The 57,017-nt window shown below is 54.0% G+C and carries 59 protein-coding genes and 2 tRNA genes (1 of these 61 only partly in view); 39 read left to right on the top strand and 22 right to left on the bottom strand.

The genetic code is table 11. The annotated features are described in order from the left end of the window. Nucleotides 1-119: 119 nt before the first annotated feature. From araH to JHD74_RS07945, 3 genes are read right to left on the bottom strand one after another with little or no spacing between them, the layout of a single operon-like run. Complete coding sequence (gene araH, locus JHD74_RS07955; RefSeq protein WP_024529939.1) at nt 120-1,103, bottom strand: L-arabinose ABC transporter permease AraH; 984 nt, start codon at nt 1,101-1,103, stop codon at nt 120-122. A gap of 17 nt (nt 1,104-1,120) precedes the next feature. Further along, the gene (araG, locus tag JHD74_RS07950; protein WP_199062334.1) at nt 1,121-2,644 is read right to left on the bottom strand and encodes an L-arabinose ABC transporter ATP-binding protein AraG; all 1,524 of its coding nucleotides are present in this window, start codon (nt 2,642-2,644) and stop codon (nt 1,121-1,123) included. Nucleotides 2,645-2,704: 60 nt separating this feature from the next. Continuing rightward, entirely contained in the window at nt 2,705-3,688 is a 984-nt protein-coding gene (locus JHD74_RS07945) for an arabinose ABC transporter substrate-binding protein (RefSeq protein ID WP_024486690.1), read from the bottom strand. 359 nt (nt 3,689-4,047) lie between these two features. On the opposite strand from JHD74_RS07945, the gene JHD74_RS07940 reads away from it, so the two are divergent. The 7 genes from JHD74_RS07940 to rsxC all read left to right on the top strand — a co-directional run bounded on the left by JHD74_RS07940 (nt 4,048) and on the right by rsxC (nt 12,822). Continuing rightward, entirely contained in the window at nt 4,048-5,727 is a 1,680-nt protein-coding gene (locus JHD74_RS07940; protein WP_199062332.1) for a ribulokinase, read from the top strand. A 55-nt stretch (nt 5,728-5,782) separates the two neighbouring features. Next, nucleotides 5,783-7,288: an L-arabinose isomerase gene (gene araA / locus JHD74_RS07935; RefSeq protein WP_199062330.1), complete on the top strand. Its 1,506-nt coding sequence runs from the start codon at nt 5,783-5,785 to the stop codon at nt 7,286-7,288. Nucleotides 7,289-7,389: 101 nt separating this feature from the next. Beyond that, nucleotides 7,390-8,802 carry a glycoside hydrolase family 1 protein gene (locus tag JHD74_RS07930; RefSeq protein WP_199062328.1) on the top strand — a complete coding sequence of 471 codons (1,413 nt, stop codon included), beginning with the start codon at nt 7,390-7,392 and terminating at the stop codon, nt 8,800-8,802. A gap of 189 nt (nt 8,803-8,991) precedes the next feature. Continuing rightward, complete coding sequence (locus JHD74_RS07925) at nt 8,992-9,432, top strand: DUF2569 domain-containing protein (protein WP_024529933.1); 441 nt, start codon at nt 8,992-8,994, stop codon at nt 9,430-9,432. Between the two features lie 144 nt (nt 9,433-9,576). Then, nucleotides 9,577-10,158 (top strand): electron transport complex subunit RsxA, encoded by a 582-nt coding sequence (gene rsxA, locus JHD74_RS07920; protein WP_021178056.1) that lies wholly within the window; start codon nt 9,577-9,579, stop codon nt 10,156-10,158. Continuing rightward, entirely contained in the window at nt 10,158-10,733 is a 576-nt protein-coding gene (gene rsxB / locus JHD74_RS07915) for an electron transport complex subunit RsxB (protein ID WP_024529931.1), read from the top strand. The genes rsxA and rsxB overlap by 1 nt, the downstream gene beginning before the upstream one ends. After that, entirely contained in the window at nt 10,726-12,822 is a 2,097-nt protein-coding gene (gene rsxC / locus JHD74_RS07910; protein ID WP_199062326.1) for an electron transport complex subunit RsxC, read from the top strand. The genes rsxB and rsxC overlap by 8 nt, the downstream gene beginning before the upstream one ends. A gap of 34 nt (nt 12,823-12,856) precedes the next feature. On the opposite strand, the gene JHD74_RS07905 is transcribed toward rsxC, so the two are convergent. Then, nucleotides 12,857-13,750, bottom strand: coding sequence for a helix-turn-helix domain-containing protein (locus JHD74_RS07905; protein WP_024529929.1), 894 nt, complete (start codon nt 13,748-13,750; stop codon nt 12,857-12,859). Nucleotides 13,751-14,045: 295 nt separating this feature from the next. On the opposite strand from JHD74_RS07905, the gene rsxD reads away from it, so the two are divergent. The 5 genes from rsxD to dtpA all read left to right on the top strand — a co-directional run bounded on the left by rsxD (nt 14,046) and on the right by dtpA (nt 19,209). After that, a complete protein-coding gene (gene rsxD, locus JHD74_RS07900; protein WP_024529928.1) occupies nt 14,046-15,131 on the top strand; it encodes an electron transport complex subunit RsxD in 1,086 nt (361 codons plus the stop codon). A gap of 9 nt (nt 15,132-15,140) precedes the next feature. Next, nucleotides 15,141-15,770 carry an electron transport complex subunit RsxG gene (gene rsxG, locus JHD74_RS07895; RefSeq protein WP_065686131.1) on the top strand — a complete coding sequence of 210 codons (630 nt, stop codon included), beginning with the start codon at nt 15,141-15,143 and terminating at the stop codon, nt 15,768-15,770. Continuing rightward, entirely contained in the window at nt 15,767-16,468 is a 702-nt protein-coding gene (locus tag JHD74_RS07890) for an electron transport complex subunit E (RefSeq protein ID WP_024529926.1), read from the top strand. Before rsxG ends, JHD74_RS07890 begins: the two co-directional genes overlap by 4 nt. Continuing rightward, nucleotides 16,465-17,106 (top strand): endonuclease III, encoded by a 642-nt coding sequence (nth, locus tag JHD74_RS07885; RefSeq protein WP_024529925.1) that lies wholly within the window; start codon nt 16,465-16,467, stop codon nt 17,104-17,106. Before JHD74_RS07890 ends, nth begins: the two co-directional genes overlap by 4 nt. A gap of 594 nt (nt 17,107-17,700) precedes the next feature. Beyond that, nucleotides 17,701-19,209, top strand: a complete 1,509-nt coding sequence (dtpA, locus tag JHD74_RS07880) for a dipeptide/tripeptide permease DtpA (RefSeq protein ID WP_024486618.1) — start codon at nt 17,701-17,703, stop codon at nt 19,207-19,209. Nucleotides 19,210-19,342: 133 nt separating this feature from the next. On the opposite strand, the gene JHD74_RS07875 is transcribed toward dtpA, so the two are convergent. Then, the gene (locus JHD74_RS07875) at nt 19,343-19,906 is read right to left on the bottom strand and encodes a helix-turn-helix domain-containing protein (protein ID WP_024529924.1); all 564 of its coding nucleotides are present in this window, start codon (nt 19,904-19,906) and stop codon (nt 19,343-19,345) included. A 110-nt stretch (nt 19,907-20,016) separates the two neighbouring features. Between JHD74_RS07875 and JHD74_RS07870 the strand changes: the two genes are divergently transcribed. Further along, a complete protein-coding gene (locus JHD74_RS07870; RefSeq protein ID WP_199062324.1) occupies nt 20,017-21,201 on the top strand; it encodes a benzoate/H(+) symporter BenE family transporter in 1,185 nt (394 codons plus the stop codon). Nucleotides 21,202-21,207: 6 nt separating this feature from the next. On the opposite strand, the gene JHD74_RS07865 is transcribed toward JHD74_RS07870, so the two are convergent. Further along, the gene (locus JHD74_RS07865) at nt 21,208-22,062 is read right to left on the bottom strand and encodes an aminoglycoside phosphotransferase family protein (RefSeq protein WP_199062342.1); all 855 of its coding nucleotides are present in this window, start codon (nt 22,060-22,062) and stop codon (nt 21,208-21,210) included. Between the two features lie 126 nt (nt 22,063-22,188). On the opposite strand from JHD74_RS07865, the gene JHD74_RS07860 reads away from it, so the two are divergent. Further along, nucleotides 22,189-22,566, top strand: coding sequence for a RidA family protein (locus JHD74_RS07860; protein ID WP_024529921.1), 378 nt, complete (start codon nt 22,189-22,191; stop codon nt 22,564-22,566). A gap of 10 nt (nt 22,567-22,576) precedes the next feature. Here the strand turns inward: JHD74_RS07860 and JHD74_RS07855 are convergent, their stop codons facing one another. After that, nucleotides 22,577-22,957 carry a nuclear transport factor 2 family protein gene (locus tag JHD74_RS07855; protein WP_024529920.1) on the bottom strand — a complete coding sequence of 127 codons (381 nt, stop codon included), beginning with the start codon at nt 22,955-22,957 and terminating at the stop codon, nt 22,577-22,579. A gap of 30 nt (nt 22,958-22,987) precedes the next feature. Beyond that, nucleotides 22,988-23,299: a hypothetical protein gene (locus JHD74_RS07850; protein WP_071683635.1), complete on the bottom strand. Its 312-nt coding sequence runs from the start codon at nt 23,297-23,299 to the stop codon at nt 22,988-22,990. 187 nt (nt 23,300-23,486) lie between these two features. Here JHD74_RS07850 and JHD74_RS07845 point away from each other — a divergent pair, with 187 nt between their 5' ends. The 5 genes from JHD74_RS07845 (at nt 23,487) to gstA (ending at nt 26,746) form a co-directional block, all read left to right on the top strand. Then, nucleotides 23,487-23,756 (top strand): hypothetical protein, encoded by a 270-nt coding sequence (locus tag JHD74_RS07845; protein ID WP_199062322.1) that lies wholly within the window; start codon nt 23,487-23,489, stop codon nt 23,754-23,756. A gap of 38 nt (nt 23,757-23,794) precedes the next feature. Beyond that, the gene (locus JHD74_RS07840) at nt 23,795-24,460 is read left to right on the top strand and encodes an HD domain-containing protein (protein ID WP_074031404.1); all 666 of its coding nucleotides are present in this window, start codon (nt 23,795-23,797) and stop codon (nt 24,458-24,460) included. A gap of 83 nt (nt 24,461-24,543) precedes the next feature. After that, nucleotides 24,544-24,807 carry a DUF3811 domain-containing protein gene (locus JHD74_RS07835; RefSeq protein ID WP_024486509.1) on the top strand — a complete coding sequence of 88 codons (264 nt, stop codon included), beginning with the start codon at nt 24,544-24,546 and terminating at the stop codon, nt 24,805-24,807. 357 nt (nt 24,808-25,164) lie between these two features. Continuing rightward, nucleotides 25,165-26,046, top strand: a complete 882-nt coding sequence (dapA, locus tag JHD74_RS07830; protein WP_074031403.1) for a 4-hydroxy-tetrahydrodipicolinate synthase — start codon at nt 25,165-25,167, stop codon at nt 26,044-26,046. Between the two features lie 97 nt (nt 26,047-26,143). Beyond that, nucleotides 26,144-26,746, top strand: a complete 603-nt coding sequence (gstA, locus tag JHD74_RS07825) for a glutathione transferase GstA (protein ID WP_021178076.1) — start codon at nt 26,144-26,146, stop codon at nt 26,744-26,746. Nucleotides 26,747-26,800: 54 nt separating this feature from the next. Here gstA and tyrS read toward each other — a convergent pair whose 3' ends face one another. The 4 genes from tyrS to anmK all read right to left on the bottom strand — a co-directional run bounded on the left by tyrS (nt 26,801) and on the right by anmK (nt 30,586). Further along, the gene (gene tyrS, locus JHD74_RS07820; RefSeq protein WP_024529915.1) at nt 26,801-28,075 is read right to left on the bottom strand and encodes a tyrosine--tRNA ligase; all 1,275 of its coding nucleotides are present in this window, start codon (nt 28,073-28,075) and stop codon (nt 26,801-26,803) included. Between the two features lie 141 nt (nt 28,076-28,216). Then, on the bottom strand, nt 28,217-28,870 hold the full coding sequence (gene pdxH / locus JHD74_RS07815; protein WP_199062320.1) for a pyridoxamine 5'-phosphate oxidase: 654 nt from the start codon (nt 28,868-28,870) through the stop codon (nt 28,217-28,219). Nucleotides 28,871-29,102: 232 nt separating this feature from the next. After that, nucleotides 29,103-29,420 carry an MliC family protein gene (locus tag JHD74_RS07810; protein WP_065686122.1) on the bottom strand — a complete coding sequence of 106 codons (318 nt, stop codon included), beginning with the start codon at nt 29,418-29,420 and terminating at the stop codon, nt 29,103-29,105. Nucleotides 29,421-29,464: 44 nt separating this feature from the next. Next, nucleotides 29,465-30,586: an anhydro-N-acetylmuramic acid kinase gene (gene anmK, locus JHD74_RS07805; protein ID WP_024529912.1), complete on the bottom strand. Its 1,122-nt coding sequence runs from the start codon at nt 30,584-30,586 to the stop codon at nt 29,465-29,467. Between the two features lie 366 nt (nt 30,587-30,952). Here anmK and JHD74_RS07800 point away from each other — a divergent pair, with 366 nt between their 5' ends. After that, nucleotides 30,953-31,417, top strand: coding sequence for a glycine zipper 2TM domain-containing protein (locus JHD74_RS07800; protein WP_021178081.1), 465 nt, complete (start codon nt 30,953-30,955; stop codon nt 31,415-31,417). Between the two features lie 90 nt (nt 31,418-31,507). Here JHD74_RS07800 and slyA read toward each other — a convergent pair whose 3' ends face one another. Beyond that, the gene (slyA, locus tag JHD74_RS07795; RefSeq protein ID WP_021178082.1) at nt 31,508-31,942 is read right to left on the bottom strand and encodes a transcriptional regulator SlyA; all 435 of its coding nucleotides are present in this window, start codon (nt 31,940-31,942) and stop codon (nt 31,508-31,510) included. Between the two features lie 179 nt (nt 31,943-32,121). Here slyA and JHD74_RS26585 point away from each other — a divergent pair, with 179 nt between their 5' ends. Genes JHD74_RS26585 through JHD74_RS07780 form a run of 3 tightly spaced genes read left to right on the top strand, consistent with a single transcriptional unit; the run spans nt 32,122 to nt 35,256 of the window. Beyond that, a complete protein-coding gene (locus tag JHD74_RS26585) occupies nt 32,122-32,358 on the top strand; it encodes a DUF1656 domain-containing protein (protein WP_024486868.1) in 237 nt (78 codons plus the stop codon). Nucleotides 32,359-32,361: 3 nt separating this feature from the next. Continuing rightward, a complete protein-coding gene (locus JHD74_RS07785) occupies nt 32,362-33,225 on the top strand; it encodes an HlyD family secretion protein (protein WP_024529911.1) in 864 nt (287 codons plus the stop codon). Nucleotides 33,226-33,228: 3 nt separating this feature from the next. Further along, complete coding sequence (locus JHD74_RS07780; RefSeq protein WP_199062318.1) at nt 33,229-35,256, top strand: FUSC family protein; 2,028 nt, start codon at nt 33,229-33,231, stop codon at nt 35,254-35,256. A 14-nt stretch (nt 35,257-35,270) separates the two neighbouring features. Here JHD74_RS07780 and sodC read toward each other — a convergent pair whose 3' ends face one another. The 4 genes from sodC to JHD74_RS07760 form a co-directional block, all read right to left on the bottom strand. Next, nucleotides 35,271-35,795: a superoxide dismutase family protein gene (gene sodC / locus JHD74_RS07775; RefSeq protein ID WP_024529909.1), complete on the bottom strand. Its 525-nt coding sequence runs from the start codon at nt 35,793-35,795 to the stop codon at nt 35,271-35,273. 515 nt (nt 35,796-36,310) lie between these two features. Continuing rightward, entirely contained in the window at nt 36,311-37,207 is an 897-nt protein-coding gene (locus JHD74_RS07770; RefSeq protein ID WP_024529907.1) for an aldo/keto reductase family oxidoreductase, read from the bottom strand. A 108-nt stretch (nt 37,208-37,315) separates the two neighbouring features. Then, complete coding sequence (locus tag JHD74_RS07765; protein WP_021804547.1) at nt 37,316-37,555, bottom strand: DUF1289 domain-containing protein; 240 nt, start codon at nt 37,553-37,555, stop codon at nt 37,316-37,318. A gap of 21 nt (nt 37,556-37,576) precedes the next feature. Continuing rightward, entirely contained in the window at nt 37,577-38,506 is a 930-nt protein-coding gene (locus JHD74_RS07760; RefSeq protein WP_199062316.1) for a LysR substrate-binding domain-containing protein, read from the bottom strand. Between the two features lie 138 nt (nt 38,507-38,644). On the opposite strand from JHD74_RS07760, the gene JHD74_RS07755 reads away from it, so the two are divergent. The 6 genes from JHD74_RS07755 (at nt 38,645) to rnt (ending at nt 44,530) form a co-directional block, all read left to right on the top strand. Then, entirely contained in the window at nt 38,645-39,286 is a 642-nt protein-coding gene (locus JHD74_RS07755; RefSeq protein WP_024529905.1) for an NAD(P)-dependent oxidoreductase, read from the top strand. A 111-nt stretch (nt 39,287-39,397) separates the two neighbouring features. Further along, entirely contained in the window at nt 39,398-41,032 is a 1,635-nt protein-coding gene (gene eptA, locus JHD74_RS07750) for a phosphoethanolamine transferase EptA (protein WP_199062314.1), read from the top strand. Nucleotides 41,033-41,258: 226 nt separating this feature from the next. Continuing rightward, entirely contained in the window at nt 41,259-41,864 is a 606-nt protein-coding gene (locus JHD74_RS07745; protein ID WP_029711408.1) for a TetR/AcrR family transcriptional regulator, read from the top strand. An 81-nt stretch (nt 41,865-41,945) separates the two neighbouring features. Next, on the top strand, nt 41,946-43,043 hold the full coding sequence (locus JHD74_RS07740) for an alkene reductase (protein WP_024529902.1): 1,098 nt from the start codon (nt 41,946-41,948) through the stop codon (nt 43,041-43,043). 329 nt (nt 43,044-43,372) lie between these two features. Further along, a complete protein-coding gene (gene gloA / locus JHD74_RS07735) occupies nt 43,373-43,780 on the top strand; it encodes a lactoylglutathione lyase (RefSeq protein WP_024529901.1) in 408 nt (135 codons plus the stop codon). A gap of 69 nt (nt 43,781-43,849) precedes the next feature. Continuing rightward, a complete protein-coding gene (rnt, locus tag JHD74_RS07730) occupies nt 43,850-44,530 on the top strand; it encodes a ribonuclease T (protein ID WP_021178094.1) in 681 nt (226 codons plus the stop codon). A gap of 85 nt (nt 44,531-44,615) precedes the next feature. Here the strand turns inward: rnt and JHD74_RS07725 are convergent, their stop codons facing one another. After that, entirely contained in the window at nt 44,616-44,963 is a 348-nt protein-coding gene (locus tag JHD74_RS07725; RefSeq protein WP_172413932.1) for a Grx4 family monothiol glutaredoxin, read from the bottom strand. A 409-nt stretch (nt 44,964-45,372) separates the two neighbouring features. On the opposite strand from JHD74_RS07725, the gene JHD74_RS07720 reads away from it, so the two are divergent. Further along, the gene (locus tag JHD74_RS07720) at nt 45,373-46,188 is read left to right on the top strand and encodes a C40 family peptidase (protein WP_024529900.1); all 816 of its coding nucleotides are present in this window, start codon (nt 45,373-45,375) and stop codon (nt 46,186-46,188) included. A gap of 228 nt (nt 46,189-46,416) precedes the next feature. Further along, nucleotides 46,417-46,995, top strand: a complete 579-nt coding sequence (gene sodB / locus JHD74_RS07715) for a superoxide dismutase [Fe] (RefSeq protein WP_074031396.1) — start codon at nt 46,417-46,419, stop codon at nt 46,993-46,995. A 64-nt stretch (nt 46,996-47,059) separates the two neighbouring features. Here sodB and JHD74_RS07710 read toward each other — a convergent pair whose 3' ends face one another. Then, complete coding sequence (locus JHD74_RS07710; RefSeq protein ID WP_158006235.1) at nt 47,060-47,149, bottom strand: YnhF family membrane protein; 90 nt, start codon at nt 47,147-47,149, stop codon at nt 47,060-47,062. A gap of 324 nt (nt 47,150-47,473) precedes the next feature. Between JHD74_RS07710 and purR the strand changes: the two genes are divergently transcribed. Next, entirely contained in the window at nt 47,474-48,499 is a 1,026-nt protein-coding gene (purR, locus tag JHD74_RS07705; RefSeq protein ID WP_024529899.1) for an HTH-type transcriptional repressor PurR, read from the top strand. Here the strand turns inward: purR and punR are convergent. Continuing rightward, the gene (punR, locus tag JHD74_RS07700) at nt 48,496-49,440 is read right to left on the bottom strand and encodes a DNA-binding transcriptional activator PunR (RefSeq protein WP_074031395.1); all 945 of its coding nucleotides are present in this window, start codon (nt 49,438-49,440) and stop codon (nt 48,496-48,498) included. The two genes, purR and punR, sit on opposite strands and share 4 nt — an antisense overlap. Before the next feature lie 125 nt (nt 49,441-49,565). On the opposite strand from punR, the gene punC reads away from it, so the two are divergent. After that, entirely contained in the window at nt 49,566-50,771 is a 1,206-nt protein-coding gene (gene punC / locus JHD74_RS07695; protein ID WP_024529897.1) for a purine nucleoside transporter PunC, read from the top strand. Nucleotides 50,772-51,110: 339 nt separating this feature from the next. Continuing rightward, nucleotides 51,111-52,262: a cyclopropane fatty acyl phospholipid synthase gene (cfa, locus tag JHD74_RS07690; RefSeq protein ID WP_024529896.1), complete on the top strand. Its 1,152-nt coding sequence runs from the start codon at nt 51,111-51,113 to the stop codon at nt 52,260-52,262. 40 nt (nt 52,263-52,302) lie between these two features. Here the strand turns inward: cfa and JHD74_RS07685 are convergent, their stop codons facing one another. After that, on the bottom strand, nt 52,303-52,596 hold the full coding sequence (locus JHD74_RS07685; RefSeq protein WP_024529895.1) for an I78 family peptidase inhibitor: 294 nt from the start codon (nt 52,594-52,596) through the stop codon (nt 52,303-52,305). A gap of 36 nt (nt 52,597-52,632) precedes the next feature. After that, nucleotides 52,633-53,283: a riboflavin synthase gene (locus JHD74_RS07680; RefSeq protein WP_024529894.1), complete on the bottom strand. Its 651-nt coding sequence runs from the start codon at nt 53,281-53,283 to the stop codon at nt 52,633-52,635. A 278-nt stretch (nt 53,284-53,561) separates the two neighbouring features. On the opposite strand from JHD74_RS07680, the gene JHD74_RS07675 reads away from it, so the two are divergent. The 5 genes from JHD74_RS07675 to pykF all read left to right on the top strand — a co-directional run. Next, nucleotides 53,562-54,938, top strand: coding sequence for an MATE family efflux transporter (locus tag JHD74_RS07675; protein WP_024486164.1), 1,377 nt, complete (start codon nt 53,562-53,564; stop codon nt 54,936-54,938). Between the two features lie 192 nt (nt 54,939-55,130). Continuing rightward, nucleotides 55,131-55,207 (top strand) — tRNA-Val (locus JHD74_RS07670). Nucleotides 55,208-55,228: 21 nt separating this feature from the next. After that, nucleotides 55,229-55,305, top strand: a tRNA-Val gene (locus JHD74_RS07665). Between the two features lie 122 nt (nt 55,306-55,427). Beyond that, a complete protein-coding gene (locus JHD74_RS07660) occupies nt 55,428-55,733 on the top strand; it encodes a hypothetical protein (RefSeq protein ID WP_024529893.1) in 306 nt (101 codons plus the stop codon). A 427-nt stretch (nt 55,734-56,160) separates the two neighbouring features. Continuing rightward, a protein-coding gene (gene pykF / locus JHD74_RS07655) for a pyruvate kinase PykF (RefSeq protein ID WP_024529892.1) crosses the window boundary here: on the top strand, nt 56,161-57,017 show its 5' portion. 556 nt of this gene lie beyond the right edge of the window; 857 of the gene's 1,413 nt are visible here — the first part of the coding sequence; the start codon lies at nt 56,161-56,163; its stop codon lies off the right edge, out of view.

The raw sequence follows: 57,017 nt of genomic DNA, 5'->3' as shown, positions 1-57,017 counted from the left end.
GGTTGGGGTGAGGGGAAAATAGAGATTGCTCAATAAACGACAACACACTATCCACCTATAGCAAGTTTACCCATTTGGCAAAATGCTGCTCGCGGCAATAGCAAAATTGTGATGGGTCTTCACGCCCTGCTCTTCGCTTGTTGCTTGTAGCGGTCAAAAATCACCGCGGCCAGCAGGATCACGCCGCGCACCACATACTGCGAGAACGGCGAGATATTCAGCAGGTTCATGGCGTTCTCCACCGTGCCCAGGATCAGGATCCCAGCGATAACGTAGGAAATTTTGCCTATGCCCCCTTTGAGTGAAACGCCCCCCAGCACGCAGGCTGAGATCACGATCAGCTCATAGCCGATTGAAGTCATCGGCTGGCCGCTGGTCATACGCGAAGCCAAAATAATGCCCGCAGCGGCGGATACCAGCCCGGAAAGCACAAAGATGATGATCTTGGTGCGCACTACTGGCACCCCGGCCAGCCGAGCTGCCTCCTCGTTGCCACCAATAGCCAGTGTATTGCGGCCAAAGGTGGTTTTATTGAGCAGGAAACCAAACAGGATCAGGCAGCCTATGGTGATCCAAATCGGGGCGGGCAGCCCCAACCAGTTGGCATAACCGAGCGCAAAGAAACGCTCATCTTCGATCCCCACCGCTTTCCCATCGGAAATAATATAGGCCAGACCGCGGAAGATCTGCATGGTAGCCAAGGTGGTGATCAGCGCGTTAATCTTCAGCCGGGCGATCACAAAACCATTGATCAGCCCAGAAAGCACGCCCAACAACAAACCGGCAGCCACGCCGATCCACAGGCTCTCGGTCATGTTGATGACCACCGCCGCGGTGACACCTGCACAGGCGATAACCGACGCCACCGACAGGTCAAAATCACCTGAGGCGAGACAAAACAGCATGCCGCACGCCACCATCCCGGACATGGAGATCGCCAGACCCAGGCCCTTCATATTGATAAAGCTGCCGAAATTCGGCACAAACACGACGCAGGCAACAAACAGCACGGCGAATACCACCAGCATGCCATAGCTGTCCCAGATACGCGCCAACCCAAGGCCACCGCGGTTTTTCACAGAATTGGTTGTCATGCTCGACATCTCTTGCTCCTTCGCAATCAGGCCATCGCCGCTGCAATATCGGGGGTACGTAACATCGCCAGGCTGAGAGCTTTTTCCTCAGTGGCCTCGCTATGGGTCAACTCGCCAGAAATCGCCCCTTCACGCATCACGATGATGCGATCCGCCAGCCCCAGCACTTCGGGCAAATCGCTGGAAGCGAACAGCACCGCAATGCCCTGCTGCGCCAGTTGATAAATCACGTGGTAGATTTCGTGTTTTGCGCCAACGTCAATGCCGCGTGTCGGCTCATCCAGCAGGATCACCTTCATCTCTTCCGACAGCCAGCGGCCCAGGATCGCCTTCTGTTGGTTGCCACCGGAGAGATTCATGATCAATTGTTCTGCCGTTGGGGTTTTGATATTCAGCGCGCGGATATGGTGATCGGCATTGCTGGTTTCCCAGGCGTTATCGATCAGGCAGCCCGCCTTGATGCTTTTGCGGCGAGCGCTGATGTTGATATTGTCACGTACCGAGTGCACCGGAATGATGCCGTCGGCCTTACGATCTTCCGGGCACAACATCACGCCCGCACGAATAGCATCGATCGGTGAACGAACATTGAGCCGCTTGCCATCAAGCATCAATTGGCCCGCAGTTACCCGCGTAGCGCCAAAAATCCCTTTCATCAGTTCGCTGCGCCCTGCGCCCACCAGACCAAACAGGCCAACAATTTCGCCAGCGCGAACGTTAAAGCTGATAGGCGTTTTCACCCCGGCGGCCTGCAAATCGGTAAGCTGCAACCGCACTTCTCCCAGCTCGCGTGGCTGATAGCCATAAACATCGCCAAGATCGCGGCCCACCATCGCCTGCACCAGCACTTCATTGTTTACCTGCTGCATATCGTCGAAGGTCCGTACATAGCGGCCATCCTTAAACACGGTGATGGCATCACTCAGCGCAAAAATTTCCTCCATCCGGTGTGAGACATACAGGATCACTCGCCCTTCGGCCCGCAACTCGCGGATCACCCGGAACAGTTGCTCAATTTCACGTGCCGACAGCGAACTGGTCGGCTCATCAAACGCAATCACTTTGGCGTTACGCGCCAGAGCCTTGGCAATCTCCACCATCTGCCACTGGCCAATCGACAGGTACTTCAACGGAGTATCCGGATCGATGTCCAACCCGAGGTGTTCCAACTGTAAGCGGGACTCATAACGCAGCAGTTTGCGATCCACCAGGCCATGTTTGGTCGGCAACTGCCCCAGGTAGATGTTCTCTGCCACGGTCATTTCCGGCACCAGATGCAGTTCTTGGTAGATAATCGCCACCCCGGCGTTCAACGCGTCGGTGGTATTGGCAAACTGCACCGCTTGCCCCTGGAGGTGGATCTCCCCTTTGCTTGGGGCGTAATTGCCGCTGAGGATTTTCAGCAGCGTCGATTTCCCGGCGCCGTTTTCCCCCATCAGCGCGTGGATCTGCCCGGCCTGACAACTGAAACTGATATCATCCAGCGCTTTGACGCCAGGGAAGCTTTTACCGATGCCTTTGAAAGCCAGATAGGGCGTGACGGCAGTCATAGTGCTTTCCTCAATGCTGTGCGATAAATGGCCGCCCACTTGATGTAGGCGGCACCCCCCTTACATCAAACCTTTTTTCTGCAGTTCGACCTGGAAGTTGTCGCGGGTGATCAGCACCACGTCGGTCACTTCGGTAAATTTCTCTGGTTCTACGCCTTTCTCTACCCAGTCATGCAGCATCTGAATGCTCTTGTAGCCATGAATATCCGGGCTTGGCAGCAGTGAGCCGTAGAAGCCTGTAGCCTGTTTCTTGGAAAGCTCGCTTACCGCATCCACGCCGTTGATACCAATGCCGATCACGTTAGGCGCTTTAAAGCCCTGGCCCTCAGTGGCACGCACGCCGCCCAGCACAGTGTTGTCGTTCATCCCGACGATCAGCCAGTTTTTCACTTCAGGATGCTGCACCAACATCGAGTTGGCGGCATCGAACGCCCCTGGGATATCGTTGGATTTGGTCGGTACCTTGTAGATCTGCTGTTCTGGGAAACCCGCGGTTTTCAATGCGTCCATAGAGCCACCGGTACGGCGGCGTGCAGTGTCCAGTTCATCGGAGGTGATCGCCATTACGCCGGTCTCTGCCACTTTCCAGCCACGCTTGTTCATCTCTTTCCACAGCTCTGCACCTTGGCGTTCACCTATTTTGGTGGCCGCCATCATCACTAGCGGCACGCTCTCCATCGGCTTGCCTTTGGCGTTAACAAACTGGTCGTCAACCGCGATCACTTTCAGGTCATAGCTGCGCGCCTTGGCGACAATCGCCGAGCCTAGCTTCGGGTCTGGGGTGCAGATGACAAACCCCTTGGCCCCGCTGGCCGCCAGGCTGTCGATGGCATTGAGGGTTTTCTCGCCGTCCGGCACGGCAATCTTGATCACTTCAAACCCCAGGTCCTTACCCGCCTTGTCGGCAAATTTCCATTCGGTCTGGAACCAGGGCTCTTCCGGTTGTTTAACCAAAAAACCCAGTTTCATGGTCTCTGCGACAGCTGAATGTGACATAACCGCCGTCAGACCAATCACTGCCAACGCCTTAGTGAATTTATGCATGGTACTCTCCGCTGTTTTGCTTTCATCGGCAGAAAAACCCGGTCACCGTGAAAACGTTATCATTATGAGATCCTGTCACGGCAATGGCCTTATATCTCGCTTCTTGCCGTCGACTCAGGTAAGACGCAAACAGTTTTAGCCGGTATTTGTTAGTTAAATGTAGAGCGCTATCACATCCCGAGATAACAGCAGATATGTGCATACATTTAGCAAATTTAACCAAGTGATAACTTTTGACCCCCATCACAAAATCACTGTAGCAAGCAGAAAAGTGCATACTTCCAGCCAATGCTTCCTCACCTGCCTCCCCGTCCCGCTCCTATCGTTAACCTCAACCTAACAAGTAAGGAGTCCGCATCATGACGGCAGGTGCTATTGCCCTGGGATTAGACTTCGGCAGCGATTCAGTGCGGGTACTGGCTGTCGACTGTCAAAACGGCAACGAACTGGATACCGAGGTGGTCTACTACCCTCGCTGGCAGCGTGGTGACTTCTGTAACGCCGCGCAGAACCAGTTCCGCCACCATCCACTCGACTATATCGAAGCCATGGAGCAGGCCGTCTTCGCCGTGGTGCAGCGCATGAGCCAGGAACAGCGGCAGGCCGTGGTCGGGATTGGGGTTGATTCCACCGGCTCCACTCCCGCACCGATTGATGAACAGGGCGACGTATTGGCGTTGCGGCCAGAGTTTGCCAGCAATCCCAACGCCATGTTTGTACTGTGGAAAGACCACACCGCCATCGAGGAGGCGGAGGAGATTAACCAACTGTGCCGCCGCGGAGATTTCCCCGACTATTCACGCTATATCGGCGGCGTTTACTCCTCTGAGTGGTTCTGGGCCAAGATCTTGCACGTTTCACGCCAGGATGAGGCGGTACGCCATGCCGCCGCCTCTTGGGTAGAACTGTGCGACTGGGTGCCAGCACTGCTTTCTGGCACTACCGCACCGGATCGGTTAAAGCGCGGGCGTTGCAGCGTAGGGCATAAAACGTTATGGCATCCAGACTGGGACGGTCTGCCACCTAAAGCCTTCTTTGCGGCCTTGGATCCGTTGCTGGTGGAAGATCTGCCCTATCCACTGTTCAACGATTCCTACACTGCCGATTTGCCGGTGGGGACGCTGAGCAAAGAGTGGGCCACACGGCTTGGGCTGTCAGAAAGCGTGGTGCTTTCTGGTGGTGCCTTTGACTGTCACATGGGGGCCGTGGGGGCCGGAGCGCAGCCTTATACGCTGGTGAAAGTAATTGGCACGTCGACCTGCGACATTCTGATCGCCGATCGTGAGCGCGTGGGCGATCGTGCCATCAGCGGCATCTGCGGCCAGGTGGACGGCAGCGTAGTGCCGCAAACCATCGGCATGGAGGCCGGGCAATCTGCTTTTGGTGATATGTACGCCTGGTTCAGCCGCCTGCTGAGCTGGCCACTGCGTGAAGCCGCCAGGACGCAACCGCAACTCCAGACACAGCTGCAACAAATCGAGCATGACATGCTGGCCGCCCTGACCGCCGCCTGGGCCAAAAACCCGTCGCTAGACCATCTGCCCGTCGTCTTGGACTGGTTCAATGGCCGCCGCACCCCCTACGCTAACCAGCGTCTTAAAGGAGTGATCACCGATCTCAACCTTGGTACCGATGCGCCCACGCTGTTTGGTGGCTTTATTGCCGCAACCGCTTTTGGCGCTCGTGCCATCATGGAGTGCTTCGAACAGCAAGACATTCCCGTCGATAACGTGCTGGCTTTAGGCGGCATTGCCCGCAAGTCACCGGTAATTATGCAGGTTTGCGCTGATGTGATGGATCGCCCGCTACAGATTGTCGCCTCCGACCAATGCTGCGCGCTGGGTGCGGCCATCTTCGCTGCCGTGGCCGCCGGGCATTTCAGTGACGTTCCGCAAGCTCAGCAGCATATGGCTTGCAGCATTGAACGCACTTTGCAGCCCGATCCTGCTAACGTCGTTCGCTACCAACAACTTTATGAACGCTATCAACAGTGGTGCCAGGCCGCAGAGCCGCGGTTTGCCGTGACAACCAAAAATTAATACGCCGGGGCAGACCCCACCGGCTCAATAAAACCTCTAGATCCAGGAGTTTTTGATGAACATCTTTAAACAACGTGAAGTGTGGTTCGTGATCGGCAGCCAGCATCTCTATGGCCCCAAAACCTTGCAACAGGTGATGAAAAACGCCGAGCAGGTCGTGAACAGCCTGAACCGTGACGCAGGTTTACCGCTGAAAATGGTGCTGAAACCGCTGGTCACCACGCCGGACGAAATCACCACCGTCTGCCGAGATGCCAACTATCACCAGGATTGCGTCGGCATCATCACCTGGCTGCACACCTTCTCACCGGCCAAAATGTGGATTGCCGGCCTGTCTATCCTCGATAAACCGCTGCTCCAGTTCCATACCCAATTTAATGCCGAAGTTCCGTGGGACAGCATGGATATGGACTTTATGAACCTGAACCAGACCGCCCACGGTGGCCGTGAGTTCGGGTTTATCGGTGCTCGTATGCGCCAGCAGCACAGCGTGATCGCGGGCCACTGGCAGGACAAAAATGCCCAGGAGCGTATCGCTCAATGGATGCGTGTTGCCTGCGCCAAACAGGAAAGCCAACAGCTTAAGGTGGCGCGTTTTGGTGACAACATGCGCCAGGTCGCCGTGACCGATGGCGATAAAGTGGCCGCACAGATCCAGTTTGGTTATTCCGTGGATGCTTATGGCATCGGTGATTTGGTCAGCGTGATCGATGAAGTGAGCAAGGGCGATATCGATGCGCTGATCGAAGAGTACGAAGCCAGCTATGAGCTGAGTGACGTGGCTAAAGTTAACGGCGCCAAACGGCAGAACCTGATCGATGCTGCCGCTATCGAACTGGGTATGAAGCGTTTCCTCGAACAGGGCAAGTTCCACGCTTTCACCACCAACTTTGAAACGCTGCACGGCATGAAGCAGTTGCCAGGTTTAGCGGTACAGCGCCTGATGCAGCAAGGCTACGGCTTTGCCGGTGAGGGCGACTGGAAAACCGCGGCGCTGCTGCGCATTATGAAAGTGATGGGCAGCGGCTTAAACGGCGGCACCTCGTTTATGGAGGATTACACCTACAACTTCCAGCCGGGCAACGATCTGGTGGTGGGGTCCCATATGCTGGAAGTCTGCCCTTCCATCGCCAAAGAACACAAGCCACTGCTGGATATTCAATATCTGGGCATCGGTGGCAAGGCCGATCCGGCCCGCCTGATCTTCTCTACCCCGGCAGGCCCAGCGGTAAATGCCAGCCTGATTGATATGGGCGATCGTTTCCGCCTGCTGGTCAATCAGGTGGATACCATTGAGCAGCCTAAACCGTTACCTAAACTGCCGGTGGCACGGGCGATCTGGCGTGCTCAACCTTCCCTGGCTACAGCGGCGGAAGCCTGGATCCTGGCGGGCGGCGCACACCACACGGTGTTCTCGCAGTCACTGAACGCCGACTACCTGCGCCTGTATGCCGAGATGCACAACATCGAATTCCTGCTGATCGATAACGACACCACCCTGCCAGCGTTCAAGAACGAAATCCGCTGGAATGAAACCTACTACCAAATCAACCGCCGCTAAGCGCGCCCGCAAAAACTGCAACCGGTTTCAGAAACCGGTTGCAAACTCATTTCAACTCGACCTAAACTAGACTCAATATTTAACGTATAGAGAGAATAGTTATGTCTGCTTTCCCGAAAGAGTTCCTCTGGGGCGCGGCTAGCGCGGCGTATCAGGTTGAAGGCGCACACGATGCCGACGGCAAAGGCCCATCCATCTGGGATACCTTCTCCCACCTGCCAGGTACCACTTACCAAGGCACTAACGGCGACGTTGCCGTCGATCACTATCACCGCTTCCGTGAGGACGTGGCGCTGATGGCCGAAATGGGGATGCAGAGCTACCGGTTCTCAATCTCCTGGCCGCGCCTGCTGCCACAGGGCCGAGGCACCATCAATGAGGCCGGGGTCAAATTCTACAGCGATCTGATCGATGCCCTGTTGGAACACAATATTGAGCCGATGATCACCCTGTACCACTGGGATTTGCCGCAGGCATTGCAAGATGAAGGTGGTTGGGAAGCTCGCAGCACTGCTGAAGCTTTTGAAGAGTATGCACGCCTGTGTTACCAGCGTTACGGCGATCGCGTCAAACTCTGGTCTACCTTCAATGAAACCGTGTGCTTTATCGGCTTCGGTTACATCACCGGCGGCCACCCACCGGGCGTACAGAACCCGGCGCGCGCTATCCAGGCCTGCCACCACGTCTTTGTGGCCCACGCCAAAGCGGTGGCTGCATTCCGCACCAGCGGCATTGCCGGTCAAATCGGCTTCGTCAACGTGTTGCAAACCCATACCCCGCTCAGCCAGTCTGCGGAAGATCTGGCGGCCTATCAGTTGGCCGAAGGGATCTTTACCCACTGGCTGTACGATCCGGTGCTGAAAGGGGAATATCCGGCTGAACTGCTGGCGCAGACTCAGGCGCTGTGGGGCGTACCGCAATTCGCACCAGGTGATGAGCAACTGCTGCGCGACAATATCTGTGACTTTATTGGCCTGAACTATTACAAACGTGAAACCATCGCGGCCAATAATCAAGAGTCACATCTGACCATCAACACCACCGGTGAGAAAGGCAGCGGCCACCAGCAAGGTAACGAATTCGGCTTTAAGGGGCTGTTCAAGTTCGTCCGCAATCCGAACGGCGTGTATACCGATTGGGACTGGGAGATTTATCCGCAGGGCCTTACCGAAGGCATCATGAATATCAAGGCACGTTACGGTGATATTCCTATCTACATCACCGAGAACGGTCTCGGAGCCAAAGATCCGATTATCGATGGTGAGGTGGTGGATGACGATCGTATCGACTATCTGCGCCAGCACATTGGTGCCATTGAAGACGCCATCAAACAGGGCGCCGACGTGCGCGGCTATTACCCATGGTCGTTTATCGATCTGCTGAGCTGGCTCAACGGCTTCCAGAAGCAGTACGGCTTTATCTACGTTGACCACAACAAGGATCTGGCGCGCCAGCGTAAGAAGAGCTTCTTCTGGTACCAGAAACTGATCGCCAGCAACGGTGCGGAACATTAACTGCCGCTAAGTGGGCGCAGCATGCAGCGCCCCGACAATGAGAACCGGCTGAGGTTTGTAAGCCATGTCATGCCAGTCAGCGCAATCTGACTGGCATTTTGTCGTTGGTGCCGCCTTCTCCTCGCGCATTAGCACATATTTGAGTAAGCTATGTGGCTTACTTCGTTGGAATACCACTCAGGATCTCGTATGACCCAAGCTGAATATTCGCGCATTGGCGGTTGGCTGCTAGCCCCGATGGCCTATCTGATCGTTACCCTGCTCAGCGCCAGCCTGATGTTGGCCCTGTACGGTATGGCCATTTTTATGCCCGAATCACGCGAGTATCTGAGCACCAATGCTCAGGCCTTCTCCACGCAGTGGTATCTATCGGTGATCACCACGCTGGTAATGTGGTGCTTTACGCTGTACCTGCTGTGGCTGTTCTGCCAACGTTCACAACGTTTTCCAAAGCTGTTTCTGGTCTGGCTGCTGATCACCGTGCTATTGGCGATCAAGGCGTTCGCCTTTGCCCCCGTGCCCGATGAACTGGCCGTGCGTAGCCTGTTATGGCCGTTGGTGATGGCCGCCCTGCTGGTGCCCTATTTTAAGCGTTCCCAGCGCGTGAAAGGCACCTTCACCGAGAAGTAACCACGGCAAGGCACGATTTGATCGCCCTGCTGTGTAAATTTTCAACAAAACGAGCAAAAAAGCGCAATACCCTTGCGATTAGTATGTTGTCGTTACGCCGCCGATTACCGATAATAGGCGGCTTTTATTTTTTTAGGCATTGCAATGACCGAATACCTGCTCTTGTTTGTTGGCACCGTACTGGTGAACAACTTTGTCCTGGTGAAATTCCTGGGCCTGTGCCCCTTTATGGGCGTTTCCAAGAAACTGGAAAGTGCCATCGGCATGGGCATGGCCACCACATTCGTGATGACGCTGGCCTCGGTCTGCGCCTGGCTAATCAACAGCTTTATCCTGATCCCGTTGGATCTGGTTTATCTGCGCACGCTGTCCTTTATTCTGGTGATCGCCGTCGTGGTGCAATTCACCGAAATGGTGGTGCGTAAAACCAGCCCGGCGCTCTATCGCCTGCTGGGGATTTTCCTCCCGCTGATCACCACCAACTGCGCAGTGTTAGGCGTGGCGTTGCTCAACGTCAACCTTGGCTACAACTTCCTGCAGTCTGCTGTTTATGGCTTTAGCGCCGCCGCAGGCTTCTCATTGGTGATGGTACTGTTTGCTGCCATCCGTGAACGCCTGGCGGTAGCCGATGTGCCCGCGCCGTTTCGCGGTTCCTCCATCGCCTTGATCACCGCTGGCCTGATGTCTCTGGCCTTTATGGGCTTTACCGGGCTGGTGAGATTCTAATGACTGCGTTGTGGATTGCGGTGGCGGCATTAAGCGCTCTGGGGCTGCTGTTTGGCTTGGTGCTGGGCTTTGCCGCGCGCCGCTTTGAAGTGGAAGAAGATCCAGTTGCCGAACAGATCGACGAAATTTTGCCGCAGAGCCAATGTGGCCAATGCGGTTATCCTGGCTGTCGCCCCTATGCCGAAGCGGTTGCCAATGGCGAGATGATCAACAAATGCGCCCCGGGTGGCGAGCAGGTGATGCTCAAGCTGGCCGAATTACTGAACGTTGAGCCACAACCGCTGGACGGCGGTGCTGCCGTGGCCGAACCGGTACGTAAGGTCGCCTTTATTGACGAAGCCAACTGCATCGGCTGCACCAAGTGCATTCAGGCCTGCCCGGTGGACGCCATCGTGGGCGCTACCCGCGCCATGCACACGGTCATTACCGATCTCTGTACCGGCTGTGATCTGTGCGTTGCACCCTGTCCAACCGACTGTATTGAAATGAAACCGGTCGCCACTACGACCGCCAGCTGGAAATGGGATATGCAAACCATTCCAGTGCAAGTGATCTCCGTGGAGCAACATGTTTAATCTGTTCGCCGCTTTGAAAAAAGATCGGATTTGGGATTTTGACGGTGGCATTCATCCACCTGAAATGAAGACCCAGTCCAGCGGTGTGCCACTGCGCGTGGCTCCCCTGCCAGACATTTTTATCGTCCCCTTGCAACAGCATCTGGGGCCAGAAGGCGAGCTGTGTGTCAAAGCCGGTGACCGCGTACTGAAAGGCCAACCGCTGACCTTTGGCCGTGGCCGCACCTTGCCGGTACATGCGCCAACCTCCGGCACCATCCGCGCCATTGAGCCTCACGTTACCGCCCACCCTTCAGGGCTGGCGGAACTGTGCGTGATTATCGATCCAGACGGTGAAGATCGCTGGTGCGAACTGACGCCGGTCGCCGATTACCGCCAACTGGATGCGGTAGAGCTGATCCAACGTATTCATCAGGCCGGGATTGCCGGTCTGGGGGGCGCCGGTTTCCCAACGGCCAGTAAGCTGCAAGGCGGCCGCGAAGAGGTGGAAACCCTGATCCTCAACGCTGCGGAATGCGAACCCTACATCACCGCCGACGATCGGTTGATGCAGGAACAGGCCGCTCAGATTATCGAAGGCACCCAGATCCTGCGCCACCTGCTACAACCCAAGGTGACGCTGATCGGTATCGAAGATAACAAGCCGGAAGCCATCGCCGCTCTGAAAGCCGCTTTACGCGGGCAGGATGGGATCGCCCTGCGGGTGATCCCCACCAAATACCCTTCCGGCGGTGCCAAGCAGTTAACCAAAATTCTGACGGGCAAAGAAGTGCCTCACGGCAAGCGTTCGTCCACCATCGGCGTGCTGATGCAGAACGTGGGCACCGCCTTTGCCATCAAGCGGGCGATTGTCGATGGCGAACCGTTGATTGAGCGCGTCGTCACCTTAACCGGTGAGGCCATGAGCCGACCTGGCAACGTCTGGGCGCGCCTCGGCACGCCAGTGCAACACCTGCTGGCCTTTGGCGGCTATCGTCCGCAATCCCAGCAGATGGTAGTGATGGGCGGCCCGCTGATGGGCTTTACGCTGCCAACGTTAGACGTGCCGATCGTCAAAATCAGCAACTGCTTGCTGGCCCCGACGGTTGACGAAATGGCCGTACAAGAACCAGAGCAGTCCTGTATCCGCTGTGGGTTGTGCGTTGATGCCTGCCCTGCCGGGCTGTTGCCGCAACAGCTTTACTGGTTCAGCCGTGGCGAAGAGCACGAGAAGGCGCGTAAGCACAATCTGTTCGACTGTATCGAATGTGGTGCCTGTGCCTACGTCTGCCCCAGCAATATTCCGCTGGTGCAATATTATCGCCAAGAGAAGGCTGAGATTAACGCGTTGGATCAGGAAGCGGCACGTACCGCCGAGGCCAAAGCACGCTATGAAGCTAAGCTGGCCCGCTTGGAGCGTGAGAAACTGGCGCGCGAAGAGCGTCATAAAAAGGCTGCGGTGAAACTGACCGACAGCGATCAGGATGCCGTTCAGGCGGCGCTGGCTCGCGTGCGCAGTAAAAACAGTGAGGCTGCTGGCATTGCTATCACCGGCCAGGAGCCGGATAACAGCGCTGCCATTGCTGCCCGCGAAGCGCGTAAGGCCCAGGCCAGAGAACGTAAGCTCGAGCAAGCAAGCGAAATGCCTGCAGCAGCGGTACAAGACGACGATCCACGTAAAGCGGCCGTGGCTGCGGCGTTGGCACGAGTCAAAGCCAAGAAAGCAGCGCAGGCGCAAGACGCCGAGAGCGTGACGGAAACTGTAGCTGCAGAGGATCCGCGTAAGGCTGCGGTAGCGGCAGCATTAGCCCGCGTGAAGGCGAAAAAGGCGGCGCAGCAGGCCGAGCTTTCACAACCGCAAGTGGACGAGGAGCCTATCCCTACGGCTGAACCGGAGGATCCGCGCAAGGCTGCCGTTGCCGCCGCGCTGGCCCGAGTCAAAGCCAAAAAGGCGGCGCAGCAAGCTGAGCTTTCACAACCGCAAGTGGACGAGGAGCCTATCCCTACGGCTGAACCGGAGGATCCGCGCAAGGCCGCCGTTGCCGCCGCGCTGGCCCGAGTCAAAGCCAAAAAAGCCGCACAGCAGCTAGCGATGGTAGATAAAGAGTAAACGCCATGGGGTCTTGCCGAACGCAAGGCCCCACTTAATCAATAGAAATCAGGTAGGTGTAATTGACATCGATCTGCCGCAGTTTGGCATCCTGGTTCCACGCCTTAGCTTCGATCACCTCCATCTCTACGCTTCCGCGTACTTCATTACGTAGCCCCGGCATCACATGCGAGATCAGGTAAGAGATAAATTTCACGCACTCTTTGGCCGTCCCTTGATGGGTAATCGCGATGTACTCACGCGCTGGCAAGCGAATATCTTCAATCTTGTGACCAGAAAGGATGTCCTTCTTGAATTCCGGCTCCACCGCCATGGTATGCGTGACCGAACACTCGCCTTCGCCGCGCTCATTGTCAGAATGGATGCTGTAAACCTTGTGGCACTCCATATTCAGCCCTTTGAAGAAGTCATTAAAGATTTCCCCCTTCATGGCGATACAGGACGAAATTGCCATCTCTTGGGCTGTATCAAATTCCATCTCACGCGTAAAACCGACCAGGTGCGTATCCGGCAACGTCAGCCGTTGTATCTCAGGATAAAAACCTGCCTCATACACGGCTTCGAAGTCGAAGCGCGGCATCAGGCTCTTCACGTCCCATTTCTCCATGGTACGGTAGCGGTTTGGCGTAATGCCAAAACGTTGCTTAAACATCCGGGTAAAGGTCTGCTGTGAATCAAAGCCCAATTCATCGGAGATATCGATAATCGTACGGTTGCTGATACGCAGCGCGACCGCCGCACGGGTAAGAATGCGTGAGCGAATATAGGTGGCGAGCTGGATACCGGTGATACGCTTGAACTTACGCTGCAGGTGCCACTTGGAGTAACCGGAGATACGCGCAACTTCGTCCAGATTTGGCCGAGTCTCCAGATGAATTTCGACCCATTCAATCAGCTCCTCAATAAATAAAATATCTTCATTAGTCATTATTAGTTGTTCGCTACTTCAAAAATGCTCAGGATAGTAACCTACGTTAATTATATGAAAGTTGTTATTCCGTGCGCAAAGCAGTCCAAAAATAGCAGCTCGATCATCAGTATGACAACCCATACTGCACGTTTTACATCCAGCCTGGCTTTTCCTTACCGCAAAAGCTGAATATCCTTATGATTAGCACGTATTACCCAGCATATGATTGAGGTAGAATGCAGCGCTGTAATTTCCCCCGGTGCCCGCACCGTGAATGCACTGATTAACATGGCAAAGAAATGGTAGTTATTCTATGAAGTTCAGGCCGGTACAACAGGCAGCCCCCAAGGGCTTACACATCGCCAGCTCTCCGTTTACCCATAACCAGCAAAGCACCAGCCGCATCATGCTTTGGGTTATGCTGGCCTGCATTCCTGGCATGGCCGCACAGGTGTGGTTCTTTGGCTATGGCAACCTTATTCAGACCGCGCTGGCCATGGTGACCGCCCTCGGGGCCGAGGCCGCCATTCTTGCGCTACGTAAACAGCCAGTCAAGGCACGGCTGGCAGATAATTCCGCCCTGCTCACTGCGCTGTTGCTGGGCATTAGCCTGCCACCGCTGGCTCCCTGGTGGATGATCGTTATCGGCACCTTCTTCGCCATTGTGATCGCCAAACAGCTATACGGCGGACTGGGGCAAAACCCCTTCAACCCGGCCATGGTGGGTTACGTGGTGCTGTTAATCTCCTTCCCGGTACAGATGACCAGTTGGCTCCCCCCGGAAGAACTGCGTGCTACCGCCCTGACCCTGCCCGATACCCTGCTAGCTATTTTCAGCGGCCACACCGCCCAGGGAGCCACTCTGCACGAATTGCAGATGGGCGTTGATGGCATCAGCCAGGCCACGCCATTAGACGGCTTTAAAACCGGCCTACGCAGCGGCCACTCGGTGGAACAGGTACTCCAGCAACCACTGTTCGGCGGCACCCTGGCCGGTATCGGCTGGCAGTGGATTAACCTGGGCTTCCTGCTCGGCGGCCTGTTTATGCTGGGCCGTAAGCTGATCCACTGGCAAATCCCGTTCAGCATGTTGGCCGTCATTGCCCTGTGCTCAGGAGTAGCCTGGACGTTAGATCCCGCCCATCAGGCTTCCCCGCTGATCCACCTGTTTTCCGGGGCCACTATGCTCGGGGCTTTCTTTATTGCCACCGACCCGGTCAGTGCCTCTACCACGCCCAAAGGGCGGCTGATATACGGCGGCCTGGTTGGCTTGCTGGTCTGGCTGATCCGCGTATATGGCGGTTATCCCGACGGGGTAGCCTTTGCCGTACTGCTAGCCAACATTACCGTACCGTTGATCGATCACTACACGCAGCCACGCGTGTATGGCCACCGTTGAGGAGTCAATATGCTTAATTCCATGAGAAAGCATGGCACCACACTGGCCGTGTTTGCCGCGGTCACCACCGGCCTGACCGCCGTGGTGTACCAGTTAACCAAAACTACCATTGCCCACCAGGCCGCGTTGCAACAAAAAGCGCTGCTGGACCAGGTCGTCCCGCCGGAACATTATGACAACGATATGCAGAGCGAATGCCTGCTGGTCAGCGATCCGGCGTTAGGCAACGGCGCGCCGCACCCTCTGTATCTGGCCCGCAAGAATGGTCAACTGGTGGCCGCCGCGTTGGAAACGACCGCGCCAGACGGTTATTCTGGGGCGATCCAACTGCTGGTCGGGGCCGATTTTAACGGCACGGTATTGGGAACCCGCGTGATAGAACATCACGAAACGCCCGGGCTAGGCGACAAAATCGAATTACGTATCACCGACTGGATCACCTTCTTCAGCGGTAAAAAGATCGACGGCCCGGATGACAAACGTTGGGCAGTGAAGAAAGACGGCGGGATGTTTGATCAGTTCACTGGGGCCACCATCACCCCGCGAGCCGTGGTCAACGCCGTGCGTCGTACAGCGTTGTTTATGGAGACGCTGCCGCCTAAACTGGATACCTTGCCTGCCTGCGGAGCCAGCGAATGAGTGAAGCCAAAGAGTTAATCGTACAGGGGTTGTGGAAAAACAACTCTGCGTTAGTCCAATTATTGGGGCTGTGTCCGCTGCTGGCGGTAACGTCAACTGCCACCAACGCCTTGGGGCTTGGGCTAGCCACCACGCTGGTGCTGACCATTACCAACGGTTCCATTTCCGCCCTGCGCCGTTGGATCCCGAGCGAGGTCCGCATTCCCATTTATGTGATGATCATTGCTGCCGCGGTGAGTATCGTGCAAATGCTGATCAACGCCTACGCTTTTGGCCTGTATCAATCGTTGGGGATATTTATCCCGCTGATCGTCACCAACTGCATCGTGGTGGGCCGGGCTGAAGCAGTAGCGGCGCGAAAACCGGTAGGACTGGCCTTGATCGACGGTATGGCCATCGGCCTTGGTGCCACCAGCGCCATGTTTGTGCTGGGCTCACTACGCGAGCTGATTGGTAACGGTACGCTATTTGATGGCGCTGACCTGCTGCTGGGCAGTTGGGCCAAGGTGCTGCGCATTGAGATTGTCCATTTCGACACCCCTTTCCTGCTGGCCATGCTGCCACCGGGTGCCTTTATCGGTCTGGGGTTGATGCTGGCAACCAAATATCTGATTGACGAAAAAATGAAGGCGCGTAAAGCCAAGGCTTTGACAGTTGAACCTAACATGGAACAGGGACACGTAGAGAAAGCGCTATGAATAAAGAGAAACGCCTGGAGATCCTGACCCGCTTGCGGGATAACGACCCGCATCCGACCACCGAGCTGGTGTATACCACCCCTTTTGAGCTGTTGATTTCCGTGCTGCTCTCCGCTCAGGCAACCGACGTTAGCGTTAACAAGGCCACGGCCAAGCTCTATCCGGTTGCCAACACGCCAGCGGCCATGCTGGCGTTAGGGGTAGACGGCGTCAAAGAGTACATCAAAACCATCGGCCTGTTTAACAGCAAAGCCGAGAACGTGATTAAAACCTGCCGTATCCTGCTGGAAAAGCATGACGGTGAAGTACCGGAAGATCGCGCGGCACTCGAAGCCCTGCCCGGCGTGGGGCGCAAAACGGCCAATGTGGTGTTGAACACGGCCTTCGGTTGGCCAACCATTGCTGTTGATACCCATATCTTCCGCGTCTGTAACCGCACCCACTTCGCCCCAGGGAAAAACGTGGAGCAGGTAGAGGAAAAGCTGCTGAAAGTGGTTCCCGCCGAGTTTAAAGTCGACTGCCATCACTGGTTTATCCTGCATGGTCGCTATACCTGTATCGCCCGTAAACCGCGCTGTGGTTCATGCATTATCGAAGACCTGTGCGAGTTTAAAGAGAAGGTCTATCCGCTAAACTGAGCCTGCCGGGCACGGCGCTCCGTGTCCGCGACTCTTCCCTCCGGTTTTTTATCAAAAATGTGACTTCAAGCAGCATTAACCTTGGTGGAACCCGGGATTACCCTACAAACTCGCTGTTTCAGATATTTTCAACCGCAAAATTAGTCAAAAATTGTGGTTAACCTCACGTCTTGACGATCACATCTCATTTACAAACCTCACTACCGATCCGTTCATTTTCAGATATTTTGCATAACCCAATTTATGCACAACAAACCAAGGCCTAATCAATCATGTGCATTGGTATGGACTGGATATGGATTAAATAGCAGAAGATATAACTAAATTAATTCAGGATAGCTTTTAATCAAAACAAAAACTCGGCAAATTTAATAATCGCAAACGTTAATACTGCATAACATTTGCAACATAGTTGCATAGCGTTGCCTATGTTATATGTAACAGAACATGTCAAAAAGCTTGCCACGTTGACAAAGATAGTGAACATTAACCGCCGGCATTCATCCTATAACAATGCAGAAGTGTGCAGCCCTGCATCACATTCTGCTATTTCCCGTCCTGACAATACGGGTAGTGAAAAAACCAGAGGTACCAGTGTCAACTGCAAACAACAATTCTTCGGAAAACATTAGCCTTAACGCGTTTAAGCAACCTAAGGCCTTCTACCTGATCTTCTCGATTGAACTCTGGGAACGTTTCGGCTACTACGGTCTGCAAGGCATCATGGCGGTCTATCTGGTCAAGATGCTTGGCCTGAGTGAAGCCGACTCGATTACGCTGTTCTCCTCATTCAGCGCGCTGGTGTACGGTTTCGTGGCCATTGGCGGCTGGTTGGGTGATAAAGTTCTTGGCTCCAAGCGGGTGATCGTCTTGGGGGCCATCGTGCTGGCCGCCGGTTACGCCATGGTGGCCTATTCTGGTCATGATATCTTCTGGGTTTACCTGGGGATGGCCACCATCGCCGTGGGTAGCGGTCTGTTTAAAGCCAACCCTTCTTCCCTGCTATCTACCTGCTATGAGAAAGACGATCCGCGTTTGGACGGTGCATTTACCATGTACTATATGTCCGTCAACATCGGCTCATTCTTCTCCATGCTGGCAACCCCATGGCTAGCGGCCAAATATGGCTGGAGCGTCGCCTTCTCACTGAGCGTGGTGGGGATGCTGATCACCTTGGTCAACTTTATGATGTGCCACGGCTGGGTTAAGCAATACGGTTCAAAACCTGACTTTAAGCCCCTGCAGGTCAAAAAACTGCTGATGGTGATCGTTGGTGTAGTGGCGTTGATCGCCATTTCCAGCTGGTTGCTGCACAACCAGATTATCGCGCGCTGGGCACTGGCTATCATCTCTGTGGGTATCGTCATCGTGTTCGCCAAGGAAACCTTCGCCTTACACGGCGCCGCACGTCGTAAAATGATCGTGGCCTTCCTGCTGATGCTCGAAGCAGTAGTGTTCTTCGTGTTGTACAGCCAAATGCCAACCTCACTGAACTTCTTTGCTATCCACAACGTTGAGCACAATATTCTAGGGATCGCTTTTGAGCCAGAGCAGTATCAGGCACTGAACCCGTTCTGGATCATGATGGCCAGCCCTATTCTCGCCGCGCTGTATAACAAGATGGGCGATCGTCTGCCAATGCCGCACAAGTTTGCCTTCGGCATGATCCTGTGTTCCGGGGCGTTCCTGGTGCTGCCGTGGGGCGCAAGCTTCGCCAACGACCAGGGCATCGTGTCCGTTAACTGGCTAATCTTGAGCTATGCGCTGCAGAGTATCGGTGAGTTGATGATCTCTGGTCTGGGCTTGGCCATGGTCGCCCAGTTGGTACCACAGCGCCTGATGGGCTTTATCATGGGTTCCTGGTTCCTGACCACCGCCGCCGCCGCGCTGATCGCCGGTAAGGTCGCGGGTCTGACCGCCGTCCCAAGCGACATCAACGATGCGCATGCTTCTTTGGCTATCTATAGCCACGTGTTTATGCAGATTGGTATCGCTACGGCGGTGATCGCCGTACTGATGATGCTGACCGCGCCGAAGCTGTACCGCATGACGCTGGATACCGCAGAAGATACGGCAGCAAAAGCGAAAGCTGCTGCACTGTAATCTCTGCTGTAACCTGATCTCAAAAACGCCGGAGCCTAGCTTCGGCGTTTTTTTATGATGTGACCCGTCCTGAATAGCGTTGACACGTTTTCGACTTAGCACGTCAAAATTCACTGCTGCGATAAAATCCGGTTTAAACCAGTGGGTAATGGATCAAGTCGTGAATACGTACCGGCTCCGCGCTGGCATTATGATACGCATGTGGGCAATCCGCCCGGAAACGCATGGCTTCGCCGCTGGCAAGGCTATGCCACTCGCCGTTAATCGCCAGTTCAAGTTGGCCACTGATGACAATGACATGTTCAATCACGCCCGGCTCATGAGCCGAGGATTCACTGAGCGCGCCAGGAGCCAAGTCGATCACAAACATATCAAAACCCAGTTGGCGGTCGAATGGGAAAAGCGGCACCACACGCAGGTCGGCATTGTCTTGATGGAAGATGGGCAACTCACCATGTCGATGCAGCATAGCCGCCGGCTGCAGCGGCGCCGTTTCCAGAAAGGCAGAGAAAGCCACGTTAAACCCGGTAGCAATTTTCCATAAGGTCGCCACCGTTGGGCTGGATTCACCCCGTTCGATCTGCCCCAGCATCGCCTTGCTGACGCCCGTATTTTCGGCAGCCTGATTAAGGCTCCAACCGCGTTGCGTACGTAATGACTTCAGCGTTTGCGCCAAATGGCTGGCAAGATCCTGCATAACTATTCTCCTGAAAAACCTGCGGTGATTATAGCCTCTTGTGCGCTATAACGCACGATGCTATGCTCCGTCAATTCGACCGTTATAACGCACACTACTCGGGAGCGGTTATGCGTCTAGCACTCTCATTACGTGATATCTCCTTTTCTGCCATCGTTGCCGGTTTTGTCGCCGTGCTGGTAGGCTACACCAGTTCTGCAGCGATTATCTTTCAGGCCGCTGCAGCTGCGGGTGCCAGCCCGATACAAATTGGCGGCTGGCTGAGCATGCTTGGTCTAGGTATGGGTATCACTTCGTTGGGGCTCTCGCTCTATTACCGTACGCCAATCCTCACCGCCTGGTCGACGCCCGGTGCCGCGTTGCTGGTCACCAGTTTGCCTGGAACCCCGCTCAATGAGGCCATCGGGGTATTTATTTTTGCCAACGGGCTGATCCTGCTGTGTGGTGTCACCGGCCTGTTTGCCAGGTTGATGAACCATATCCCGCAGGCCATATCGGCAGCGATGCTGGCCGGAATATTGCTCCGCTTCGGGTTGGATGCCTTTGCTTCCTTGCAGATCAATTTTTCACTCAGCGCCGGTATGTGCCTGGTGTATCTGTTCACCCGCCGCTATCTGCCGCGTTACGGGATCGTTCTAACGTTGCTTGCTGGGCTGATCATCGCAGCGTTACAGGGTAACATCCATTTCACCCAACAAACGCTGTCCTTCGCCAAGCCGGAATTTATCGCTCCGCACTTCACGCTGTCGACATTGCTGGGCATAGGTATTCCTTTCTTTGTCGTGACGATGGCCTCGCAGAACGCGCCTGGCATCGCCACTCTCAAGGCTGGCGGGTATGACGTCCCCACTTCACCATTAATCAGTTGGACCGCCCTGACGGCTCTGGTGCTGGCGCCCTTCGGCGGCTTCACGGTGTGTATTGCGGCCATCACCGCCGCCATCTGTATGGGGCCGGACGTTCATCCCGATCCCAAGCGCCGTTATATGGCTGCCGTGGCCGCCGGTGGCTTTTATCTGTTAGCGGGGGTGTTCGGCGGTACCATCGGCATGCTGTTCAGCGCGCTGCCGGTAACCTTGATCCATACCATCGCAGGGCTGGCGTTATTAGGCACCATTGCCGGTAGTTTGCAACGCGCACTCCAGGATGATAAACAGCGGGATGCTGCGGTGATCACTTTTCTGATCACCGCTTCCGGGCTGACGTTGTTAAACGTGGGGGCTGCGTTCTGGGGGCTGATTGGCGGCGTGCTGGCTTACGCTATTTTCTCATTACCACGGCGCAAAATGCCTTGAATCTCGCTATTGGCTCTCAACGGTTGGCAGGATAAATCCGTTATCGCCCTGCGGCAGCGCGATACCCAGGGCACGCGCTGCCAGTTCTGCCACGCGGAAATCGATATCCGCTTGCTCACCATCCTCCAAAAACCAGGCTGCGGAAAGTCCCGCCCAGGCGAGGATCCACTGCAGCAGGCGGCAACGTTCCAATCCAGCCAGCGAGCAAACCTGTTCAACACGACGATGGAAGATATCGGGGTCGGTGGCGACACCGTAATTGGGATTGCAGAAGATATTGGCGTAATCAAATCCACGCTCGCCATACAGACGCTTGGGATCGATCACTAACCAACCGCGTTCGGCAAAATCCAGCACGTTGTCATGGTGAATATCTCCATGTAACACTCCCTGATCCCGTGGGCTGGTCAGCAGCTCTGCTGCCGCGGTGGCACTCAAGCGCAGCATGCCTCCATGGGCCTGCGCTGCAGGCCATAAGGCATTAAACCACTGATGCAAGGGGATCAATTCGGGGTAAGGTTCATCTCGTGGCGCATGCAATCGGGCAATGACCTGACACAGAATAGCGGTTGCCCGTTGGTCTTCACCGTTGCGTACCAGCTGTGACAATGACAACGGCCCCATGGCCCTTTCCAGCAAAATGCCGTCATCATGCCAGGCCAATACCAGCGCAGCACCTTCCCCACGCCACCAGCACATCAGCAACCCGCCAAATTTTTCTTCCTGTTCGCGGGCAATTTTCAGCATTGCGGGCATCATTTGATAGCGTACCGGCATCAACAGGCTGCTGTGGGTTTCAAACGCTGGACCGTCTGGCTCAAGTTGCCAACGTTGCAGATAAGGAATAAATGCCTGGTTGATCACCCTTATGCACCCTTATTGCGGAAATGACTGCCTGAGATGATAGTATTATCAGGCAGCATCCTGCAAAAATTTCGGCTGCACGCGCTGATGAGTGCGTGCTCTTGGTCATCTCCTGGGGTCATCATGTCATTACTCAAACGTACCAACTATACAAAATTACCTAAGCCGGGTGGGCCCTATGTGCACGCGGTACGCCACGCCGATACGCTGTACGTCTCTGGCCTGACCGCCTTTGCCACCGAAGCCCAAGGGCAAACGGTACAAGACCAGGCTCGCGCCATACTGGAACAGCTTGCGGCCGTTGCTGCCAGCGAGGGCACCAATCTTAAATCACTGATCAAGATCACCGTTTTTCTGACCGATATAACCGACCTGGCGGCCATCCGTGACGTTCTGTTCGACTATCTGGACGGTGCGCTTCCTGCCAGTTCTCTGGTTGCCGTCAGCGCCCTGTTTTCGCCAGATCTCAACGTCGAGATCGAAGCCATTTTGGCACTGTAAATCAGGGGCGCTATAATGCGCCCTCATCCAGTTCACAAGGCCCAATCTTAAACCAGGCCTTGGCGATCTTACCCTGCTCAATCTCATAGATGGCAATGACGTCCATCTTCCCGCGTCCCTGTGGAAAATTGCGCGTGACCACCTCTTGGTCGATCACCAAATTCTCTACCACCATACGTTTGATACGCTCACCGTAAAGGCTAGGCTCTTGGAAGCGGGCAATATGACGCTCACGAATTTCTCCTTTACCACGGGCAAGCAACGTATCAGGATGCTGATAATACAGCGCATCGTCGGCCCAGCAGGCCATAAAAGCGTCGATATCACGGGCATTGTAGGCATCAAGCTGCTGTTGCACGATCTCTTCTGGGCGTACTGTTTTGCTGTTCATCATAATCCCCTGCATAACGTTGAATCGAGGTTAAAGCTCGACGATTTCATCCACCTGATGGTGAAACACGTAAGGATCGGAGATCAGCGCGAAGGCTTCATCATCCGGATAAGTTACCGCTACCTGATAGGCTTCACCGGCGAAACACTTGATGGCCTCTAGTGAGGTCCAATAGGTTGCCAGAAAGAAATGTGCATAGTCTCCCTGCACCTCTTGCCTGACAAAAGCCCCACGGTTGCCCGCAATCTCTTTAGCATGCTTGACGCCTGTGACATGCAAATGATCGGCAAATCCTTGCCGATGTTGTAGCGGCACGCAGCCGTGCCAGGTTCTGACAATCATCGCCACCCACTGAATATAAAACCGGAAATAGTGAATAAATAACCTATCATGTTTTTGGCCGATTTCAATCCGTCAGCGCATGATTTTTAAACCGATGCAGAAAGTGACATAACAGCCCTTATCCGCTATGACGCTGTCGGGAATAATCTGCTAATTTAGCAACTGGACTGATTGATGATGAGTGACTATGCAGCAAAAGCCGGTTTTGCATGAAGCCAGACAGTTGAAACGCCTTAACGCCGAAACGCGGCGGCAGTCGCACATGTATAAGTGGATTGCTTTGGTGGGGGCACTGGATGCAGTGTTGGTGTTTTATTATGACCGGGATATGCGTAATGTTTCATTTTCCACCCTGGTGGCACTGGTTTGCGGCTATCTATGGATCCGCGATCGCAATAAGGCGCGCGGCTATCGGCGCGAGTACGACAACAAATACGGCAACTCTCGCAACGAGTAATCTCTCTTCACTTCCAGCCTATTGATAAGGATCGATTTGTGCATTCTTCAACCGTCTCCCCAGAGCTGTTACACCCCTTCTCCCCATTTCAGGCATTAGCCCAAGCGTTACTGCCGCTGACGCTAGAGGGGGATGATGGTTCGCATGATGTGGCCCACCTGCACCGCGTTTGGAAAAATATTTGCCAAATCAGTCAGGATGAAGGAGGAGACCAGCAAATTCTGTGTGCCGCCGTATTGCTGCATGACTGCGTTGCGGTAGAGAAAAACTCCCCTCAGCGTCATCTGGCCTCCCGCATGGCGGCAGAAAAAGCCAGCATCGCGCTGGCAACCCTTGGTTGGTCTAATGTGGATATCAACAAGGCTGCGCACGCGATCGAGGCACACAGTTTTTCCGCCGCTATTCCCCCACAAACGCTGGAGGCCAAAATCCTGCAGGATGCCGACAGGCTGGATGCGATTGGCATGATCGGCGTTGCCCGCTGCTTCTACATCGGTGGCCGCATGCGTAGCGCCCTCTATGATGCCGCCGACCCGCTGGCGCAACAGCGCCAGTATGATGACAAGCGATTCACTCTGGATCACTTCGAAACCAAGCTGTTCAAACTACAGGAAGGGTTTCAGACTGCGGCAGGCCGAAGGATGGCGGCATTACGCACCGAACGCATGCGCCGCTTTCTCAGCGAGCTGCTGGAAGAAGTTTGATCAGCACATTGATAACTACAGAGCAATATCTTTGCCATAAATGCTGTACACTGAAAGTCAACTTCACAACACAGGTTGCCAAAATGAAGAGACTAACGCTGAAAGAGATGACAGAAAGCGAACAACGTGAAGTAAAGACCGATCTGGACAGAGCAAGCAAAAACCTCGAGCGCCAGTTGACCAACTCCGAACATAATAGAATTAAAGACGAAGCCATCGATCGCATTATGGCCGCACGTGAAAAGATTGCCAAAGCGACCCGCGCAGAACGCAAAGCCAACCGGGCACAGCCAACAGGTGCCACCTTCAGTTGGACTGCCTCCATCAGCACGCGCCCACATCGTTGATCACAGACCCCGCTTTAGCGGGGTCTCTGTTTGATAAGCCAAACTCATCTGCACCCAACTATTATTAATATCCCTATTATCATCTGGTTATCCATTGACAGCTGACCGTGGCCTGTCCACTATCGGGTGACATTCACAGGTTATGAGATCGCCATGTCCCCTTTCATCCAACAGGCCACACCGCAGCAAACCGCGTTGACCGTGGGTGAAGCTTTGGCGCTTACCTCGAAGAAACAGCCGCTCATTTGACCGGGGCGCGCTGTCCCGTCAGATGAGCTGACTGGATGGTGTGCAACGCGATACTCCTTTCTGGTTTTTTCATCTGACTCCTAGTCGGTCACGCAGCAGGAGTTTTACATGGCTTCATTTTCCGGTATTTGGGTAGCACTGGTTACCCCATTCAATCATGACGACGTTGATTTCCCAGCAGTCAAAAAGCTGGCTCAGTATCTGATCGCCAAAGGCGTCGCTGGCGTGGTGGTCTGCGGTTCGACCGGCGAAGCCGCGGCCCTGAGCAAAGAAGAACAGCTGGCGGTGCTGGATGCCGTGCTCGAGGTGGTGCCAGCCCACCAGGTGGTCATGGGCCTTTCCGGGAATAACATGGCTAGCACCTTGCAGATGCAGCAGGCCATCAACCAGCGCGATATCGCCGGTGTGCTGATCCCCGCCCCATATTATATTCGCCCTTCGCAGACGGGCCTGGTGGAGTATTTTACCCGCCTTGCCGATGCCTCTCGCGTGCCAGTGATTTTATATAACGTGCCTTATCGCACCGGAGCAACTTTTGAGTTGGCAACGCTGAGGCAACTCGCCCGCCACCCGCAAATCAAGGCGATCAAAGATTGTGGCGGCTGCCCCGAGGCCACCATGGCGCTGATCCATGACGGCGAGATCGACGTGCTGACCGGCGAAGACAATCTGATCCTGACCACGCTGTGCCTGGGTGGCAGTGGCGCAATTTCCGCTGCGGCACACCTGCACCCGGAACGCTTTGTTGCTCTGGTGGAACAAGTCGCGCAAGGCGATCTGGCTGCCGCACGCAGCAATTTCTATACCCTGCTGCCAATGATCCAACAGATGTTCAGCTACCCGAACCCGGGCCCGGTTAAAGCGGCGCTATCTCAGTTGGGACTGATAAAAAACGAGCTTCGCTCCCCAATGCAAACCGCGCCACAGGCATTGCAGCAGCAGATCGCCGATTTACTGGCGCAGTTGCAACCACTCACTCTGGCGGAGTAATAAAATATTGTTGGCAAAACCGCTGTAATTTTTCCGGCCTAGGACTAGGATGGGAAGTTAAACCTGCCTGTCCTTCATCACCATCAAGGAGTTTTCGATGAAATTGTTCTATAAAGCTGGCGCCTGTTCCCTGTCCCCTCACATCGTATTACGTGAGGCCGGGCTGGATTTCACCGCAGAGAAAGTCGATTTAGCACACAAGAAAACCGAAAGTGGTGCCGACTATCTGGCGATCAACCCAAAGGGGCAAGTCCCGGCGTTGGTACTTGACGATGGCAGCCTGCTGACCGAAGGCGTGGCGATTGTGCAATACCTGGCAGATCGCGTACCGGATCGTAACCTGATCCCGGCCGCTGGCACGCTTTCTCGCTATCATGCGATCGAATGGCTGAACTATGTGGCCACCGAGTTGCACAAAGGCTTCAGCCCGCTGTTTAACCCGAAGACGCCGGACGAATACAAAGCGATTGCCCGCGATAAGCTGGCTAGCCAGTTCAGCTACCTGGACTCGGTGCTGGAAAAACAGCATTACCTGTTGGGACAGCGTTTCAGCGTGGCGGATGCGTATCTGTTCACCGTGTTGCGTTGGGCGAAGGCGTTACAGTTTGATCTCACTAAGCACGCGCACCTGACGGCTTATTTCGATCGCGTAGCGGCTCGCCCAGCGGTGGCAGCGACGTTGAGTGCCGAAGGTCTTTAAAGCCTGAATAAAAGAAAGGGGCCACATTGGGCCCCTTGTCAGTATCAAAACAGATTATTTCCAGTCAACCAGGCAGTAATGCTTTTTGCCGCGACGCAGCAGCGTGTAACGGCCAAACAGGCGATCGCTGTCGGTAAACAGATATTCCGGGTTGGATTGCTTCTCACCGTTGATGGTCACCGCATTGGAACCGATCATGGTGCGAGCCTGCCCGCGAGAAGGGACCAGTTCTGCATTTACCAGCGCCTGTTGCAGATCTGCATCGTTCTCCAGCTTGATGGTTGGCATGCCATCCTGAGCCAACTGCGCAAAGTCCGCCTCGGTCATTTCGTGCAGTGCGCCAGAGAACAGGCTCTGGGTGATACGTTTCGCCGCGGCCAAACCCTCAGCACCATGCACCATACCGGTCACTTCTTCTGCCAGCACATACTGAGCGCGCGGCGCTTTACCGCTGTTCTTGTCTTCTTCTTCCAGCGCATTAATCTCTTCAATGCTCAGGAAGGTGAAGAACTTCAGGAAGCGATAAACGTCCGCATCCGCGGTGTTGATCCAGAACTGGTAGAATTTGTACGGGCTGGTTTTTTCCGGAGCCAGCCATACCGCGCCACCTTCGGTTTTACCAAACTTGGTACCGTCTGACTTGGTGATCAACGGCACCGTCAGGCCGAACACCTGTTTCTGGTGCATGCGGCGAGTCAGGTCGATACCCGAGGTGATGTTGCCCCACTGGTCGGAGCCACCGATCTGCAACTCCACCTGATGGCGGTTATACAGCTCGGAGAAGTCGAACCCTTGCAGCAGGTTGTAGGAAAACTCGGTGAAGGAGATCCCGGAATCATCACGGTTCAGGCGCTGCTTGACCGCTTCCTTATTGATCATCTGGTTAACCGAGAAGTGTTTACCGATGTCACGCAGGAAGGTCAGCACGTTCATGCCGCCAAACCAATCGTAGTTGTTGGCCGCAATGGCGCTATTGCTGCCACAGTCGAAATCGAGGAACGGAGAAACCTGCTTGCGGATTTTCTCGACCCATTCGTTGACCGTTTCCGTGGTGTTGAGTTTGCGTTCGGCGGCTTTAAAGCTTGGGTCGCCGATCATACCGGTCGCGCCACCTACCAACGCTACCGGCGTATGGCCGGCCAGTTGGAAACGCTTCAGGCACAGCAGAGGCACCAGATGGCCCAAATGCAAGCTGTCAGCGGTCGGATCGAAGCCGCAATACAGTGCAATTGGCCCTTGCGCCAGTCGCTCTGCTAACGCTTCCTCGTCCGTCACTTGAGCCACCAGGCCCCGCTCTTGCAGTTGTTGAATCAGGTTGATGCTAGCCATCAATTTCTCCATGTATAAACGAATGCACCTTTGCCGGTACACGGCCTTCGCCCATTGGCGAAAATCACAAAATTCGGGGTAGCGCATAGAATAAAGCGCCAGCGGCATCAGTGCCAGCGCTTAAGGGGGATTTTCCGTCTATCAAGGTGCCAGTCGGTCAATTATCCAGTCATTTCCCTCGCGTTGATACAGGAAACGGTCGTGCAACCGGTGTGCGCCCCCTTGCCAGAACTCAACGGAGTCAAATTTCACGCGGAAACCACCCCAAAAACTGGGCAATGGCACCTCGCCTTGCTGGAATTTTTGCTTCAGTTCGAGGAATTTGCTTTCCAGGATGCCACGAGCGGAGATGCGCGTTGACTGCTGCGACACCCAAGCGCCGATCTGGCTGTCTTTGGGCCGACTGTTGAAATACTTCATCACTTCCAGCGTCGATAGCCGCTCGGCCTGGCCGAGGAAGATCACCTGGCGATCCAGCATATGCCACGGGAACAGCAGGCTGATATGCGGGTTTTGCGCCAGCTGTTGCGCTTTGCGGCTGCCCAGGTTGGTATAAAACACCAGGCCCTGATCATCGAAGTGCTTTAGCAGCACGATGCGTTGGAAAGGCTGCCCCTGCTCGTCCACGGTAGCGACACACATGGCGGTAGGATCGGCCAAACGCGCCTCACAAGCCTGTTTGAGCCAGCGTTCGAACAAATCCAGGGGGTTGGCGGTCAGATCGTTACGGCGTAGCCCGCCACGGGTATATTCACGGCGCAGATCCGCCACATCAAACTCATTATTATCAGTCATCTGGATTAGCAACCAAGCGGTAAATTCGTTGTCATATTCTGCGCCTGTAGCAGCAGGATCTCAATCATTCTGCTAGCAAATTGCTGCGCCCCGATAGTGCAACAAGTGAGGGTCGTGCAGAACGCCGACACGCCGTCAATCCATACATGGGGGCTCGTATCGCGCATCTCTGCGCTCGACGGTCGGTTAACCTGCACAACTCCCACCTGCCTCAGGCTTCAATGGCGCGGTATTAAGCGTGGTTAGCGTCTTGAGCCAGCACGCAGTCGCTCATGATCACTTTATCATTGCGCTCGACAAAGGCGTTTGGCCCTTTCGACCAGAAGGTGTATTTACCGTCGCTGTATTTGGCACCGGACGCCGCCAGCACCTGTTTCAGCTTCAGTTGTTCGCCGTCCATCAGGAAGCTGACCGTGCTCTCTTCACCATTGAGTTCCACGGTAAGCGGCGTCGTTCCACATTGATAGTGCAACGTTTCGCTTTTTTGTGGGACCACATAGCTGCAACCCGCCAACACGAGAACTCCGGCAACCATCACTATTTTTTTCATCAGGTGCTCCTTAAGATATGTACCCTTTCCTTATCCTAACAGAGCTAGCGGCGGCCCAACGGCAAAACCGGATAAATCCCACCTAGCAGCGTTTCACAACTGGCACCGGTAACTGAAGGCAGATTTCCCGGCAGACCGGAAAGGGTCCGGAATGCTAGCCAGGCAAAAGCCAACGCCTCCATGTCATCTCCACTGACGCCAAAGTGATCGGTGGTTGCCACCTCGGTACCCGGCAGCAAAGCGGACATTCTCGCCATCAACAGTGGATTACGGGCACCACCACCGCAGACCAGCAGCCGCTCACAGCCCCCAGCCAGCATCACCTGCTCGCTAATGGTGGTGGCGGTCAGTTCCACCAGCGTGCTCATCACATCCACCGGCGTTAACCCCGGCAACGTCGCCAGCTGTTTTTCCAGCCAACTGATATTGAAATATTCTCGGCCGGTACTTTTCGGTGCCGGTAAGGCGAAATAAGGGTCGGCCAACATCTGCTGCAATAGCGGTAAGCAAACGCGCCCTTCCATCGCCCAAAGGCCATCTTTATCGAAAGGTTTCGAGCGATGGCGCCATACCCACGCATCCAGCAGCATATTCCCCGGCCCGGTATCAAAACCGCGCACCGGTGCGCCGGGCAGTAACAGTGACAGGTTGGCGATGCCACCAATATTCAGCACCATACGGCGCTCGGTCGGGTGAGCCAACAAAGCCTGATGAAACGCGGGAACCAAAGGCGCCCCTTGGCCACCATAGGCCATATCACGGCGGCGAAAATCCCCCACGGTAGTGATATTGGTCAATGCCGCCACCCGGTTATTGTCCCCAAGCTGCATCGAAAAACGTGTCTCGCCCTCCGGCTCATGCCATACCGTTTGGCCATGACAGCCAATGGCGGTGATTTCATGGGCCGGAATACCGGTCTGCTTTAACAGCCCCTGCACCGCTTCACCGAACAGCGTGCCCAACTGCGCATCCAACCGTCCTACGGCAGAAAGCGTGGTCTGCTGCCCTTGGCACATCCCCAAAATATCTTTTTTCAGTTGGATCGGCATTGGGTGGCTATAGCTTGCCTGTTGCGCCACCATACGTTCATCGATCGCGGCAAGCACCACGTCGATCCCATCCAGACTGGTGCCAGACATAACACCAATATAGCGGCCTGACTTCATCAGCACTATCCTTTACCCTTTCCAGGTTGCAACCGTTTTCACCCTTTAAATAGACCAGAATTGTGCGATTAACGCCATGAATTATGATGTCTTTTTTACGGCCTGTGAGCGAAGTTGTTTATTTTATGCCGAGAATTGGTTATATATTCAACAATCCGCGGGGTTAAAGCGCCGATTATTTGTTTTCAGTTCTGTCATAAAGCTAAACCACCGTTTATTATTGGTTGAACAGAGGAAAGCTAAGCTGTATTACAGAGGCAGCTCATGGATGATTTCAAACCGATTCAACCATAATTGCTGTAATATTTATAGAACTTGGTTTGGGCCTATCTCCCAGATCTGGATTACCAACTGCAGGAGCTTTATATGATCAAGCGTCTTCTTGTTGTCGCTCTCGCCTCAGTCACACTGGCGGGCTGTGCAAACCAAACCGCGTCCGGTGATGTCTATTCCGCCTCTCAGGCCAAACAGGTACAAACCGTGACCTTTGGGACCTTGGTGTCCGTACGCCCGGTGCAAATTCAGGGCGGTGAAGGCTCAAGCATGCTTGGCACCATCGGCGGCGCAGTCCTGGGTGGATTCCTGGGGAATACCATTGGTGGCGGCACTGGCCGTAGCCTGGCAACCGCAGCGGGCGCCGTAGCCGGTGGTGTGGTAGGCGACAGCGTCGGTAGCGCAGCTAGCCGTAGCAACGCCTGGGAGCTGGAAATCAAAACCGATAATAAAGAAAATATCGTGGTGGTACAGAAAGCCGGGTCGACTAAATTCAGCCCAGGCCAGCGCGTTCGTATGGCGCAAAATGGCAGTACAGTTACCGTTTCTCCACTGTAACGTCCTTGCCTGAATGCAAAACCGGAGGCCCCTGGGCCTCCGGTTTCTGTTTGTTGCTGTGACTAAGCATAATAAAAAAAGTCGCTGGATTTATTGTTTTTCTTGCAGTTCGATGATGTTCTGTTCCAGCTTGCTAATCAGACCAACTAAAAGTCTTACTTCTTCTGCCGAGATACCGCTGAGAATTTCGCCTCTGGTTGACGTGATCACACTATCCACCTCACGAATAATCGGCTCTGCCGCCTCGGTCAATTTGATGCGCTTGGCACGTCGATCGTTAGCGCAGGTGTGACGGGTGATCAACCCTTTTTCTTCCAGTTGATCCAAGGTACGGACCAATGAAGGTTGCTCAATACCGATCGCTTTTGCCAATTGGATTTGCGACTGTTCAGGCGGTAATCGGTTGATATTGTGCAATGTCACCCAATGCGTTTGTGTAAGCTCCAACGGCTTTAGCCGATGATCGATCAGCGCACGCCAAACACGAACTAATCGTGCTAAATCTGAACCTAACGTTGATTCCACTTCCCCCTCCTTATAGTTAGCATGCTAACATTACTCCCCAAAGTGTAGCCCATTTTGGTTAATTAACATTAAAAACACAAATGTATATAATCCAAATCGCAAAAATAGACACATTTTTATCGGTAATTGGTTATCCTCTATGCAAACATCCTTCATATTCACTCATCGGGATTGCTAACGTGAATACGACTTGGCTCCATACTGCGTCACCACTGCCCGATCTGGTGCTAGGTGCATCGCTTTATTTCCCACCTCTATTTAAAGCTTTCTTACTGGGTTTAGTCTTCTGGTTGCTGGTGCATCACTTGCTACGCGACTGGATGTACTCCGGTGATATTTGGCACCCAATGCTGATGGATCTGTCCATCTTCGTCATTACCGTCAGCGGTTCCCTGTGGCTCCTAGCGAGTTGGTAACTCATGAAGCATAAGACATTAAAGTATTTTTCGACGGTTATTGTTTTCGCCATCGCGATCTGTGCTGGCTGGTGGTTATGGAATTACTACATGCAATCCCCTTGGACACGCGACGGTAAGGTTCGAGCTGAACTCGTCAATATTACCCCGGAAGTCTCTGGCAGATTAGAGAAGATACTCGTTCATGATAATCAGTTCGTTACTGCGGGAAGCCTGATTTTCAGCATTGATCCCGTGCCTTACCAAATTGCGTTGGACAATGCCGAGGCGGCGCTGGCCAAAGCGCAGGCAGATATGGCCAAGGCAGATCATGAAGCAGCCCGCCGCCGCAGCCTGCCCCGTAACGTCATCTCCTCGGAAGATCTGGATGAGTCCAACCTGGCCGCCGCCTCCATGAAAGCCTCGTATAAGGCGGCGCAGGCCAATCTGGAACAGGCCAAATGGAACCTCAGCAAAACGCGGATCTATGCCCCTACCGACGGTTACATCACCAACTTACAGGCCCGCGTCGGCAACTACGCCACCGCAGGAACGCCGTTGGTGGCGCTGGTAGACACCCATTCGTTCTATGTGCTCGGTTATTTCGAAGAGACCAAGCTCAGACATATCAGAGAGGGACGCAAGGCGGATATCGTGTTGTATAACGGCAATATTCGGCTGCAAGGGGTGGTCGAAAGCATTGGCCGGGCCATTTACGACCAAAGCGCCGACAGCAGCAGTGATTTGCTGATGGATGTGAAACCCAACGTGCCTTGGGTACGCCTGGCACAACGGGTGCCGGTACGCATCAAGCTGATCGATATTCCAGCCGACCTGACTCTGGTAGCCGGTACCACCTGCACCATTTCAATTCATCAGCAGGATTAATGTGTGAACCTGCCCTTTCTTGAATGGAAGCGCTCGCCCTGGGGTAAAGCCACCGCAGGGCAATGGCGCTATGCGCTACGCAACACCCTGGCTATGTGCCTGGCGTTGTGGGTCGCCTTCGTTTTACAGCTGGACGAGCCCTATTGGGCACTGACCTCCGCCGCCGTCGTCAGTTTTCCGACGGTTGGCGGCGTGATCAGCAAGAGCATTGGCCGCATTTTTGGCAGTCTGCTTGGTGCCATGGCTTCACTGCTGATTGCCGGTTGCCTGAACGATCCCTGGTTGTTCACCTTGTCGATTGCCAGTTGGTTGGGGCTATGCACCTACATTTCCAACCACTACCAGAACAATGTCTCCTACGCCTTTGCCCTGGCGGGCTATACCGCCGCGATCATCGTGTTTGGCACGGTGAATATTACCGACACCCAGCAAATTTTTGATATCACCCAGGCACGCGTATGTGAGGTGATCACCGGTATCCTGTGCGGTGGCCTGATGATGATGATCCTGCCAAGCACTTCCGATGGTGAGACTTTGCTGGTATCGCTACGCCGCATGCACTTACGCCTGCTGGAACACGCCGCCATGCTGTGGCAACCGGAAATCAGCCTGCGGATGCGTACCTCCCACGAGGGCGTTATCGGCCAGATCCTGACCATGAACCTGCTGAGAATTCAGGCCTTCTGGAGCCATTACCGGCTGCGCCGACAAAACAATATCCTCAACTACATGCTGCATCAGCAATTGCGCATCACCAGCGTCATCTCCAGCCTGCGCCGCATGTTGTTAAACTGGCCAGATTGCCCGGAGAATCTGGCGGCAGTGTTGGAGCAATTGTTGAATGAATTACGCGACCCCACCACGGATAAATACCGGCTGGCTCATATTCTGGTCGCCATCGCCCCTCAGGATCCGGCCGATTACCGCCATCGGGCCTTCTTCCTGCGCCTGCGCCACTTTTGCTGGCTCTATCTGCGCTGTTCCCGTTGGCTGCAACGGCTGGAAAGCGCTACCCAGGTCAGCGATATCGAACCACCGCGAGTTACCTCACTAGCGCGCCATACCGACAGTGTTGAGGCCGCTTACAACGGGCTACGCACTTTCTTATGCATCCTGATCGGTTGCGCTTATTGGATCACTACCCAGTGGGACTCCGGTAGCTCTGCGCTGACGCTGATCGCCATCAGTTGCGTGCTCTATTCCTCTACGCCTTCGCCGATCAAATCCATCACCACCTTACTGAAGGCTGTTTCCCTGCTGTTTGCCTTCTGCTTTGTGATGAAGTTTGGCCTGATGATCCAGATTGACGATTTCTGGGTGTTCTGCGCCTTCCTGTTCCCGACCCTGGTCACGATGCAGATGTTGAAACTGCAAAATCCACCCTACGCCCCACTATGGGGTCAGTTGATCGTGTTTATGGGATCGTTTCTCGCCGTGACCAACCCACCGAGCTACGATTATCAGGGCTATATCAATGACAGTCTCGCCAAGATTGCCGGCGTGCTGTTGGCCGGATTGGCGTTCCAAATCCTACGGCCCAGTTCGGACAAACTCAAAAGCCGAAGGATTATCCGCGCGTTACGCCGTGATTTTATCGATCAATTGAGTAAGAAACCGCAGCAAAGCGAAAGTCAGTTTGAGTCGCGTATTTATCACCGCATCAGTCAACTGAATCAAAGCCGGGATCAGGAGGCTCGCACTTGGCTATTGCGCTGGGGAGTAGTACTACTGAACTGCAGCCACGTGGTTTGGCAACTGCGTGATTGGCAAACCCGTTCAGACCCGCTGGCCGCCGTGCGCGACGTCTGTATTCATTGTTTGAAGGGAGTCATGACTGAGAAAGGGGTGCAGCATGCGTCGTTGGACGCCACCTTGCAGGAGTTGCAGCGTATGAGTAACGCGCTTGCCCAGCATCCAGAACAGGCTGCGCGTGATTTGGCGGGCTTGATTTGGCGACTGTACTGCTCACTGCAGCAGTTACAGCAGGCGATCATTCCACCGGAAGCGGTAACAGCGCCCACGCCAGGCTGACGCGGGCGGCTGATTTATTTGATTACGCCACAGGCGAAGCGATCGCCACCACCACCCAGAGGTTTGGGTTGATCGGAGTGGTTATCCCCCCCGGCGTGTACCATCAGCGCCTTGCCTTCGATTTCGCTGATTTTCTTCAAGCGCGGAGCCAGGACCTGGGTGTCAGCCATACCGTCCGCCGTGACATAGATTGCTGGCAAATCGCCTAAATGCCCGTTGGCATCATAAGGCCCGAGATGCTTGCCGGTTTTTGCAGGATCAAAGTGGCCACCCGCAGCCAATGCGGCTACCGCCTTGCCTTCTTTTATACCCGGTTCACAACTGCCTTTCTCATGAACGTGAAAACCGTGCACACCAGCAGGCAAAGCTTTCAACTGCGGGGTGAACAACAGGCCGTAAGGCGTTTCGCTAATTGTGATTTTACCAATGTCCTGACCAATTCCCTGGCCGGTCACCAGATTCATTTCGACATCAACCGTTGCCGCCTGGGCAACGCCGCAGGCCATCAACCCCAATGCCGCACACCAATAACGTTTCATCACTCAATCTCCATGCGATAGTTATAGTCCTTAGGGAGTATATACCGAATTGATTTTGTCACAGTTGCAATTAGCCATTAATCAGAACCACCAGTGAGCTGGTTATAATATTTTGTGACCTTCCTCCCGTTACAGCAATTACACCGCACACTACAATCCACCCGATTTATCGCGGCTTATAGCAGCGAGTTGGGGCGAGGAACCTGTTCTCGGCCAATAACCTGATCCGCTTTGTTGCTCCAGATGAAGGCGAAAATGGCGAAATCGCCGCCTATCGTTTGGATAAGTTCTTGTCCGCTATCGGTCAAAAATATGAATTTAGCCAGGGCAAAGTGTTCGTCTTCACCCACCCTTTAATACTGAATGCGTTCTTTAACAAACGGTTGCCAGATTCCTCATGGCAGCCAAGCCAAGGGATGCAAGTTGTCGCCTTAGCGTATAAAAACGAAACCTTCAGCGTTATCCAGATGAAGTAGTTGCAAAGGCTGGCACAATGCCAGCCTTTGCAACTCAACTTAAGGTACGTCGTAACCCAGTGCCGCTTTACGAATGCGGAACCACTGCTGGCGGCTCAAGGTCAGCTCTTGCGCCTTCAGGGCCGAACGTACGCGCTCGATCTTGCCGGAGCCGATGATTGGCAGCGGTGCCGAAGGCAGACGCATTACCCAGGCATACACCACCTGCTCAATGGTTTCGGCACCAATTTCTTGTGCCACCGTTTGCAGTTCATCACGTAGCGGCTGGAACTCAGCGTCGCTGAATAGCCGCCCGCCCCCCAGACAAGACCAGGCCATCGGTTTGATACGCAGTTGCTGGCATTGGTCCAAGGTGCCGTCGAGGATCGCTGGCTGATAGATCGGGGAAATTTCGATCTGGTTGGTCACCAGAGAGAACGGCAGACGTGACTGCAATAAGGAAAACTGTGCTGGCGTAAAGTTCGAAACGCCGAAATGGCGCACCTTACCGCTTTTATGCAGCGCCACAAAGGCCTCTGCTACCTCGTCGGCTTCCATCAACGGATCGGGACGATGGATCAACAATAAATCCAGGTAGTCCGTATGCAGGTGCGATAATGACTGCTCTGCGCTGTGCACAATATGCTCGCGATCGGTGATGTAATGCCCAATTGGGTTACCCGGCTTGGCGGTGGTGGCGATGCCGCACTTCGACACCAGTTCCATCCCCTGACGCACCGAAGGCTGTAGCTTGATAGCCTCGCCAAAAGCCTGCTCGCAGGCATAACCACCATAAATATCCGCGTGGTCCGCCGTGGTCACCCCCAACTCAACGTGTTGCTTGATAAACGTCAGCAACTGCTGCGGTGACATGCCCCACTCCATCAAACGCCAGTAGCCGCAAATCATGCGTGAGAACTCGGGCCCAAGTGGTGCCAGCTTAATACGATTCAGCATTGTTAAACCTCATGACAATAGTTAACGCCAGCATACACAAGCGCCCAAGCCGTAGGAAACGCAAAAGTGGCCTTAACGTGCGGCGGATCGAAAAAATGAGCAATAAAGTTAAAACAGCGAGGGCTGCTCTGGCGGGATCTCTTCTGGCTGCTTGCCGGTACGCAGTGAGCGCAGGTAACGCTGGCGACACAGGCGCAGAACGTCCTTTTTCTGGACATCGTTCATTTGCATCCAGCCAAAGCGCTCCTCGCGGCTGCGCAGGCAACCACGACAATAGCCGCGCTCATCGGCCTGGCAAATACCACGGCACGGGCTTGGGATGTCAAAGAACTCGAGTTGCTGCGCCACACGTCCTCCTGCGTTGTCATGCTAATTGAAGACGTCATCGGGGCCATTGGCAAGTGGCTTTTCCCCATGACGGCGAAAATATTCTCGCAAATAGTGCAGCGCCTGGCGCGTTTTCTCCGGCAGAACCCGCTCCAGAGTCAACGCATGCAGCCGATATGGCGCTGGCCGCCACTGCGGTAACAGGGCGATTAATTCCCCCCGGCGCAGTTCATCACCAATTTCATACAGCGGTTGGCCGGAAATCCCCAAGCCATTGCGGGTAAAGGCCCGGATCACGTTCATGCTACCGCTGACAACCTGCCCCGCCGCCAGGCGTAGTTTGAATGTTTCGCCCGTATGGTGATGCAAATCGAGATGTAACCCGTGACCACTGCCGGTGATCCAGCGGTGTTGCACCAGCTCCTGAGGCGTTTCTGGTACGCCATGCTGGCTAAGATAGCGCGGCGCGGCACAGAGCACCATGGGCCAGGCGGTCAGCGGGTGAGCAATCAGGTTGGTATCTGCCAGTTGCAGATTTACGCGCAGCGAGATATCTACCCGCTGCTCGATCATATCCACCACCTGGTCATCGGCCAGAATACGCAGCGTCAGCTTTGGGTGTGCCAGCAGCAAGGGAGCCAAGGCCTCCGCCAAGGGGCCGCTACCGATCCCGACGGTGGTGGCAATGCGTAGTTCGCCCACCAGCGTATCCCGCAGCTCCGCCAGCCGCTGCTCCGCGCGCTGTGCTTCCTGCAACATGGCTTCGCAACCTGGGTAGAAGGCTTCCCCCGCATCGGTTAGTGCCAGGCGGCGAGTGGAGCGATGCAATAACGCCACGCCCAACGACTTTTCTAACGACCTCATATGCTGGCTGACCGCAGAGGGCGTCATCTCTAGTCGACGGGCCGCCGCAACAAAGGACCCCTCGGCCACCACGGTGGCGAATACCGCCATTCGATTCAGTTTATCCATGATTATGAAGTTTTACTTAATCAAGAAAGCATAAATATGGCACTAATCAGCCGCATTGTTAAGGCTTATAGTATTTCTACTGCGCCGCCACTGAGTGGTACGGCAACCCGCTAAAAAACATTTCACAGGAGAGACCTCATGAAAGTCGCCATTATTGGAGCAACCGGTTTTGTTGGCCGTCGCGTAGTGGATGAAGCTTTGGCCCGCGGCCTGCAAGTAACCGCCATCGCCCGTCAGAAAAAAGATCTGCCGGATAATGCCAATCTCACCGTCGCCCTGGGTGACGTGGCCGATGGCCCGTGGTTGGCACAACAGTTAGCTGGCCATGATGTCGTGATCAGCGCCTACAACCCTGGTTGGGCGGAGGCGGATCTGTATGAGAAAACCGCTAAAGGTGCCCAACAAATCCTGGCAGCGGTAAAACAATCCGCGGTTAAACGCCTGCTGTACGTTGGCGGTGCCGGTAGCCTGGAAGTGGCTCCGGGAGTTGAGCTGGTTGATACCCCGCAGTTCCCGGAAAATATTCGTCCAGGGGCCCAAGCGGTACGGGATTTACGTAATGCGTTGAAAAAAGAAACCCAGCTGGATTGGACCTACCTTTCCCCTGCCGCGTTGCTGGAACCCGGCAAGCGTACCGGCCAGTTCCGTTTGGGCACGACGCAATTGCTGATGAAGGGTGAAGCTCCGGCCAATATTTCGGTAGAAGACCTCGCGGTTGCCATTATCGATGAGGTTGAAAAACCGCAGTTCATCAAGGCACAGTTTACCGCGGCCTATTAATTATCCGCCAGCGGCTGTAATCGTTGCAGCCGCTCACTACGTCTAAGGTTATCTTAAGTTTCCTCTGGTAAATTTCAGCGCATTACCTAATAGCAGGATCCAGATTTGGCAATGCGCTTACGTCAATCATTACAATGCAACAGCTTGGGTTTTATCCTGGCTTGCGCCCTATTTTTCACAGTTTTCCAGAACCTGCTATTTATTCACCAGGCCTGGTCATATATCAATTTTGATAGCGTACATAGCGTCATTTTTGCGGCGACTATGCCGGTGGTTATTTTCTGTGCCCTGAATATTATCTTCAGCGTATTAACCATTCCGTTCCTTCGTAAACCCCTGGTTATTCTGTTGCTGCTCGGCAGCGCGGCGGCCAACTATTTTATGTTCAGCTATGGTGTGGTGATTGACGGCAATATGATGCAGAACGCCTTCGAGACCAACGCGCAGGAAGCAACGGCGTTGCTCACCCCTCGTATGGGGTTATGGCTGCTATTGCTGGGCATCTTGCCTGCCGTTTTCGTGTGCTTGGTGCGCATCAATAAAACCCGTCCTTGGTGGTACATGATTGGCCTGCGCGCGGCCAACGTGATGCTTTCCGTGGTGGTGATCCTGTTGGTTGCGGCGTTATTCTACAAAGATTACGCCTCGCTAATCCGCAACAATAAAAGCGTGGTGAAAATGCTCACCCCAAGCAATTTTGTGGCTGGCACCATCAAGTACGCTCAACACCGCTATTTCCACCAAAATCTGCCGCTGGTCAAGATTGGTGAAGATGCCCATTTAGGCCCGGTGATCAGCAGCCAGGCCAAAAAGACCCTGGTGATCCTGGTGGTCGGCGAAACCGCGCGGGCAGAGAATTTTTCGCTAGGTGGTTACTCACGCGAGACCAATCCCCGCTTGAAGCAGGACCATGTGGTTTATTTCAAAAATGCCAGTTCCTGTGGTACCGAAACGGCTATCTCCGTGCCCTGCATGTTCTCGAACATGCGACGCAGCGATTACGATGCCACCTTGGCCGCTCATCAGGAAGGCATGCTGGACGTGATGGCACATGCCGGAGTCAACCTGCTGTGGCGCGAAAATGACGGCGGTTGTAAGGGGGCCTGCGATCGCATCCCACATATCGACATGACCAGGCTGAAGCTTTCACAGTATTGCGATGGCGATGTCTGCATGGATAGCGTGCTGCTGCACAAACTGGACGATTATATCAACGGCCTGAAAGGGGACGGTGTGATCGTACTGCATCAGATGGGGAGCCACGGCCCGGCCTACTATCGCCGCAGTACGCCAGAATTACGTCAGTTCTCACCGACCTGTGACAGCAACCAAATCCAGGACTGTACCCACGAGCAACTGGTGAATACCTACGACAATTCACTACTGTACACCGACGCCATGCTGGACAGCACCATCAAGCTGTTGCAGCAATACAGCAGCAAATTCAATACGGCAATGGTCTATCTTTCCGATCACGGTGAATCGCTCGGGGAGAATGGCATGTACCTGCACGGTACGCCTTATATGTTCGCGCCTTCTCAGCAGACCCAGGTGCCTTTCCTGATGTGGATGTCGGCCGATTATGAACGCAATTTCGGCATCAACCGTCAATGTCTGCAATCTCTGGCGGATACCGAAAAAGTTTCACAGGATAATCTGTTCCACACCCTGTTGGGGATGGTAAACGTGCAGACACGGCAGTATCAGCCTGACCTGGATATTCTGCAGCGCTGTCGCAAGGCTTAACCTTAGCCGCTCCCTCTGGCACAATAGTTATAAACGGACACCGCATGCAGCTAGACGAGCGCTTTTCGGGCGCAGCATGCGGCGCCCCTTAGGTGTGATGGCGTGAGCAGGTCCGCTACAGAGGCTAAGCAGGCTGCAATGCTTGCCGTATGGGCCAAAATTTTTATCCGTTTTTTTTATCTGCGACTTGACCTAGACCAATCGGTCTATTATTCTCATTTCCATTATGACAAAACAGACGAATTGCAACGGGGATACCCGAGAACATCTGCTCGCTACCGGCGAAACGCTCAGCCTACGCCTTGGTTTTACCGGCATGGGCCTCAGTGAGTTGCTCGCTACCGCTGGCGTGCCCAAAGGATCGTTCTATCACTATTTTCGCTCGAAGGAAGCTTTTGGCGAAGCGATGTTGCAACGCTATTTTGCCCATTATGACGCTCAAATGCAGGCGCTGTTTGCCGACTCCCGTAGCGATGCGCGTAATCAGTTATTAAGTTATTACGCCCAGGCCATCAGCTTCCACTGCCGTAGTGAGTGCCATAATGCTTGCCTGGCAGTGAAACTCTCCGCAGAGGTCAGCGATCTTTCTGAACCTATGCGCCATGCGTTGGAAGCGGGCACCAGCCGCGTGATCGGTCATCTGCAAGACGCGATCGAACGCGGCATCCGTGAAGGTTCACTGTCTATCACTATGAGCCCGGCGGCCACGGCGGAAACGCTGTACTCGCTGTGGTTGGGCGCATCGTTGCGGGCTAAAATCCGCCACTCGGTCGCCCCGCTGACTTGTGCGCTGGAAAGTATCGAATTACTGTTGCGTCCAGCGCAACCATAACCCCCATTTTTTACCCGAAAAACATGTTAGCGAAATTGTTCACCATCACTAGTCGACTGGTCTAATACTATAGGATGCACTATGAAGATTGAAAAATTGTTCTCTCCGCTCAAAGTTGGCCACACCACCCTGCCCAACCGTGTGTTCATGGCTCCGCTGACTCGTCTGCGCAGCATCGAGCCAGGTGACATCCCAACGCCGCTGATGGCGGAATACTATGCGCAGCGTGCCAGCGCTGGCCTGCTGATCACCGAAGCCACCCAGATTTCTTTCCAGGCGAAAGGTTATGCCGGAGCACCCGGTCTGCATACCCCAGAACAAATCGCCGCGTGGAAAAAAATCACCCAGGCAGTACATGACAAACAGGGTCATATCGCTGTGCAGCTTTGGCACGTAGGGCGTATCTCACACTCCAGCTTGCAGCCGGGCCAGCAGGCTCCCGTCGCGCCTTCAGCGATCAATGCCGAAACCCGCACCACGGTACGTGATGAAACCGGTGCCTGGGTCCGTGTGCCAACCTCTACCCCGCGCGCGTTGGAAACCAACGAAATTCCGGGGATCGTCAGCGATTTCCGTCAGGCAGCGGCCAACTCGCGTGAAGCCGGTTTTGACTATATTGAACTGCACGCCGCGCATGGTTACCTGCTGCACCAGTTTATGTCTCCGGCATCCAACCAGCGTACCGACCAATACGGTGGCAGCATTGAAAACCGTACCCGTCTGACGCTGGAAGTGGTCGATGCCAGCATTGCCGAAATCGGTGCCGATCGCGTTGGTATCCGTATCTCGCCGTTAGGCCCGTTCAATGGCTTGGACAACGGCGAAGATCAGGAAGAAGCGGCGTTGTATCTGATCGAAGAGTTGAACAAGCGCGGTATCGCCTACCTGCATATTTCCGAGCCGGATTGGGCCGGTGGCAAGCCTTACTCAACCGCGTTCCGCGATGCAGTAAGAGCACACTTCCAAGGCGTGATTATTGGCGCGGGTGCCTATACGGCGGAGAAAGCGGAAGAGCTGATCGCCCAAGGCTTTATTGATGCCGTCGCCTTTGGCCGTAGCTATATCGCCAACCCAGATCTGGTGGAGCGCTTTAAACAACAGGCTCCGCTCAACGAGCAGCGTGCCGATTTCTTCTACGGCGGGGGTGCCGAGGGTTATACCGACTACCCGACCCTGTAAGTGAATTAAATTGACTTTGCACTCAGCTAATTAGGTGCGCTAAATACCGCGACACCTCAGGTTGAGGTGGGTGGGAGCCATACAGGTTAGCCGACCGTTGAGCGCATGGACGCGCGATACGAGCCTCCATGGATGGATCCACGGCGTGTCGGCGTTCTGTCTGGCCCCCGCCTGCCGTACTATTATCCGCAGCCATATTTATTTGTGACAACGTCACCTATACCATCACCTACCACATGCGTTGAATTGCCTTATGCGACAAGGCTATACTGTCTGACGCTGTTCAAGTCACCTGCCGTCAGCCGCGGCATATCCAATCAGAGGAAATTATGCGCTTACTCCATACCATGCTCCGTGTCGGCGATCTGCAACGCTCCATCGACTTCTATACCAAGGTATTAGGCATGCGCTTACTGCGTACCAGCGAAAACACCGAGTACAAATACTCGCTGGCCTTCGTGGGTTATAGCGATGAAAGCGAAGGCTCGGTCATCGAACTGACCTATAACTGGGGCGTCGACAGCTACGAGATGGGCTCCGCTTTTGGTCATCTGGCGCTGGGCGTCGATGATGTAGCCGCTACCTGCGACAACATCCGTCAGGCCGGTGGCAAAGTCACCCGCGAAGCCGGCCCAGTCAAGGGCGGTACCACCGTGATTGCCTTCGTCGAAGATCCGGACGGCTACAAGATCGAACTGATCGAGAACAAGCACGCAGGTCACGGCCTCGGTAACTGAGGTTTCTCCAGGGCGCTCCATGCGCCCTGCTTTCTATCTCCGCTGCACCAAGACAAGAAATTTGTCATAATGCGCGCTGAATTCGCTAAAGATAAGAAACTGATGGCCGAAAAAAGTGATCTTAACGCCCTGAGTGGCCGTTTCCGTGGGTTTTATCCCGTTGTTATTGATGTGGAAACCGCCGGGTTTCATGCTCAGACCGATGCGCTGCTAGAGATTGCCGCCGTCACGCTGAAAATGGATGAAAATGGCTGGTTACAGCAAGATGAAACGCTGCATTTTCATGTAGAGCCGTTTGAAGGGGCAAACCTGCAACCGGAAGCGCTGGCCTTCAACGGTATCGATCCACATAATCCACTGCGTGGCGCAGTGAGTGAATATGATGCGCTGCATGCGATTTTCAAAGCAGTGCGTAAAGGCATTAAGGATCAGGGCTGTAACCGGGCAATCATCGTGGCGCATAATGCCAACTTTGATCACAGTTTCCTGATGGCCGCCGCCGAGCGTGCCAGCCTGAAGCGCAACCCGTTCCACCCGTTCGCCACCTTTGATACCGCAGCGCTTAGCGGGCTGGTATTGGGGCAGACGGTGCTGGCTAAAGCCTGTATTGCCGCCGGCATGCCGTTTGATAGCAGCCAGGCGCACTCAGCACTTTATGATACTCAGCAAACCGCCCAGCTATTCTGTGAACTGGTCAATCGCTGGAAACGTCTCGGTGGCTGGCCGATTGCCAACGTTGAATCGCAATAGCTTGCTGGCAAACTGACAGACATAAAAAAATCGGGCGGCACTGTTAAAGGTGCCGCCCGATTTTATCTGGTAAACCCCTAGGCCATTAAGGCTGTTGGTCTTCCTGATCTTTATATTTCTCGGCCGTTTCTTTGATCAACGGCTGCAGTTCACCACGCTGGTACATCTCGATGATGATATCGCAGCCGCCAACCAGTTCACCATCGACCCACAGCTGTGGGAAGGTTGGCCAGTTGGCGTATTTTGGCAGCTCGGCGCGAATATCCGGGTTTTGCAGAATATCAACATAGGCAAAGCGTTCGCCACAGGCAGAAAGCGCCTGCACGGCCTGAGCAGAGAAACCGCAGCTTGGCAATTTCGGTGAGCCCTTCATATACAGCAGGATCGGGTTAGCAGAAATTTGCTGCTGAATTTTTTCAATCGTCGTCATTATTGCTTCCTCAAGCCACATCATGGCCACAACATGCATCACATTGTCTATTGTAGCGGCAGGACCGGTGCCAAGAAAACGCCATCTTTTGCAGGGACATTCTCTGATTGCCTTAGCAAACGCTGCGGTCACACCGAGCTGGTTAAAACATGGCCCCAGAATAACATTTTTAACCCGGACGTTTCACTATTATATTTGCGCAGCCCAATGCCGCGAGCAATAAGCCAACCGCATGATCCATGTCGCTTTTTTAGCCACTAGACGCTTGATTTTGCAACAATAAAAATGCCATTAACGTTTTCTCACAATATGAATTAGTATTTATGAGATCCACGCTGTTTTATAGGGTGAATTTCGGGAATACTGTGACTCATTCGATTTCTGTTTCGGAGCCAAGGTTGGTAACGTCGATATGCGGTTAATTATTACACTTTTTGTGCTGCTATTTACGCAGCTCTTCTTCAATTTGGCGCACGCTGCGCCACAGGCACGTGTTTCTGCCGAGCAGCGCAAGAGTCACGTTAATGAAGCCCGGCCAGACGACCGCAAAAAAAAGAAAGCGGAGAAAGCCAATAAAAAAGTGAAGGCAGCCACCCCTCCGAAAACGCTAAAAAACAAACAAGCAACCTTAAAGAACGCAAAAAAAACCACCAGCGTTAAAACCAAAAACCAGGTAACCAAAACGGCCAAGGTCAAAGTCACCCCGCCTAAGAAAGGCTATAAAAAAGGTTATGGTCGCCATCGTGAGGAAGGCAAGGCCACAGCAAAATTGGCTGGCCACGAAAAGCCTCTGAAACTTTCTGCCGCCCACAAAAAACGCTATCAGCACGCCAAGCAGACCGCAATGGCCAAGCTGATGGGGCAAATGGGTAAACCCTACCGTTGGGGTGGATCTTCACCCGGTACGGGCTTCGACTGTAGTGGGCTGATTTATTACGCGTACAAAGACGTTGTCAAAATCAAAATGCCGCGTACCGCCAACGAAATGTACCACCTCCGAGACGCTGCGCCGATCAAGCGCAATGAGCTTGAGATGGGCGATCTGGTGTTCTTCCGTATCAATAACCGTGGCACAGCCGATCACGTTGGTGTCTATCTTGGTAACGGCAAGTTCATCCAGTCACCGCGTACCGGTGAAGAAATTCGCATCAGTCAGTTGGATAATGACTATTGGCAGAACCATTATATTGGCGCCCGCCGCGTAGTGACCCCAACCACCATTCGTTGACTTGGCACGGCTGAGCCTAATGCTCAGCCGTGCACTCCTCTCCCAAAAAACAAAAAGCCGCTGCGACTTCAATCAATCAGTCACTTGGCACACTTTGGATGTTCTTTTCGCTCGGAAAGTTGTTAAGATTAATAACCATAACAAAAGTGGTGCAATCGCGTTTTTTCGCCCTCGGCCACCAAGGCCCACAGTGTCGGAGAGACGTATTGTCTATAAAAGGAGAAAGCAATGTCGTTTGAATTACCTGCATTACCATATGAGAAAAACGCTCTCGAACCGCACATTTCCGCAGAAACGCTGGAATACCACTATGGCAAGCACCATAACACCTACGTGGTTAACCTGAACAACCTGGTGAAAGGCAGCGAGTTCGAAGGCAAATCCCTGGTCGAGATCGTCAAGACCGCCACCGGTGGGGTGTTCAACAACGCAGCTCAAGTCTGGAACCACACCTTCTATTGGCACTGCTTGTCACCGCAAGGTGGTGGCGAACCAACAGGCGCAGTGGCGGAGGCCATCAATAAGTCATTCGGCTCTTTCGCCGCCTTCAAAGAGCAGTTCACCGATGCCGCCGTGAAAAACTTCGGCGCTGGCTGGACCTGGCTGGTGAAAAAAGCGGACGGCAGTCTGGCAATCGTCAGCACCTCGAACGCGGCAACCCCGCTGACGGGCGCAGACGTTCCGCTATTGACCGTTGACGTGTGGGAACATGCTTACTATATCGACTACCGCAATGCGCGGCCAAAGTACCTGGAAAACTTCTGGGCGTTGGTGAACTGGGCGTTCGTGGCAGAAAACCTGGCTTAACGGCGGGTGGCTAGCTAATAATAAGGCGCAGCATCAAGCTGCGCCTTTGTTTTTCTGCTGCGGATCAGTTCAATGCGGCAATAAAACTGAAAGCAATAATCATTGCCAAAGCACCCACGGTGGTGAGTAATGACATCTTCAAATTGGTATCCATATACAACTCCCTCTCAGATTGGCTTTTCCAGAGCATAAGCCACACAGTTTATACGTCAAATCATTTTCCCACAGTCCGTGATTAAAATCTTGTTTTGATTTCCCCACTGATAATTACCGATTAGCTCTTCCACTTTTCTTCAATTTGCGACAAAATCCGCAGTTCACAACTGCGTACCGATAAACTGCCCCTCCCTGTTCAAGCGATTTACGACTTCAGCACTAAAAACTCAGTTTTCGCTTATCTGGGGAAGGATCTACGCAGGCAAACGATTAACATCATACTTACATGCTGTAACATGTGGGTTTAGGAGTCATTTTTTACATGGCAACGATTAAAGATGTGGCCAAACGCGCTGGCGTTTCTACCACTACCGTTTCGCACGTTATCAATAAAACGCGTTTCGTCGCCGAAGATACCAAAACGGCCGTTTGGGCCGCTATCAAAGAGCTGCACTATTCACCCAGCGCCGTGGCCCGCAGCCTCAAGGTCAACCATACTAAATCGATCGGTTTGCTCGCCACCTCGAGCGAGGCTCCCTATTTTGCCGAAGTGATCGAAGCGGTAGAAAACAGCTGCTACAGCAAAGGCTATACCCTGATCTTGTGTAACTCGCACAATAATCTGGATAAACAGCAAGCCTATCTGGCGATGTTGGCGCAAAAACGTGTCGATGGCCTGCTGGTGATGTGCTCAGAATATCCTGATCAGCTACTGGGCATGCTGGAAGATTACCGTAATATTCCCATGGTGGTGATGGATTGGGGTACCGCGCGCGGAGACTTCACCGATACCATTATCGACAATGCCTTCGAGGGCGGCTACCTGGCAGGCCGCTACCTGATCGAGCGTGGCCACCGGGACATCGGTGCCATTCCGGGTCAACTGGCACGTAATACTGGTGGGGGTCGCCATCAGGGCTTTCTGAAGGCCATGAAGGAAGCCAACATCGAAGTGCGCGAAGAATGGGTCGTGCAGGGGGATTTCGAGCCCGAATCTGGCTACAAAGCCATGCATCAGATCCTGTCGCAAAAGCATCGCCCCACCGCCGTTTTCTGTGGCGGTGATATTATGGCCATGGGGGCGATCTGCGCCGCCGATGAGCTGGGGTTGCGTGTACCACAGGATATTTCTGTCATTGGCTACGACAACGTGCGTAATGCCCGCTACTTCACCCCAGCGCTGACCACCATTCACCAGCCGAAAGAGCGCCTGGGTGAGATGGCCTTTACCATGCTGTTGGATCGCATCATCAGCAAGCGTGAAGAGTCGCAGGTGATTGAAGTACATCCAAAACTTATCGAGCGCCGCTCAGTTGCCGATGGTCCTTTTGTCGATTACCGCCGTTAACTCATGTTGGGGCGCATGTGAACTGCCCCCGGCTCCTCTTCACTGAGCCATTCCTGATTGAGCGTTTCGCTATCGCCCAGATAATCCAACAGCCAGGCCATGGCCGGCGACTGGGCGTTTTGCTGCCAGGTCAGGCAGCAGGCGCTGGGTGGGAAAGGCTCATGCAGTGGCAACACCACCAGTTCGCCACTTTGTACCAACGGCAATACCCGATGCGCGGGCACCATGCCCACACACAGCCCGGCACGCAAACAATCTACCGCCGAAACCCAGTCCGGCACGGTCAGCCGCCGCTGGTTGTCCAGCGACCAGGTCACCCGCTTGGGTAAATTGCGCGAAGTATCCTCCAACAGCAACGAGGGATAAGGCCGTAGCTGATCGTCGCGCAGTTTTCCTTGCATGGCGGCCAGCGGATGCTTGGCATGGACTACGCAGAGCCAATTCATAAAGCCCATATCGCGAAAGGCAAAACCACCGCCCACTGGCACCGCCCGCGTTGCGCCGATGGCCATCTCCGCGCGGCCATCGACCAGTGCATCCCATACGCCGTTAAATACTTCAGGCTGCACCATCAGTTCCACATCGGGGAAATGGCGATAAAAATCCAGCACCAATTGGCGGCTGCGCTGGGGTTTGACGATCAGATCGACCGCAATCCGCAATTGCCCGCGCCAACCGTTGGCCACTTGCTGACACTGTCGTCGGGTATCAAGCATTTTTTTGATAACAACCCGCGCTTCTTTAATAAACAGCGCCCCCGCAGGCGTCAGTTCCACATCCCGGTGACGGCGTTCAAACAGTGGCACCGCCAGCCATTGCTCCAATTGGCGCACCGTATAGCTCACCGCAGAAGGAACACGGTGCAGCTCCTGTGCCGCCGCGCTGAAACTGCCGGTCCGTGCTACCGCATCTACCACATCGAGTGAATATTCAGACCACATAAGCTTGCCTTCAAATTTTTTAACAGCACCTTGCAAATATTACCGTTTCACAAGCAGAGATCCAGCCGTATACACTTGCCGGCGCTTCAAAACCTGCGACAGCATAATTTTAACGAGAAATAGCAATGCGAAATTTTGGATTTATGTTCTACCTGGCTGGCCTGAGTATGTTGGGCTATCTGGCTACCGATATGTACCTGCCCGCCTTTGGGGCAATGCAGCAGGATCTGCAAATCTCCGCTGGGGCGATCAGCGCCAGCCTGAGCATCTTCCTGGCGGGCTTTGCCTTCGCCCAGTTGCTGTGGGGGCCGCTGTCAGACCGTATTGGCCGTAAGCCCGTGTTATTGATTGGCCTTGCACTGTTCGCCTTCGGCTGTCTCGGTATGCTGTGGGTCGAGAACGTGGCACAACTGTGGTCACTGCGCTTTATTCAAGCCATTGGCGTGTGTTCCGCCGCCGTCACCTGGCAGGCGATCGTGGTCGATCGCTACCGCGATGGCAAAGCCAACCGCGTTTTCGCTTCCATTATGCCACTGGTCGCCCTCTCTCCAGCGTTGGCCCCGCTGCTGGGTGCCTGGTTGCTCAACCATATGGGCTGGCGGGCCATCTTCGCCGTGCTGCTGGGGATTACCGCCCTGCTGCTGATCCCCACTTTACTGCTGAAAGACCGCAGCAGACTGGTACCTTCCGCCGATAAGAAGCCAAGACTTGGCTTTATGCAGATTTTGAAATCCCCGGTATTCAGCGGCAACGTGATGGTTTTTGCCGCCTGCTCTGCCGGCTTCTTCGCCTGGCTGACGGGTTCACCCTTTATCCTCGGCGATATGGGGTATAGCCCAAACGATATTGGTTTGAGCTATGTGCCGCAAACACTGGCTTTCTTATTAGGGGGTTACAGCTGCCGTAGCGCGTTAAATCGCATTTCTGGCAAAACCTTGCTGCCGTGGTTGCTGTTAGCTTATGGCGTTAGCATGGTGGCGTTGTATCTGATTGCCACGTTGAGCGAACCAACGTTGACCACGCTGTTGATACCGTTCTGCTTTATGGCGCTAGTAAACGGTGCCAGCTATCCTATTCTAGTGGCCAATGCATTGATGCCCTTCCCCAACAACAGTGGCAAAGCCGCTGCGCTGCAAAATACGTTGCAGTTGGGGTTATGCTTTATCGCCAGCCTGTTGGTTTCGGCATTTATCGCCCAACCGCTGTTAGCCACGGCTAGCGTAATGGTTGCTACCGTATTTTTAGCAGCCTTGGGCTATCTGATCCAACGTGGGAAAGGAACGGATGATACGCAGGTAACACGGCAGGAGCGTGCCGACTCCGTCTCATAATTCTCCTTGTAAATAGTCACTTAATGAAAATTCTTGCCGAGCGCGATTTGCAGTTGAGTCTACGCCTCGGCAAGCCTATACTCAAAACGACCTTTTAGAATAACAGTTATACTAAGCTCTTATTGCAGCAACTGCTGCGTACGTGGATGGCATCACACTTTATTTAAGGTAGCATTTACCCGCGTTCTTTGACGCAGGGAGTCTCTTAAATTTCCTCTGTTCCAGTCGGATATCAGACACCACGGTGAAATTTTACCGTAGGTATACGTATGCCCCTGTAGAAATTGTCTACGCTAAATTCTGCAGGATCATAAGTCAGAAGAAGGTGATGGAGAAGCTATGAGTTCATCGTGTATAGAAGATCTGAGCATCCAGGATAACCATTGGTATCGTATCGCTCATGAAATGCTTAGCATGGCCGGTATTGAAATCAATGGTTCACGCCCTTTCGATATTCAGATCAATAATCCCAATTTCTTTAAACGCGTACTGCAAGACGGCTCCCTGGGGCTGGGTGAAAGCTATATGGACGGTTGGTGGGAGTGCGAACGGCTGGACATATTTTTTCAGCGGGTTGTCGCAGCTGGCCTGGAAAAGAAACTGCCCCACCACCTGAAGGATATCTTGCGTATTGCCGCCGCTCGCCTGACCAATTTGCAATCCCAAAAACGTGCCTGGATCGTTGGTAAAGAGCATTACGATCTGGGTAACGATTTGTTTACCCAGATGCTGGATCCCTACATGCAATATTCCTGTGGCTATTGGCAACAGGCCACTACGTTGGAAGAAGCACAAGAAGCTAAACTTCGGTTGATTTGCGAAAAACTGCACCTGCAGCCCGGCATGCGGGTATTGGACATCGGTTGTGGCTGGGGCGGCCTGTCTGCTTATGCGGCCAGGCACTACGGCGTTTCCATGGTAGGGGTCACCATCTCCGCCGAACAGCAGAAAATGGCGCAAGAACGCTGTGCCGGGCTGGACGTAGAAATTCTGCTGCAGGATTACCGCGATCTCTACCAGCAGTTTGACCGCATCGTCTCGGTTGGCATGTTCGAACACGTTGGGCCGAAGAACTACCGCACCTATTTCGAGGTGGTGGAACGTAATTTAAAACCCGATGGCATTTTCCTGTTGCATACCATTGGCTCCAACGAAACCGATATGAACGTTGATCCGTGGATCAATAAATATATCTTCCCCAACGGTTGCCTGCCGTCAGTGAAGCATATTGCCCAGGCCAGCGAAGGCCGTTTCGTCATGGAAGATTGGCATAATATCGGCGCAGATTACGATCGTACTCTGATGGCCTGGTATGAACGCTTCAAACAGAGCTGGCCACAGCTGGCATCGCGCTATTCCGAACGTTTCGAAAGGATGTTCAGTTATTACCTTAATGCCTGTGCCGGGGCGTTCCGCGCTCGCGATATTCAACTTTGGCAGGTGGTATTCAGCCCTAAAGGCGTCGAAGGTGGCCTGCGAGTTCCCCGCTAAAATCCTTTACCCCAACCCACAGGGTTGGGGTAAAGGATAATCAACCGCAATAAACGCGAATGATTTTGTCTTCACTGTCACCCAGGAAGTTCAAGCGCTTTAGATTGAAGTCCATGGTTACCATAGAGTTATAAGGAATAGTCCGTACCTGCTGAGGAATATTGACCCCATCCAACGCAGACAGCGGTTTACCCACATAATTCTGATACTGCGCCGCACCACAGGTATCGTCTTCAGCCTCGGCAGACTGTGAGTTCGCCTGTTCCGGGGAGCTTGAACAGGCGGTCAGCGCCAACAGCGCCGCTAACATCATCGTTTTTCTATAAAACTTCACGTTTGGCTCCTATATAGGGTTATCGGTACAGGGTTCTCAGGCTTTGGGTACTGGCGGCTTGGTAACAGCTAACGCAGCCTCACGATTAGCCAACACGCGCTCGACGGTATCCACCACCGCCTGAGTTTGCGGATCGATTTCTATATTGACCTTATCGCCCAGGCGCTTTTTACCTAGCGTGGTGCGCTCAAGGGTTTCCGGGATCAAATGCACACAGAAACGGTTATTGACCACCTCACCTATGGTCAGGCTAATGCCGTCGATGCCGATAAAACCCTTATGCAGCACATATTTCATCAAATCGATATTCGGCATACGCAGCCAGATCTGGCGATTATTTTCCGAGGTATAGATCTTGGTGACTTCCGCAGTACAGATAATATGCCCGGACATCAGGTGCCCGCCGATTTCATCGTTAAACTTGGCTGCTCTTTCCAGATTGACTACATCACCCAGTTTAAGATCGCCAAGATTGGTCAACCGCAGGGTCTCTTTGATCAGGTCAAAGCTGACGCGATTGCCTGCAATCTCCGTGACGGTCAGGCAGCAGCCGTTGTGGGCTACCGAGGCCCCCAACTCCAGCCCTGGTAACAACTCATCAGGCATTTCAACAACGTGGGTACGGAAGTTGGGTTTTTCATCAACGGCAACCAGCGGGGCGGTGCCTTGTACGATACCGGTAAACATGTTGGCCTCTTCTTTATGACTATGTTCAACGCGCTGTAAGCAGTTTGCCCCAGTTACGGCAGAAAACCAAACGCACAACGGTAAAAAAGCGGTGCCTGCCTAGTTTATGCTCTGGGGCTAACAGCACTTTAGTTACAAGACGACGAGTATAACTATTTCTTTACAACCTTTGCTTAACCCCGACTAGCAGGTACAATCTTTTCGGCATATTCCGCAGTTTTTAGTTGTTGCTGATGCAGCAACACCCCTTCCCCATAAATAATTAGAAAGGTGTATACGTGCAGAAGTACTTTATTGAGGCGCGTAGTTTATTGGCCCTCGCAATTCCGGTCATCATCGCGCAAATATCCCAAACCGCAATGGGCGTGGTCGATACCATCATGGCTGGCTCTTATAGCGCCACGGATATGGCCGCCGTTGCCGTCGGGACCTCTATCTGGCTGCCGACCATCCTGTTCGGCCACGGTTTACTGCTGGCCTTGACCCCGGTAATCGCCCAGCTCAACGGCGCGGGCCGCCGCGATCGTATCGCGTATCAGGTGCGCCAGGGCTTTTGGCTGGCATCTGGGGTTTCACTACTGATTATCGCCGTGATTTATAACAGCCAGTTGGTGATCGACATGATGCACAACATCGATCCGCTGCTGGCTGAAAAAGCCGTTGGTTTCCTCCATGCCATTATGTGGGGAGCACCCGGCTATTTGTTCTTCCAGGTCGTCCGTGGCCAATGTGAAGGCCTATCCAAAACCAAGCCCGGCATGGTAATAGGCTTTTTGGGTCTGTTGATCAACATCCCGATCAACTACATATTGATTTTCGGCAAGTTTGGCATGCCGGAAATGGGCGGCGTTGGTTGTGGTGTCGCTACCGCCAGCGTGTATTGGATGATGTTCCTGATGATGCGCTGGTATGCCAAACGTGCGTCCTCGCTGCGGGATATCAAGCTGGAGGAAGGTGCACATCGTGGTCCGGACTGGCAGGCGTTAAAACGCCTGATCGGCATTGGCCTACCAGTTGCCCTGGCCTTGTTCTTTGAAGTGACGCTGTTTGCCGTGGTGGCATTACTGGTTTCACCGCTGGGTATCGTCGCGGTTGCCGGACACCAGATTGCCCTGAACTTCAGTTCACTGATGTTTGTACTGCCGCTATCGCTCGGCGTTGGGGCCACCATTCGCGTGGGACACCGTCTGGGCGAAGGATCGGTAGAGGGCGCTCGGATTGCCGCCTATGCGGCGATTGCCGTCGGCATCGCCATGGCCAGTTGCTCGGCGTTGTTCACCGCCGCGTTCCGCGAGTCTATCGCCCTGCTGTATAACGATAACCCTGCGGTCGTGACCATGGCCTCCCATCTGATGCTGCTGGCGGCGATTTACCAGATATCCGACTCCATCCAGGTTATCGGTAGCGGTATTCTGCGGGGCTATAAAGATACCAGGGCGATCTTCTACATCACCTTTGTGGCCTATTGGGTTCTCGGATTGCCAAGCGGCTACCTGCTGGCGCTGACGGACTACATCGTGCCGGCAATGGGGCCAAGCGGATTCTGGTTCGGCTTTATTATCGGTCTGACCTTTGCCGCCATCATGATGGTATTGCGGATGCGTTGGTTACAGCGCCAGCCTCCGGCGTTGATTTTGCAGCGTTCCACTCGTTAATAGCGTTCGCCGGTTTGTCTCAGGCAAACCGGCGAGTTCCTCGCCAGCCATTGCAGAAAAAACCACCTTACTGCACATAAGCTCAGCAATCGCGTGAAATACCAAATAAAATTGCGTTTTTCCCCTTGCCAGCGGCCAGGTTGCTCGTTAATATTCGTCCCCGCTGTCAGCCATGACAGAGAGGAAAAAGATGCGTCTGTAGCTCAGTTGGTTAGAGCACCACCTTGACATGGTGGGGGTCGATGGTTCGAGTCCATTCAGACGCACCAAATTCCTGAAAGTAGCCCAGTGCGTCCGTAGCTCAGTTGGTTAGAGCACCACCTTGACATGGTGGGGGTCGATGGTTCGAGTCCATTCGGACGCACCACTTCTTGTTTCGCTTCCCAGTATTATCTCTCGCCTAACGGTAACCCAATTTAACAGTAATACCGGACAGAGCGTCGGCCCGTCGCGTATCATCAGCGCAGTATCCTGATGGAGGTAATTTTGATGTCGGTTTTTAAATCACAGCTGCCGTTCGAACAACTCGACAATGGCCTCGCCCGCCGCCAAGGGCTAATGAGCGATGGGAGCACCGCCTGGGAAGTCAAATTTGCCGCAGGCACCTTCGACCAACTGCAAAAACGCCCCTATCCCCAGCAAATCCGCATCCTTTCTGGGATCTTCGAGTTCACCGTCGGCAGCGATGTGCATACTCTGATAGCCCAGGAAACGTTGGCGATCCCTGCCGCTACCGTATTTGGCTGTTTCTGTCTGGATGACGGAGTCCTGCTGGAAATCCAGCAAAACGTTTGAAAATGTGAAGTCCGTCACTTTATTTTTCGAAAACATAATCCGTTACAGTAATGCTATTTGCGCAACAAACCCGCTGGCAGGCGGCTTATTTGCGCCACATTTGCTGACTTTATGTACAAAACTGCCCGCGACTGCGGTTTTTTGTTTTGTTTCCAGCCGCATAGCCTTATAATGCGCAACGTCTTTCAGTTGAATGGTTTCAGCCCTTGATCTGCGAAAACGCAATTACAACAAATTCTCATCCTCGCTTTTTGCGCAGCCTACCCACACCTGGGCATCGGCCGAATTTTTCCACCCCATTTCGACCAAGGTCACCTATCCTTAACTATGTTTTGCATTGCCAGGCACAACCCAAATCCCTTACCGATGGCCTAGCCGCCGGTACCGTTAGTTTTATTATCCATCACAACTTGCAGAAAAAATCGTCATGAAAAAGACCAAAATTGTTTGTACTATCGGCCCGAAAACCGAGTCGGAAGAAATGCTGACCAGCCTGCTGAACGCGGGCATGAACGTAATGCGCCTTAACTTCTCCCACGGCGATTATGAAGAACACGGTAACCGCATCAAGAACATGCGTGCGGTCATTGCCAAAACCGGTATAAACGCCGGTATCCTGCTCGATACCAAAGGCCCGGAAATCCGTACCATGAAGCTGGAAGGCGGCGTTGATGCAGCCCTGGTTGCAGGCCAGACCTTCACCTTCACCACCGACCAGAGCGTTATCGGTAACAAAGAGCGCGTTGCGGTGACCTACCCTGGCTTTGCTGCCGACCTGAAAATTGGCAACACCGTACTGGTGGATGATGGCCTGATCGGTATGGAAGTGACTGCGGTTACCGAAAGCGAAGTGATCTGTAAGGTACTGAACAGCGGCGATCTGGGCGAAAACAAAGGCGTTAACCTGCCAGGTGTTTCCATTCAGCTGCCAGCGCTGGCCGAAAAAGACAAACGTGACCTGATCTTCGGTTGTGAGCAAGGCGTAGACTTCGTTGCGGCTTCCTTTATCCGTAAGCGTTCCGACGTGCTGGAAATCCGTGAGCACCTGAAGGCTCATGGCGGCGAAAACATTCAGATCATCTCCAAGATCGAAAACCAGGAAGGCCTGAACAACTTCGACGAGATCCTCGAAGCATCTGACGGCATCATGGTTGCCCGTGGCGATCTGGGTGTTGAAATCCCGGTAGAAGAAGTGATCTTCGCGCAGAAGATGATGATCGAGAAGTGTAACCGCGCACGCAAAGTGGTTATCACCGCTACCCAGATGCTGGATTCTATGATCAA

This window comes from Serratia sp. ASV30, assembly GCF_016428815.1.
Lineage (GTDB): Bacteria > Pseudomonadota > Gammaproteobacteria > Enterobacterales > Enterobacteriaceae > Chania > Chania fonticola_C.
This window is presented reverse-complemented; position numbering and strand designations above follow the sequence as displayed.

Coding starts and splice junctions, on each gene's coding strand:
- JHD74_RS07745 (WP_029711408.1), top strand. CDS start 41,259: ATGACAAAACAGACGAATTGCAACGGGGATACCCGAGAACATCTGCTC.
- JHD74_RS07760 (WP_199062316.1), bottom strand. CDS start 38,506: ATGGATAAACTGAATCGAATGGCGGTATTCGCCACCGTGGTGGCCGAG.
- JHD74_RS07845 (WP_199062322.1), top strand. CDS start 23,487: ATGCAGCAAAAGCCGGTTTTGCATGAAGCCAGACAGTTGAAACGCCTT.
- JHD74_RS07660 (WP_024529893.1), top strand. CDS start 55,428: ATGTCGGTTTTTAAATCACAGCTGCCGTTCGAACAACTCGACAATGGC.
- rsxG (WP_065686131.1), top strand. CDS start 15,141: ATGCTTAATTCCATGAGAAAGCATGGCACCACACTGGCCGTGTTTGCC.
- sodB (WP_074031396.1), top strand. CDS start 46,417: ATGTCGTTTGAATTACCTGCATTACCATATGAGAAAAACGCTCTCGAA.
- JHD74_RS07905 (WP_024529929.1), bottom strand. CDS start 13,750: ATGACTAATGAAGATATTTTATTTATTGAGGAGCTGATTGAATGGGTC.
- araA (WP_199062330.1), top strand. CDS start 5,783: ATGAACATCTTTAAACAACGTGAAGTGTGGTTCGTGATCGGCAGCCAG.
- anmK (WP_024529912.1), bottom strand. CDS start 30,586: ATGAAGTCAGGCCGCTATATTGGTGTTATGTCTGGCACCAGTCTGGAT.
- JHD74_RS07710 (WP_158006235.1), bottom strand. CDS start 47,149: ATGGATACCAATTTGAAGATGTCATTACTCACCACCGTGGGTGCTTTG.
- JHD74_RS07770 (WP_024529907.1), bottom strand. CDS start 37,207: ATGCTGAATCGTATTAAGCTGGCACCACTTGGGCCCGAGTTCTCACGC.
- araG (WP_199062334.1), bottom strand. CDS start 2,644: ATGACTGCCGTCACGCCCTATCTGGCTTTCAAAGGCATCGGTAAAAGC.
- punR (WP_074031395.1), bottom strand. CDS start 49,440: ATGTGGTCTGAATATTCACTCGATGTGGTAGATGCGGTAGCACGGACC.
- JHD74_RS07720 (WP_024529900.1), top strand. CDS start 45,373: ATGCGGTTAATTATTACACTTTTTGTGCTGCTATTTACGCAGCTCTTC.
- JHD74_RS07945 (WP_024486690.1), bottom strand. CDS start 3,688: ATGCATAAATTCACTAAGGCGTTGGCAGTGATTGGTCTGACGGCGGTT.
- JHD74_RS07850 (WP_071683635.1), bottom strand. CDS start 23,299: ATGATTGTCAGAACCTGGCACGGCTGCGTGCCGCTACAACATCGGCAA.
- pdxH (WP_199062320.1), bottom strand. CDS start 28,870: ATGACTGATAATAATGAGTTTGATGTGGCGGATCTGCGCCGTGAATAT.
- JHD74_RS07785 (WP_024529911.1), top strand. CDS start 32,362: ATGAAGCATAAGACATTAAAGTATTTTTCGACGGTTATTGTTTTCGCC.
- rsxC (WP_199062326.1), top strand. CDS start 10,726: ATGTTTAATCTGTTCGCCGCTTTGAAAAAAGATCGGATTTGGGATTTT.
- JHD74_RS07870 (WP_199062324.1), top strand. CDS start 20,017: ATGCGTCTAGCACTCTCATTACGTGATATCTCCTTTTCTGCCATCGTT.
- gloA (WP_024529901.1), top strand. CDS start 43,373: ATGCGCTTACTCCATACCATGCTCCGTGTCGGCGATCTGCAACGCTCC.
- purR (WP_024529899.1), top strand. CDS start 47,474: ATGGCAACGATTAAAGATGTGGCCAAACGCGCTGGCGTTTCTACCACT.
- sodC (WP_024529909.1), bottom strand. CDS start 35,795: ATGAAACGTTATTGGTGTGCGGCATTGGGGTTGATGGCCTGCGGCGTT.
- JHD74_RS07875 (WP_024529924.1), bottom strand. CDS start 19,906: ATGCAGGATCTTGCCAGCCATTTGGCGCAAACGCTGAAGTCATTACGT.
- JHD74_RS07740 (WP_024529902.1), top strand. CDS start 41,946: ATGAAGATTGAAAAATTGTTCTCTCCGCTCAAAGTTGGCCACACCACC.
- dapA (WP_074031403.1), top strand. CDS start 25,165: ATGGCTTCATTTTCCGGTATTTGGGTAGCACTGGTTACCCCATTCAAT.
- JHD74_RS07855 (WP_024529920.1), bottom strand. CDS start 22,957: ATGAACAGCAAAACAGTACGCCCAGAAGAGATCGTGCAACAGCAGCTT.
- rsxB (WP_024529931.1), top strand. CDS start 10,158: ATGACTGCGTTGTGGATTGCGGTGGCGGCATTAAGCGCTCTGGGGCTG.
- rnt (WP_021178094.1), top strand. CDS start 43,850: ATGCGCGCTGAATTCGCTAAAGATAAGAAACTGATGGCCGAAAAAAGT.
- rsxD (WP_024529928.1), top strand. CDS start 14,046: ATGAAGTTCAGGCCGGTACAACAGGCAGCCCCCAAGGGCTTACACATC.
- nth (WP_024529925.1), top strand. CDS start 16,465: ATGAATAAAGAGAAACGCCTGGAGATCCTGACCCGCTTGCGGGATAAC.
- gstA (WP_021178076.1), top strand. CDS start 26,144: ATGAAATTGTTCTATAAAGCTGGCGCCTGTTCCCTGTCCCCTCACATC.
- JHD74_RS07680 (WP_024529894.1), bottom strand. CDS start 53,283: ATGTTTACCGGTATCGTACAAGGCACCGCCCCGCTGGTTGCCGTTGAT.
- eptA (WP_199062314.1), top strand. CDS start 39,398: ATGCGCTTACGTCAATCATTACAATGCAACAGCTTGGGTTTTATCCTG.
- punC (WP_024529897.1), top strand. CDS start 49,566: ATGCGAAATTTTGGATTTATGTTCTACCTGGCTGGCCTGAGTATGTTG.
- JHD74_RS07930 (WP_199062328.1), top strand. CDS start 7,390: ATGTCTGCTTTCCCGAAAGAGTTCCTCTGGGGCGCGGCTAGCGCGGCG.
- JHD74_RS07810 (WP_065686122.1), bottom strand. CDS start 29,420: ATGAAAAAAATAGTGATGGTTGCCGGAGTTCTCGTGTTGGCGGGTTGC.
- JHD74_RS07800 (WP_021178081.1), top strand. CDS start 30,953: ATGATCAAGCGTCTTCTTGTTGTCGCTCTCGCCTCAGTCACACTGGCG.
- rsxA (WP_021178056.1), top strand. CDS start 9,577: ATGACCGAATACCTGCTCTTGTTTGTTGGCACCGTACTGGTGAACAAC.
- JHD74_RS07860 (WP_024529921.1), top strand. CDS start 22,189: ATGTCATTACTCAAACGTACCAACTATACAAAATTACCTAAGCCGGGT.
- tyrS (WP_024529915.1), bottom strand. CDS start 28,075: ATGGCTAGCATCAACCTGATTCAACAACTGCAAGAGCGGGGCCTGGTG.
- JHD74_RS07890 (WP_024529926.1), top strand. CDS start 15,767: ATGAGTGAAGCCAAAGAGTTAATCGTACAGGGGTTGTGGAAAAACAAC.
- JHD74_RS07835 (WP_024486509.1), top strand. CDS start 24,544: ATGAAGAGACTAACGCTGAAAGAGATGACAGAAAGCGAACAACGTGAA.
- araH (WP_024529939.1), bottom strand. CDS start 1,103: ATGTCGAGCATGACAACCAATTCTGTGAAAAACCGCGGTGGCCTTGGG.
- JHD74_RS07940 (WP_199062332.1), top strand. CDS start 4,048: ATGACGGCAGGTGCTATTGCCCTGGGATTAGACTTCGGCAGCGATTCA.
- JHD74_RS07755 (WP_024529905.1), top strand. CDS start 38,645: ATGAAAGTCGCCATTATTGGAGCAACCGGTTTTGTTGGCCGTCGCGTA.
- JHD74_RS07925 (WP_024529933.1), top strand. CDS start 8,992: ATGACCCAAGCTGAATATTCGCGCATTGGCGGTTGGCTGCTAGCCCCG.
- cfa (WP_024529896.1), top strand. CDS start 51,111: ATGAGTTCATCGTGTATAGAAGATCTGAGCATCCAGGATAACCATTGG.